This window comes from Acinetobacter sp. COS3, from assembly GCF_000475335.1.
Taxonomy (GTDB): Bacteria; Pseudomonadota; Gammaproteobacteria; order Pseudomonadales; family Moraxellaceae; genus Acinetobacter; species Acinetobacter venetianus.
The window spans coordinates 115,344-173,014 of the sequence record NZ_AXCD01000078.1 but is presented as its reverse complement, the minus strand read 5'-3'; the positions used below and the strand labels follow the sequence as shown (position 1 = coordinate 173,014).

The 57,671-nt window shown below is 38.2% G+C and carries 54 protein-coding genes and 2 tRNA genes (1 of these 56 only partly in view); 31 read left to right on the top strand and 25 right to left on the bottom strand.

Features of this window, described 5'->3' with window-relative positions; genetic code table 11:
* Positions 1-723 carry the 3' portion of an aspartate kinase gene (locus IO68_RS32835; protein WP_004878607.1) on the top strand. The gene continues 558 nt to the left of window position 1, outside the view, so the window shows 723 of its 1,281 coding nt (coding positions 559-1,281); its start codon lies off the left edge, out of view; its stop codon occupies positions 721-723.
* Between the two features lie 239 nt (positions 724-962).
* The gene (gene csrA, locus IO68_RS32830; RefSeq protein ID WP_004878605.1) at positions 963-1,226 is read left to right on the top strand and encodes a carbon storage regulator CsrA; all 264 of its coding nucleotides are present in this window, start codon (positions 963-965) and stop codon (positions 1,224-1,226) included.
* Between the two features lie 70 nt (positions 1,227-1,296).
* Here csrA and rnhB read toward each other — a convergent pair whose 3' ends face one another.
* The 3 genes from rnhB to IO68_RS32815 all read right to left on the bottom strand — a co-directional run bounded on the left by rnhB (position 1,297) and on the right by IO68_RS32815 (position 2,819).
* Positions 1,297-1,863 carry a ribonuclease HII gene (gene rnhB, locus IO68_RS32825; RefSeq protein ID WP_007479199.1) on the bottom strand — a complete coding sequence of 189 codons (567 nt, stop codon included), beginning with the start codon at positions 1,861-1,863 and terminating at the stop codon, positions 1,297-1,299.
* A gap of 62 nt (positions 1,864-1,925) precedes the next feature.
* Positions 1,926-2,294, bottom strand: coding sequence for a hypothetical protein (locus IO68_RS32820; protein WP_023014323.1), 369 nt, complete (start codon positions 2,292-2,294; stop codon positions 1,926-1,928).
* A gap of 150 nt (positions 2,295-2,444) precedes the next feature.
* Positions 2,445-2,819: a hypothetical protein gene (locus tag IO68_RS32815; RefSeq protein WP_007479203.1), complete on the bottom strand. Its 375-nt coding sequence runs from the start codon at positions 2,817-2,819 to the stop codon at positions 2,445-2,447.
* A 212-nt stretch (positions 2,820-3,031) separates the two neighbouring features.
* Here IO68_RS32815 and IO68_RS32810 point away from each other — a divergent pair, with 212 nt between their 5' ends.
* Complete coding sequence (locus IO68_RS32810) at positions 3,032-3,586, top strand: cytochrome b (RefSeq protein ID WP_004878597.1); 555 nt, start codon at positions 3,032-3,034, stop codon at positions 3,584-3,586.
* Between the two features lie 42 nt (positions 3,587-3,628).
* On the opposite strand, the gene IO68_RS32805 is transcribed toward IO68_RS32810, so the two are convergent.
* From IO68_RS32805 to IO68_RS32790, 4 genes are all read right to left on the bottom strand, one after another.
* The gene (locus IO68_RS32805) at positions 3,629-4,627 is read right to left on the bottom strand and encodes an adenosine deaminase (RefSeq protein ID WP_007479205.1); all 999 of its coding nucleotides are present in this window, start codon (positions 4,625-4,627) and stop codon (positions 3,629-3,631) included.
* Between the two features lie 114 nt (positions 4,628-4,741).
* Positions 4,742-6,061: an NCS2 family permease gene (locus IO68_RS32800; protein WP_004878594.1), complete on the bottom strand. Its 1,320-nt coding sequence runs from the start codon at positions 6,059-6,061 to the stop codon at positions 4,742-4,744.
* A 325-nt stretch (positions 6,062-6,386) separates the two neighbouring features.
* A complete protein-coding gene (locus IO68_RS34270) occupies positions 6,387-6,587 on the bottom strand; it encodes a hypothetical protein (protein WP_004878590.1) in 201 nt (66 codons plus the stop codon).
* Between the two features lie 333 nt (positions 6,588-6,920).
* The gene (locus tag IO68_RS32790; RefSeq protein WP_023014322.1) at positions 6,921-9,128 is read right to left on the bottom strand and encodes a TonB-dependent receptor; all 2,208 of its coding nucleotides are present in this window, start codon (positions 9,126-9,128) and stop codon (positions 6,921-6,923) included.
* Positions 9,129-9,728: 600 nt separating this feature from the next.
* Between IO68_RS32790 and IO68_RS32785 the strand changes: the two genes are divergently transcribed.
* The 3 genes from IO68_RS32785 (at position 9,729) to IO68_RS32775 (ending at position 11,832) form a co-directional block, all read left to right on the top strand.
* Positions 9,729-9,950, top strand: coding sequence for a DUF6500 family protein (locus IO68_RS32785; protein WP_004878587.1), 222 nt, complete (start codon positions 9,729-9,731; stop codon positions 9,948-9,950).
* 160 nt (positions 9,951-10,110) lie between these two features.
* Positions 10,111-11,121 (top strand): AraC family transcriptional regulator, encoded by a 1,011-nt coding sequence (locus tag IO68_RS32780; protein ID WP_023014321.1) that lies wholly within the window; start codon positions 10,111-10,113, stop codon positions 11,119-11,121.
* An 87-nt stretch (positions 11,122-11,208) separates the two neighbouring features.
* Positions 11,209-11,832, top strand: coding sequence for a sterol desaturase family protein (locus IO68_RS32775; RefSeq protein ID WP_004878583.1), 624 nt, complete (start codon positions 11,209-11,211; stop codon positions 11,830-11,832).
* A gap of 73 nt (positions 11,833-11,905) precedes the next feature.
* Here IO68_RS32775 and mnmG read toward each other — a convergent pair whose 3' ends face one another.
* Positions 11,906-13,786, bottom strand: coding sequence for a tRNA uridine-5-carboxymethylaminomethyl(34) synthesis enzyme MnmG (gene mnmG / locus IO68_RS32770; RefSeq protein WP_004878581.1), 1,881 nt, complete (start codon positions 13,784-13,786; stop codon positions 11,906-11,908).
* A 252-nt stretch (positions 13,787-14,038) separates the two neighbouring features.
* Here mnmG and IO68_RS32765 point away from each other — a divergent pair, with 252 nt between their 5' ends.
* The 9 genes from IO68_RS32765 to IO68_RS32725 all read left to right on the top strand — a co-directional run bounded on the left by IO68_RS32765 (position 14,039) and on the right by IO68_RS32725 (position 23,335).
* Positions 14,039-14,428: a hypothetical protein gene (locus IO68_RS32765; RefSeq protein WP_004878577.1), complete on the top strand. Its 390-nt coding sequence runs from the start codon at positions 14,039-14,041 to the stop codon at positions 14,426-14,428.
* Between the two features lie 175 nt (positions 14,429-14,603).
* Positions 14,604-15,509: a 50S ribosomal protein L11 methyltransferase gene (prmA, locus tag IO68_RS32760; protein WP_023014320.1), complete on the top strand. Its 906-nt coding sequence runs from the start codon at positions 14,604-14,606 to the stop codon at positions 15,507-15,509.
* A 14-nt stretch (positions 15,510-15,523) separates the two neighbouring features.
* A complete protein-coding gene (locus IO68_RS32755; protein WP_004878574.1) occupies positions 15,524-16,387 on the top strand; it encodes a DUF3426 domain-containing protein in 864 nt (287 codons plus the stop codon).
* A 375-nt stretch (positions 16,388-16,762) separates the two neighbouring features.
* A complete protein-coding gene (fis, locus tag IO68_RS32750) occupies positions 16,763-17,032 on the top strand; it encodes a DNA-binding transcriptional regulator Fis (RefSeq protein WP_001086304.1) in 270 nt (89 codons plus the stop codon).
* A gap of 74 nt (positions 17,033-17,106) precedes the next feature.
* Positions 17,107-18,681: a bifunctional phosphoribosylaminoimidazolecarboxamide formyltransferase/IMP cyclohydrolase gene (purH, locus tag IO68_RS32745; RefSeq protein WP_004878570.1), complete on the top strand. Its 1,575-nt coding sequence runs from the start codon at positions 17,107-17,109 to the stop codon at positions 18,679-18,681.
* 105 nt (positions 18,682-18,786) lie between these two features.
* Positions 18,787-20,073, top strand: a complete 1,287-nt coding sequence (gene purD / locus IO68_RS32740; protein ID WP_023014319.1) for a phosphoribosylamine--glycine ligase — start codon at positions 18,787-18,789, stop codon at positions 20,071-20,073.
* 598 nt (positions 20,074-20,671) lie between these two features.
* Entirely contained in the window at positions 20,672-21,547 is an 876-nt protein-coding gene (locus tag IO68_RS32735; protein ID WP_019384086.1) for a MetQ/NlpA family ABC transporter substrate-binding protein, read from the top strand.
* A gap of 70 nt (positions 21,548-21,617) precedes the next feature.
* Positions 21,618-22,643, top strand: a complete 1,026-nt coding sequence (locus IO68_RS32730) for a methionine ABC transporter ATP-binding protein (protein ID WP_023014318.1) — start codon at positions 21,618-21,620, stop codon at positions 22,641-22,643.
* Positions 22,640-23,335 carry a methionine ABC transporter permease gene (locus IO68_RS32725; RefSeq protein WP_023014317.1) on the top strand — a complete coding sequence of 232 codons (696 nt, stop codon included), beginning with the start codon at positions 22,640-22,642 and terminating at the stop codon, positions 23,333-23,335. Before IO68_RS32730 ends, IO68_RS32725 begins: the two co-directional genes overlap by 4 nt.
* 52 nt (positions 23,336-23,387) lie before the next feature.
* On the opposite strand, the gene IO68_RS32720 is transcribed toward IO68_RS32725, so the two are convergent.
* Both IO68_RS32720 and IO68_RS32715 read right to left on the bottom strand, forming a co-directional pair.
* Entirely contained in the window at positions 23,388-24,254 is an 867-nt protein-coding gene (locus IO68_RS32720) for a histone deacetylase (protein WP_023014316.1), read from the bottom strand.
* On the bottom strand, positions 24,248-25,234 hold the full coding sequence (locus IO68_RS32715; RefSeq protein WP_023014315.1) for a hypothetical protein: 987 nt from the start codon (positions 25,232-25,234) through the stop codon (positions 24,248-24,250). The genes IO68_RS32720 and IO68_RS32715 overlap by 7 nt, the downstream gene beginning before the upstream one ends.
* Positions 25,235-25,603: 369 nt before the next feature.
* Between IO68_RS32715 and gloB the strand changes: the two genes are divergently transcribed.
* From gloB to IO68_RS32675, 8 genes are all read left to right on the top strand, one after another.
* Positions 25,604-26,335 (top strand): hydroxyacylglutathione hydrolase, encoded by a 732-nt coding sequence (gloB, locus tag IO68_RS32710; RefSeq protein WP_023014314.1) that lies wholly within the window; start codon positions 25,604-25,606, stop codon positions 26,333-26,335.
* Between the two features lie 296 nt (positions 26,336-26,631).
* Positions 26,632-26,838 carry a hypothetical protein gene (locus IO68_RS32705; RefSeq protein ID WP_004878555.1) on the top strand — a complete coding sequence of 69 codons (207 nt, stop codon included), beginning with the start codon at positions 26,632-26,634 and terminating at the stop codon, positions 26,836-26,838.
* Positions 26,839-27,134: 296 nt separating this feature from the next.
* Positions 27,135-28,517 (top strand): adenosylhomocysteinase, encoded by a 1,383-nt coding sequence (ahcY, locus tag IO68_RS32700; RefSeq protein ID WP_023014313.1) that lies wholly within the window; start codon positions 27,135-27,137, stop codon positions 28,515-28,517.
* Positions 28,518-28,590: 73 nt separating this feature from the next.
* Positions 28,591-29,427 (top strand): methylenetetrahydrofolate reductase [NAD(P)H], encoded by an 837-nt coding sequence (gene metF, locus IO68_RS32695; protein ID WP_019384081.1) that lies wholly within the window; start codon positions 28,591-28,593, stop codon positions 29,425-29,427.
* 22 nt (positions 29,428-29,449) lie between these two features.
* Positions 29,450-30,172 carry a 16S rRNA (uracil(1498)-N(3))-methyltransferase gene (locus IO68_RS32690; protein WP_023014312.1) on the top strand — a complete coding sequence of 241 codons (723 nt, stop codon included), beginning with the start codon at positions 29,450-29,452 and terminating at the stop codon, positions 30,170-30,172.
* A 112-nt stretch (positions 30,173-30,284) separates the two neighbouring features.
* Positions 30,285-33,161: an EAL domain-containing protein gene (locus IO68_RS32685; RefSeq protein WP_023014311.1), complete on the top strand. Its 2,877-nt coding sequence runs from the start codon at positions 30,285-30,287 to the stop codon at positions 33,159-33,161.
* 191 nt (positions 33,162-33,352) lie between these two features.
* A complete protein-coding gene (locus IO68_RS32680) occupies positions 33,353-35,623 on the top strand; it encodes an NADP-dependent malic enzyme (RefSeq protein WP_007479288.1) in 2,271 nt (756 codons plus the stop codon).
* 95 nt (positions 35,624-35,718) lie between these two features.
* The gene (locus IO68_RS32675; protein ID WP_023014310.1) at positions 35,719-36,945 is read left to right on the top strand and encodes a multifunctional CCA addition/repair protein; all 1,227 of its coding nucleotides are present in this window, start codon (positions 35,719-35,721) and stop codon (positions 36,943-36,945) included.
* Between the two features lie 78 nt (positions 36,946-37,023).
* Here IO68_RS32675 and tsf read toward each other — a convergent pair whose 3' ends face one another.
* Together tsf and rpsB are read right to left on the bottom strand one after the other, a co-directional pair.
* Positions 37,024-37,905, bottom strand: a complete 882-nt coding sequence (tsf, locus tag IO68_RS32670; protein ID WP_004878544.1) for a translation elongation factor Ts — start codon at positions 37,903-37,905, stop codon at positions 37,024-37,026.
* A gap of 138 nt (positions 37,906-38,043) precedes the next feature.
* The gene (gene rpsB / locus IO68_RS32665; RefSeq protein ID WP_004878543.1) at positions 38,044-38,796 is read right to left on the bottom strand and encodes a 30S ribosomal protein S2; all 753 of its coding nucleotides are present in this window, start codon (positions 38,794-38,796) and stop codon (positions 38,044-38,046) included.
* A gap of 213 nt (positions 38,797-39,009) precedes the next feature.
* On the opposite strand from rpsB, the gene map reads away from it, so the two are divergent.
* The 4 genes from map to IO68_RS32645 all read left to right on the top strand — a co-directional run bounded on the left by map (position 39,010) and on the right by IO68_RS32645 (position 44,134).
* Positions 39,010-39,834: a type I methionyl aminopeptidase gene (gene map / locus IO68_RS32660; RefSeq protein WP_023014309.1), complete on the top strand. Its 825-nt coding sequence runs from the start codon at positions 39,010-39,012 to the stop codon at positions 39,832-39,834.
* 207 nt (positions 39,835-40,041) lie between these two features.
* Entirely contained in the window at positions 40,042-41,097 is a 1,056-nt protein-coding gene (locus IO68_RS32655; RefSeq protein WP_007479293.1) for an OmpW/AlkL family protein, read from the top strand.
* Positions 41,098-41,497: 400 nt separating this feature from the next.
* The gene (locus IO68_RS32650) at positions 41,498-42,844 is read left to right on the top strand and encodes an MFS transporter (protein WP_023014308.1); all 1,347 of its coding nucleotides are present in this window, start codon (positions 41,498-41,500) and stop codon (positions 42,842-42,844) included.
* 75 nt (positions 42,845-42,919) lie between these two features.
* On the top strand, positions 42,920-44,134 hold the full coding sequence (locus tag IO68_RS32645; RefSeq protein ID WP_023014307.1) for an alginate export family protein: 1,215 nt from the start codon (positions 42,920-42,922) through the stop codon (positions 44,132-44,134).
* A 185-nt stretch (positions 44,135-44,319) separates the two neighbouring features.
* Here IO68_RS32645 and IO68_RS32640 read toward each other — a convergent pair whose 3' ends face one another.
* Positions 44,320-45,501, bottom strand: coding sequence for a trypsin-like peptidase domain-containing protein (locus IO68_RS32640; protein ID WP_004878538.1), 1,182 nt, complete (start codon positions 45,499-45,501; stop codon positions 44,320-44,322).
* A 187-nt stretch (positions 45,502-45,688) separates the two neighbouring features.
* Between IO68_RS32640 and IO68_RS32635 the strand changes: the two genes are divergently transcribed.
* From IO68_RS32635 to IO68_RS32620, 4 genes are all read left to right on the top strand, one after another.
* Positions 45,689-46,447: a Nif3-like dinuclear metal center hexameric protein gene (locus IO68_RS32635; RefSeq protein WP_023014306.1), complete on the top strand. Its 759-nt coding sequence runs from the start codon at positions 45,689-45,691 to the stop codon at positions 46,445-46,447.
* 165 nt (positions 46,448-46,612) lie between these two features.
* Positions 46,613-47,239 carry a superoxide dismutase gene (locus IO68_RS32630; protein WP_004878536.1) on the top strand — a complete coding sequence of 209 codons (627 nt, stop codon included), beginning with the start codon at positions 46,613-46,615 and terminating at the stop codon, positions 47,237-47,239.
* A 146-nt stretch (positions 47,240-47,385) separates the two neighbouring features.
* A tRNA-Asn gene (locus tag IO68_RS32625) sits at positions 47,386-47,461 on the top strand.
* Positions 47,462-47,470: 9 nt separating this feature from the next.
* Positions 47,471-47,546 (top strand) — tRNA-Asn (locus IO68_RS32620).
* 58 nt (positions 47,547-47,604) lie between these two features.
* On the opposite strand, the gene IO68_RS32615 is transcribed toward IO68_RS32620, so the two are convergent.
* From IO68_RS32615 to IO68_RS32560, 12 genes are all read right to left on the bottom strand, one after another.
* Positions 47,605-48,285, bottom strand: a complete 681-nt coding sequence (locus tag IO68_RS32615) for a TonB C-terminal domain-containing protein (protein WP_004878535.1) — start codon at positions 48,283-48,285, stop codon at positions 47,605-47,607.
* A 47-nt stretch (positions 48,286-48,332) separates the two neighbouring features.
* Positions 48,333-48,995 carry a tRNA-(ms[2]io[6]A)-hydroxylase gene (locus tag IO68_RS32610; RefSeq protein ID WP_023014305.1) on the bottom strand — a complete coding sequence of 221 codons (663 nt, stop codon included), beginning with the start codon at positions 48,993-48,995 and terminating at the stop codon, positions 48,333-48,335.
* A gap of 4 nt (positions 48,996-48,999) precedes the next feature.
* Complete coding sequence (pdxJ, locus tag IO68_RS32605; protein WP_004878533.1) at positions 49,000-49,728, bottom strand: pyridoxine 5'-phosphate synthase; 729 nt, start codon at positions 49,726-49,728, stop codon at positions 49,000-49,002.
* Positions 49,729-49,779: 51 nt separating this feature from the next.
* Entirely contained in the window at positions 49,780-50,487 is a 708-nt protein-coding gene (gene recO, locus IO68_RS32600) for a DNA repair protein RecO (protein ID WP_019384070.1), read from the bottom strand.
* A gap of 9 nt (positions 50,488-50,496) precedes the next feature.
* Positions 50,497-50,682, bottom strand: coding sequence for an NF038104 family lipoprotein (locus IO68_RS32595; protein WP_004878531.1), 186 nt, complete (start codon positions 50,680-50,682; stop codon positions 50,497-50,499).
* A gap of 11 nt (positions 50,683-50,693) precedes the next feature.
* Complete coding sequence (gene era, locus IO68_RS32590; RefSeq protein ID WP_004878530.1) at positions 50,694-51,734, bottom strand: GTPase Era; 1,041 nt, start codon at positions 51,732-51,734, stop codon at positions 50,694-50,696.
* A gap of 4 nt (positions 51,735-51,738) precedes the next feature.
* Entirely contained in the window at positions 51,739-52,434 is a 696-nt protein-coding gene (gene rnc / locus IO68_RS32585) for a ribonuclease III (RefSeq protein WP_023014304.1), read from the bottom strand.
* A complete protein-coding gene (locus tag IO68_RS32580; RefSeq protein ID WP_023014303.1) occupies positions 52,403-52,780 on the bottom strand; it encodes a DUF4845 domain-containing protein in 378 nt (125 codons plus the stop codon). Before IO68_RS32580 ends, rnc begins: the two co-directional genes overlap by 32 nt.
* Positions 52,781-52,803: 23 nt before the next feature.
* Complete coding sequence (lepB, locus tag IO68_RS32575) at positions 52,804-53,667, bottom strand: signal peptidase I (RefSeq protein ID WP_023014302.1); 864 nt, start codon at positions 53,665-53,667, stop codon at positions 52,804-52,806.
* 69 nt (positions 53,668-53,736) lie between these two features.
* Positions 53,737-55,554, bottom strand: coding sequence for a translation elongation factor 4 (gene lepA / locus IO68_RS32570; RefSeq protein WP_004878526.1), 1,818 nt, complete (start codon positions 55,552-55,554; stop codon positions 53,737-53,739).
* A 161-nt stretch (positions 55,555-55,715) separates the two neighbouring features.
* Complete coding sequence (locus IO68_RS32565) at positions 55,716-56,171, bottom strand: acyl-CoA thioesterase (protein ID WP_023014301.1); 456 nt, start codon at positions 56,169-56,171, stop codon at positions 55,716-55,718.
* A 114-nt stretch (positions 56,172-56,285) separates the two neighbouring features.
* Complete coding sequence (locus IO68_RS32560) at positions 56,286-57,665, bottom strand: Do family serine endopeptidase (RefSeq protein WP_031234951.1); 1,380 nt, start codon at positions 57,663-57,665, stop codon at positions 56,286-56,288.
* Positions 57,666-57,671: the final 6 nt, after the last annotated feature.

Sequence of the window (57,671 nt, the reverse complement as noted above, 5' to 3'; positions counted from 1 at the left end):
CCAAAAGCGAAGAAAGTTGACCGTATCTCTTTTGAGGAAATGCTAGAAATGGCATCTTTAGGCTCAAAAGTTTTACAAATCCGCTCTGTTGAATTCGCAGGTAAATATCAAGTTCCACTGCGTGTATTATCAAGTTTTGATAATGATGATGATGGCGCATTTGATGAAGATTTCAAACAAAACGTAGGCACACTAATTACGACTGAGGCAGAGGACGATATGGAACAACCAATCATTGCAGGTATTGCATTTAACCGTGACGAAGCAAAACTCACTATTTTGGGTGTTCCTGATGAGCCAGGTATTGCATCTAAAATCTTGTCACCAATCAGCAATGCCAACATTGAAGTGGATATGATTATCCAAAATGTTGAAGAAGATGGTACGACTGATTTTACCTTCACAGTTAATCGCACTGATTTAGCAAAAGCAAAAGCTATCCTAGAGCAAACTGCAAGCAGCATCGAAGGATGTGAAGTTGTAACTCGTGATGACATCGTTAAAGTATCTATCGTTGGTGTTGGTATGCGTTCACATGCAGGTGTTGCGAGCAAAATGTTCACTGCATTAGCTGATGAAAGCATCAATATTTTGATGATCTCTACCTCAGAAATTAAAATTTCTGTATTGATTGAAGAAAACTATTTAGAGCTTGCTGTTCGTTGTTTACACACTGCATTTGGCTTAGACCGTGAACACGGCGAAAGCAGTGCACGTGCTTAATTAATAGCTGCTTAAACATATTTACTTTCAAGTAAATAGCAAAAAAAAACAGAGCCACTATAGTTTTTCCTACAGTGGCTCTGTTATATTAATCCGTGAGGTTTTTCAGGAAGTTCCAACAGAACTTACGAAAAAGAATGTTTTTTACATATTTCTGTTAGAATTTTCTGTATATTAAGGCTGTGCTTTCTAAAATGAATTCCCTGTCGCAAGTTTAAGCGTTTAGCAAGGAGATAAACATGCTGATTCTGACCCGTCGTGTCGGAGAAACATTAATGATTGGGGATCAAGTCAGTGTTACTGTGCTTGGCGTAAAAGGCAATCAGGTGCGTATTGGTGTAAATGCTCCAAAAGAAGTTTCTGTGCATCGTGAGGAAATTTACCAACGTATCCAACATGAACGTGCCATGCATGAGCATCTACAACATCTTGATCAAGATTATCAACTTTCTTATGAAGAAGATAATACCGATTTTACTCGAAATAATAACTTCAATCGTTAATGCACAGAATTTTTCTCCAATAATTAAAGCGACTTTTTACAGTCGCTTTAATTATTTTGGGCAAAGTATTTTATAAACCTAATGCTTTTCTCACTGGCGCATAACTACGACGATGCTCATCTATCACACCATGAGTAGCAATCGCCTCAAAATGCGCTTTTGTAGGATAGCCTTTATGCTTTGCAAATCCAAAGTCAGGATATTGTAAATCTAAAGCTTTCATCTGATGATCTCGAGTTACTTTCGCTAAAATACTCGCGGCACTAATCTCAGCATGACTCGCATCTCCCCCAACAATCGCCTCACAAGGAATAGTGATTCCCTTAGGGATTTGATTACCATCCACGATGACTTTTTCTGGTTGAGTTTGTAAACCCTCTACTGCTCTACGCATTGCCAAAAATGTCGCTTGTAAGATATTGAATTCATCAATTTCAGCATGAGTTGCTTCTGCAATTGACCACGCCAATGCTTTTTCTTTAATTTCTAAAAAGAGTTTTTCTCGTTTCTTCTCAGTTAATTTTTTAGAATCATTTAATCCTTCAATCGGATTATTCGGATCTAAAATTACAGCCGCCGCAACCACTGAACCTACCAATGGCCCACGCCCTGCCTCATCTACACCAGCAACAAACATATCTTTTCCACAAAAAATTAGCTGCCTTGATTGCAGCTAACTGAACGTTATTCACTAATTTATTATTTTACCACTTCTGACACACAAGCATTCATTGTTTTTGCAACAGCAACACCTGTTAACGCTGTTCTAGCTTTTGAATCGACGGCAGCTAAAGCAAGTTCAGATGGAGACAGAACAGTTGGTGCATTCTTTCCAACACATTTACATATTTGTTTTTTCTTTTGCTTCTTTAATTCACTGCTCATTAATCGACTCGCCACCTTCCACGCAGCAAAATCATCTATATCATGGCTACACTTTGTTTGCGCAGCAAACTCAATAGCAGATATACCTAATTTTAATTTGCTGTGTTCAGCACTTTGAGCACTGCTACATGCCAATAGAGTTAAGGATGTTGATAGAATGAATAACAAATGATTCTTTTTCATTATTTATAGCCTAATTATGTGATTAAAGTTTTAAGTGTTCAAATTAGATGATCTAAGCGTGATTTAAAATTGAAAAATGGTATTAATTTTACTTTTTATTAAAAAAGCAAAGCCGAAATATCCAACTTTGCTAGTTATGTACTGAATTAATTATTTATTCAATGCTTCAGCAACACATGCATTTACCGTTTCAGATACCACTTGGCTTACGATTGTTGCACGAGCAGTTGGATCAATCGCAGCAGTCGCTAATTCTACTGTTGTAACGCTATTTGGAGCTTTCTCACTTACGCAACCACAAACATTCGTTTGAATGTTTTCACGTTGTTCAGTCGTCATCAAACGTGTCGCTGTTTTCCAAGCTGGTAAAGTATTTATTTCATTGATACATTTCGCATTTACAGCAACTTTCAATGCTGTCATGCCTAACTGTTGAGATGTGGTAGCTGTAGTGTTATTCGCATTTGGTGCTACACAAGCATTAAGCGCAAATAGTGCTGGCAATACAAGTAATAATTTTTTCACGACCTTAGACCTATATCCAAAATTTTGGCAGGCGTATTTTGACGAAATAAAAGATTTAATCAATTGACTCTGTAGACTTATTACATAATATAACAATAGGCAAATTTCATTGAACGTTGCATGCATAAAACGCTCTGTTACGTATACACTGTATAAGCAATAAAAAGAGCTAATTAAAATCAAATCACTCATATCACAGCTAGGATGTTGCGATGTCAACCTCAGCACAATATTACACACGCACGGCGCAAGTTCTGCATTGGCTCATGGCTGCTATTTTTATTACCGCATGGCTGATCGGATTCTATAGCGGAAACTTTTTAAGCTATGAAGTCGATGGTGGATTTAAGGGAACTGTCATTACCCTACATAAAAATATAGCAACAACAATTATTTTCTTGGTTGTTATTCGTATTTTTTGGCGCTACACACATCCTGCACCAAAGTTACCAGCAACGATGTCACCGATGATGAAAGGCTTAGCGCATATAGGGCATTTATTCCTTTATTTAATGTTATTAGCTCTACCAATTACGGGTTGTTTGTTTAGTTGGAGTGCTGGTCATCCTGCACCTGTTTTATATTTATTTGAGATCCCTCGTTTAGTACAAGATAATCCCGATCTACTTGCAATTGTAAAACCGCTGCATATTTATTTATCTTGGTTTGCAGGTCTACTAGTTGCTGGACACATTTTGGCTGCGATTAAACACCATGTGATTGATAAAGATAACGTCTTGCTGAGTATGTTACGTCAACCTAAATAAATATAAAGGCATAAAAAAACCGCATAATGCGGTTTTTTTATTTTAAATGGCTTTAATTTCTTCAATCCACTTTTGCTTTTCTTCATCAGAAATAAACGAAGCTTCAAAAGAGTTGATCGCAAGCTGCTTTAATTCATCATGACTCAGTGCTAACGCTTCTTGAATCGCAATAAAGTTATCATTCATGTAACCACCAAAATATGATGGGTCATCTGAATTAACAGTAACATGTACACCTTTCTGTAATAGACGACGAATATTATGTTCGCCCATATCTTTCACAACGCACAATTTCAAGTTACTGAGTGGACAAACCGTTAACGGCATCTTTTCAGAAATTAAACGTGTCATCAAACGCTCATCTTCTTCTGAACGTACACCATGATCGATACGATTCACTTTGAGTAAATCCAGTGCTTCCCAGATATATTCTGGTGGGCCTTCTTCACCAGCATGTGCAACAATCAAAAATCCTGCTTCACGCGCTTTAGCGAAAACACGTTCAAACTTTGATGGTGGATGACCAACTTCACTTGAATCCAGTCCAATTGCAATAATGTCATCTTTAAATGGCAATGCTTGCTCAAGTGTTTCAAATGCTTTTTCTTCGCTTAAATGACGCAAGAAGCACATGATCAACTGAGAGCTAATCCCTAATTTTTCTTTTGCATCTGTGCATGCACGTTTTAAACCCGCCAATACTGTCGCAAATTCAACTCCACGCTCAGTATGTGTCTGTGGGTCAAAGAACATTTCTGTATGAACAACTCGATCTTCAGCACATTTTTCAAAGTATGCCCAAGCGAGATCATAAAAGTCTTGTTCATGAACAAGTACATTTGCACCTGCATAGTAAATGTCTAGAAATGATTGAAGATTGTGAAAGTTATAAGCTTGTTTCACTTCTTCAACTGATTGATAAGGAATCTGAATCTGATTACGCTGTGCAATTGCAAACATCAGTTCTGGTTCAAAAGTCCCTTCAATATGCACATGCAATTCGGCTTTTGGTAAAGCACGAATCAGCTCGATTTGATTCATATGAACTCCGCGTCTAAATAAAAAAGGGTGTTACCTGAACGAGTACACCCTTTTAGGGTTCTCTTTGAAAAAATACTTCTCAAAGAGAATAATAAATGAATAGCAACGATTTGCTTAGCCACCAAATGCGATGAATTTAAATACCCACAAAGCAGCAATAATCCAAACCATATATGGAACTGTTTTTGCTTTGCCTGTCAGTAATTTAACTAGCGCATAGCTAATGAAGCCCATTGCAATACCATCTGCAATCGAATAAGTAAATGGCATAAATACGATGGTTAGAAATGCAGGAACTGCTTCCGTAATATCATCCCAATCAATGTGCGTAATCCCTTGAATCATCAACACACCGATGAATAACAAAGCTGGTGCAGTCGCAAAACCTGGTACAGATTGAGCCAATGGTGCAAGGAATAAGCATCCAATAAATAAGAATGCAACCACAACCGCTGTTAAACCTGTACGTCCACCCGCTGCAACACCCGAAGCAGACTCGATATATGGTGTGGTAGATGATGTACCTAGGGCAGCACCTGCAACAATAGCAGTAGAGTCAGCAAATAACGCTTTCTTCAAACGTGGTAATTTTCCATCTTGAAGAAGGCCAGCACGATGTGAAACACCAACCAAAGTCCCTGTACTATCAAACAAATCTACGATAAAGAAGACAAAAATTACCCCAACCATACTTGCAGTAAATAATCCTTCAAAGTCCATTTGCATAAAGGTAGGCGCTAAAGAAGGAACTTGACCAACAACACCCTTGAATTCATTTAAGCCCATTGCTGTTGCAATCGCAGTAACGACCAAGATACTAATAATAATTGCGCCACGCACTTTAAATTGGTGCAATACAACAATCATTAAAAAGCCAAATAATGCCAATAGAACTGTAGGCTGTTTAATATCACCCAAACCCACTAAAGTTGCAGGATTATCTACAATGATTCCAGCATTTTTAAGTGCAATCAAAGCAAGGAATAAACCAATACCACCACCGATTGCAAACTTTAACGACATAGGAATTGCATTCACGATTGCTTCACGAATTTTGAAAAAGCTAATCGCTAAGAAAACCAAACCTGAAACGAACACAGCCGCCAAAGCCGTTTGCCAAGGCACCCCCATGCCTAAGCACACTGAATAGGTAAAATAAGCATTTAAGCCCATACCTGGTGCAAGTGCGATTGGATAATTTGCAACAATCCCCATGACCAAGCAGCCAATTGCAGCTGCCAAACAGGTCGCTACAAAGACAGCGCCATGATCCATTCCTGTTTCAGAAAGAATGAGTGGGTTTACAATGATGATGTAACACATGGTCAAAAATGTAGTTACACCAGCTAGAACTTCTGTTCTAAAGTTGGTTTTATTATCGCTCAACTTAAATAAGCGTTCTAACAAACCAGCCGAAGCATTAGGCGTTGTCATAACATAGCACCTGTTAAAATCTAAGATCGTAGAATTTGAAATCTATACGCTTGTGTTTCAAATAGTTTTTTGAATGTACACAAAAAGGTATACAAGACAATAAAGCAATCTATATGCCAATATTGCACTTGCTACGCAGACGATAGGTATAAATTTGATTCCGATATCAAAACGTAAAAAGCTGCATAACGAGATGCAGCTTTTTATTTAATGGTAAATATTTTAACAGATTCTCATCAAAACTTGAGTATCACAGCATAAAAAAAGCATAAACAATCCATTCATCCTGAGTCACCTAATTTTTGATTAGATGATCAAGCAAAATTCAACTTTTTTGCTTATAAGAAGACAAATGCGTATTGTGCTTTACATAGTTAGGATTATGTTGGATCTCATTTAAACTATGCTCAGCATCATTGACAATCTTTATAAGCTCTTCCCGCTTTTTGTTTTGGGCATCCGCATACGATGCATATCCCAAAACAAAGACGGAACAAACAACTAATAGTGCAAGTAATATCTTCATTATTATTATCTCAATTGTATGCTTTTCTTTAATACTAACAAAATAGAACAAAAATGAGAACCACTTAACATTTAACAACCACTAATTAGCAATAAGTCACAATTATATAACCTTTCACAAATTGGTTCTGTACATTTTATATCCAAATAAATACTAGAATAATCTAGTTTTTAAAGCAATAGCATTTTATATAATTCAATTAGATAGCAAGTTTTTGTATAGCTAAATTTTACCAATTGGTTGATTTATCAATATATAAAGCTGTTACATTTAGTTAAACAAACATCTTTGCTCAAAGAGCAAAGATGTTCCGTATTGCAACAATTTAGATATTTAGAATTGATAGTTTAAACGAACTAAGAAATTACGCGGTGTTCCCGGCATTGATGCTGAGCGCCAATATTCTTTATTCGTTAAATTATTCACTGCTATCGTTACATTCCAAGGATCAGCACTGTAACCAATTGCCGCATCTACTCGAGTAAAACCATCAAATGACATAGGATCATTATCCAAATTACCGCGTGCATAGACTGTTGCATCACCTACATAAGTTGCACCAACCTCTGTATAGATTTTATCTGTCGGCAAATAGCGTACAAATAAGTTACCTGTATGTTTTGGCACGTTATTCAGTACTTTACCAATATTCTGAGGTTTCTCCTTATCCTTTGTAACTTCGGCTTCGTTATATCCATAACCACCACGAACAAATAAATTATCCAACACACGCCCAATGAAGCTAAATTCAACACCACGAGAACGATGTTGCCCACCGACAGCCCAGACATTTGGCTCATCATCTGGATTAGGCTTATAGCGAATATTGTTTTTACGAATATCAAATACAGAAAGTTGAGTATTTAAACGATCATTGATCCAATCACTTTTAACACCCACTTCATATTGTTCGTTGTATTGTGGCTCTGCATCAAAAGCATCTAAGTTTGTATTTGCAGACACTACATTTACACCAACACTCCCCCCAAATGGTGCAAAACTTTTACTATAAGATGCATAGAAACTTTGACTTTCAATTGGTTGCCAAATTAAACCGATGTTCGGGCTAAAACTTTCACCATCAATACTACGTTGATAATCAGGATCATTACTGTCTTTCAAACGGTTTGTTGTCTTCGAATGGAAATAATCATAACGCCCACCGAGCATAACTTTGAAATAATCATTAAAGCTAATTAAATCCTGAATAAATAAACCATAAGCTTCACTTTGATTATAGTTATGTGTATTAAGCTTTAAATCACTGCCGTCTCGTGAGTTAGAACGCTCACCTGTCAATGGATTGACATATCCCCACAGAATTGAACCATCTTGATTTTTATTTGCGAGTTTTGGTTCACGTTGCTCATAGGTCCAATCTGCACCCACTAGAAGGTTATGCTTTAAGCGACCTGTATCAAATTCACCACGAATATCAAAGCTATTACTGGTCGTCTTATTACTTGTTTGTTGCCAATAATAAATTTGAGAGATTTCCCCTGCATGCCCATCACAAGAACCAATGTTTTTAGCTACCGTCTGATCAGTCTGACAATACGTACCAGAATAAAAGTGATCAAAGTTTTGTTCAGCTTGACGATGACTTAAAGCCCAATGAAAGTTCCAATTTGGCGCAAATTCATAATTCAAGTCTGAACGGGCTATCTGTAATACGTCATTGACATAATCGCCTTTTTGCGCAAATCCTGTTTTGATCGAAGTTCCTTTTGGAAGCTCAGAAAATTCAGGTCCTCGATCTGGAACGCGATGCAATTTGTCATAGGTGTATTGCATCGTCCAAGTTAGACCATCATCATTCTTATAAGTAAAACTTGGAGACAACATTTCGATTTTATTTTCAATGCCTGAACGGAAACTATTAGACTCTCCATATTCGCCAGTCAAACGCACAGCCACGTTATCTGTTAATACTTGGTTTAGGTCAACTGTTGAACCATAGTTATCATATGATCCGCCATAAATACCAACAGAACTTTTAGAATTAAAATTGGCAACTTTACTGACCATATTGATCACACCACCACCAGAACTACGTCCATAAAGTACTGAGGCAGGACCTTTTAAAATCTCAATTCGCTCAACATTAGCAGTACTACGGCGCACCTGCCCACTTTCGCGAATACCATCACGATAGATATCACCAGTATCTGCATTAAATCCTCTTAGGCTAATCCCATCTCCACGCATATCATAACTCGTAGAAACACCCGGTGTTCCTTGCAACATGACGCTCAGATCATTGGCTCCATAGATTTTATATTTTTGAACATCAATGGTATCAATGGTCTGGGGAATATCTTTTTTCTTAAGACCGTTACGAGTCACACTTGCCTGTTCATAATCAATATAACTTTTGATTGGATCAAGCTCACTCATCGCCTCGATTTTAATTGTAGGCATAACAGCTGTTTGCGTATTTTCTTCGTTCGCAATCGCATATTGCGCTTGGATCAGCATCACCGTAAGTAAACTGAACTTAAAAACAGGCTTAGTATGTGCACTAGGTATCGAGAGACTCATAAAAATATCCAAACTCAAATAAAAATTAAAAAAAGCTTAAAAATATAAAAACGATACAATTTTAATAAAAATAATTCTCATTTTCATCATCTTTAAGTCTATTTTTTGCTTTTAGTGCTTATTTATCGCCCAGATGAGATAGATAGAGCGGATACAGTGAGTAAAAAATTGCCAAAAATATTTTTAACATCCATGTGTTATTCTTTTTAAACAATTTTACATTCGGCTACGCACAAAATAATTCAATCTTTTTTAGGGTTCTAATGAAACATCCACTCTAATATGGAAGATTGAGTGTCCTTAGTTCCTTATCGCTCAGCATAAATTTTCTACCCCTTGCCGCTAACAAGACGATTGACCTTCCCCTTCTCCAACTTCCAAAGTAATGAATGAGGGGATTCCATCGTTGGAGTTAACGCTTGGAAAGAAACTCTAATTTTAGAGACTTAAATATTATGTATGATCGGTTAGCTACTACAATTTAACGGTTAAATCATCACTTATACGAAATACTTCCCTCCCTAAACTTCACATTCATTCATGTTCCGCTTTATGTATATTATGATGCAATTATCCATCAATGAAGATTTGAAGAGTTAGATGCGTACAGAACTGAGAACTAAAATCATAGAAGTATGTGATGATAAAATTGCTAAAAAAGGCAGTAATGTTGGTTTATCTTTTTATGCATTTTTTGCCAATAAAAATGATGATCCTGAGCAGCTTATGGAAGCAGCACATTGGTGGATTATGGAACATCGATTAGATCATTTTGAAAAAGCAACTAAAATTAAAACACTCATCTTGGAACAATCAAACTGACTCCTAATAAAGACTGATTGCTTTAACTTGTGTTGCTTGAACTCAAACAAAAATATTTCCAATGAATAGCTTAATATCCATGTTTAAGTAAAAGGCAATTCATTTCCATTATGAAAAGAGCATAGTATATTGATTTTAAAACTCGTATTTATGTTCTTTTATGCACTCAAGAAAAACCAGCGATGCAGGCATCTTTTTGTGGATGGTGTATCAAACCATGCAAAAAATGGATTTAGATGCAGCAGCAATTTTTGCTAGTGTGCATTTACCTGACCAACCCCCAGATAAATTTGTTCGACGTGATAACTCAACCCAACAACGTTTTTGGCAAGCGGCTGAACAAATCAGTCAAGATCAAGATATTGGATTACATGTCGGCGCAAATGTACCCGCCTTTCGCGGTCAAGTAATTGAATATCTTTTTTTGAGCAGCCCAACATTTGGTGAGGGATTAAAACGAACTGTTCGTTATCAAGCCTTACTTACGGATGCAATGTCCTTCAAACTGGATGAATCGAATAGCGACTATATGATCATCTCAGGTTTAACACACCCTGTAAGACATTACCTTGAATGTGCGATTGGAATTTTTTTAAATTTTTTCAAATATATTAGTCAAGATGCTTTTTCGCCTTTAGAAATTTGGCTGCCCTACAATGAGGGTGCTTGTTCTGAAGAATATCAAAAAATATGGAAATGTAAGGTTCAACTGGCACAAACTGAGGGTGCAATCTGTTTTGATCGAAAACTATTGGATCAACCCTCACCCGCTTACGAACCTGAATTATTAAAAATTCATGAGCATCATGCTAAATCACAACTTGAGCTTTTAGATAAACATCAACTAATTACCGAAATAGAAAGAATTTTAGCAAGTGGCTTATTAGAGTCAGGTGAATTCGATCAAAATTGTGTAGCTCAACATTTAAATCGAAGTGCTAGAAGCCTCAGAGCAGATTTACAACTGATTAATACCAGCTATGAAAAAGTGATTGCACAATATAGAGAACGCCTTTCTCGACGACTTTTATCACAAACCCAAGAAACAATTGATCAAATCGTATATTTAACAGGATTTTCTGAACCCTCTGCCTTTTCTAGAGCATTCAAGCGCTGGACGGGAGAAACACCTACTGCATATAGACAACGTAAGCGATCTGCATTTGATTAAGTTGGCAATATAAAACTGTCAGTTAAGTCAAAAGGAAACCTAATTATTTTTCTAAAATCCAACTCATGTTTTAAGAGGTTTTTTTACATGATTGGTTTTCCAGTAGGTATATTCGTTGCAAATGGCATGGAATGGTATTTTCATAAAGTGTGGTTACATGAGTTCCCAAGCAAAAATAGAAATAGCCCTTTCTTTACCCATATTGCCCATCACAAACGTGCTCGTCTAAATGACTTTCATGATGAAGGCTATGCTGAATCTATGTTTAAAAATTCAGAAATGTATAATGAAAAATCAGCTTTAATTGGCTTAACCATTGCATCAACAGTGTTTCTACCAGTAGCGCCTTTTTTTACAGCGGGTTTGTACTACGGAATTTGGAATTATTGGAAAGTTCATGCCAAATCTCATCTTGATCCAGAATATGCCAAAAAGCGCATCCCATGGCATTATGATCACCACATGACTAGCAATCAAAATGCAAACTGGTGTGTAACTAAGCCTTGGTTTGATTACATCATGGGGACTCGTGTTTTAACTGATGTATCGGATACCGAAACAAATCCTTTAGCGATTAAAATGCCATTATGGTTAGAAAAAAGAGTAAATCGCACTGCACGACGTCTACTTCCGAAAGCATTTGCTAAAATTGATAAGAATACACAAACAGATCAATTCAATTTAAGCCAAGGCATTGAAGTCGCACTTTAGAGAAGTTTAAGCAATAAAAAAGCCTAATCATAAAGATTAGGCTTTTTAGCAAAACCAAATTATTTAATAAAAATTAAGCCGTTTTCTTCGCCATATTATTTTTACGAATCGTAATCATCAGCAATTGAACTGCTGCTGGGGTCACACCAGGAATACGGCTTGCTTGTGCTAATGTTTCTGGTCGTACTGTTTTTAACTTCAATGTGATTTCACGAGATAAACCTGAAATACCATCATATTCAAAATCAGCAGGGATTCGAGTTTCTTCAAGACGCTTTAATTGAGCAACATCTTCGTGCTGGCGGTTGATATAGCCTTCATATTTCACAGCAATCTCAATCTGCTCACCAACTTGCTGAGATACCTCAGAACCCGTTAATTCAGCAATTTGAGTGAAGTTAATGTTTGGACGCTTAAGCAAGTCAATCGCACTACATTCTTTACTTAAATCAGCACCTGTCATTTCAACAAACTTTTTACCCATTGGGTTGTTTGGTGCTGCCCATAAATGTTGTAGACGCGAAGTTTCACGCTCAACTGCTTCCATTTTTTCACTATAAGCAGCCCAACGTTCGTCATCAACTAAACCAAGCTCACGACCAATTTCAGTTAAACGCTGATCTGCATTGTCTTCACGCAACATCAAACGATATTCCGCGCGTGAGGTAAACATACGATATGGTTCTTTCGTTCCTAATGTAATCAAGTCATCAACGAGTACGCCCATATAAGCTTGATCACGTTTCGGCGTCCATTCTTCTTGCTCCCACGCACGGCGCGCAGCATTTAAACCAGCAAGTAAACCTTGTGCACCCGCTTCTTCATAACCCGTCGTACCATTAATCTGACCAGCGAAATATAAGTTTTGAATGGCTTTAGTTTCGAGCGTGAATTTTAATGCTTGTGGGTTAAAATAATCATATTCAATCGCATAGCCTGGACGTAGGATATGCGCATTTTCCATACCACGGATCGAACGAACTAAATTAAACTGAACGTCAAATGGCAATGACGTTGAAATACCATTTGGATAAAGCTCGTGTGTATCTAAACCTTCAGGTTCAAGGAAAACTTGATGTGAATCTTTATCTGCAAAACGATGAATTTTATCTTCAATCGATGGGCAATAACGAGGGCCAACACCTTCGATCACGCCTGTGTACATTGGTGAACGATCTAAACCACCACGAATGATTTCATGGGTTTTTTCACTTGTATGGGTAATATAGCAATTGACTTGTTCTGGGTGCATAGAGACATCACCCATAAATGACATCACAGGTGATGGAAAATCACCTGGCTGTGGAGTCATGACTGAAAAATCAACTGAACGTGCATCAATACGTGGCGGTGTACCTGTTTTCAAACGACCTACTGGTAATTTAAGTTCACGTAAACGATGAGCAAGTGCAATCGAAGGTGGATCACCTGCACGACCACCACTTGAGTTTTGTAAACCAATATGAATCACACCACCCAAGAATGTACCTGTCGTCAACACAACTGTTTTGGTATCAAAACGAATACCCATTTGTGTTACGACACCTTTAACAGTATCGCCTTCAACAATCAGGTCATCAGCCGCTTGTTGAAAAATATCCAAGTTTGCTTGATTTTCTAAGGTTTCACGAATCGCGGCTTTATAACGGACACGGTCTGCTTGTGCACGTGTTGCACGTACAGCAGCACCCTTACGTGAATTTAGGATACGAAACTGAATACCACCTTTATCAGCAGCCAACGCCATTGCGCCGCCCAATGCATCAATTTCACGTACTAAATGTGACTTACCAATACCACCGATCGCTGGGTTACAGCTCATCTGCCCCAAAGTTTCAATATTATGCGTTAACAATAATGTTTGTCTTCCCATACGTGCAGCAGCAAGTGCCGCTTCCGTACCAGCGTGACCGCCACCAATTACGATAACGTCGTAAACCTTAGGATAGTGCATAGTGGTAAATGTGTATTCAAAAAATGACAGAGTATTATACAGGAGTTTTCCATTAAATTGACAAAAATGGTCAATATTCTTGTTTTTAGCAATCCGTTGAAATGGTTGCAAAATACACAAAAAGTAACGTTATGTTGCAATTCCACCCTACTGTTAACATAGCGCCCCATAATCGGTAACTTGAACACCACTGTTTTATTTAAGGAATTTCTTATTCTAGATAATGCATAACAAATACTTTAGGAAAATGATATGAACACTAAGCTTTTATTATCATCGCTAATTTGTGGCTTATGTTTCACAGTAGCGGCACATGCAAATACCAAATCAAACACAGACCAACTCGCTCAAAAGTATGTGCAAGTATGTAAGAGCAAAAAACAAGGTGATATGGTTTCTTTTGCTCAAAAAGGTGTGATTTTCAATGGTGTTTGTCAACCAAATGACGCTGGTAAATTAGTATTCCAACCACCAATGCCCGCAAGTAATGCAATGCCTGAAACGCAAAGCAAGATTTCAGAAACACAATCCGCACCTCGCCCAGTAAGTGCGCCGATGCAGGCACCAATGCAACATCAAATGATGCAGCAACCACCAGCAATGATGGCACCATCTGGTGATATGGATCAAACTGCTCCATAAACTTATATTTTCAAAAAAGGATGCTTAAATGCATCCTTTTTTATGGATTTTGAATACATAGATAGCTTAATTTCTAAAAAAATAGCCTTAAAATTGTAATCAGCTTATTTTATTGTCCCTTTCATGGTCATGAATCTATTACAATAATCGCAAATATATTTTCTTAGGTTTTCCTGTGAACTGGCTACAAATTCATATTACTGTTGATCAAAATCAAGTTGAACTCACCGAAACATTGCTTCTTTCTTTAGGTGCTGTCAGTGTGACTTTAGACGATGCAGAAGATCAGGCTTTACTTGAACCACTACCAGGCGAAACCCCTCTTTGGAATAAAGTTATCGTTACAGGGATCTATCAACAAGACGAAGAAGATCCAATCGATGTTGATACATTAGAAGCTTTTTTAAAAGCTCAACTTCCAGATGTTCCAATGCGCCATGAGTATTTGGAAAACCAAGTATGGGAACGTGCTTGGATGGATTATTACGAGCCAATCCAAATCGGCGAAAAATACTGGATCGTGCCAGAATGGTTAGAACCACCTGAGGCAGACGCGACAAACATCAAACTTGATCCAGGTTTAGCATTTGGTACAGGTAACCATGCAAGCACCTTCTTATGCTTACAATGGTTAGGCAAAACCGATGTTAAAGACAAAATTGTCATCGATTATGGCTGTGGTTCAGGTATTTTGGGTGTTGCAGCATTGTTACTTGGTGCTAAAAAAGTTTATGCAACCGATATTGATCCACAAGCTGTGTTGGCAACAAAACAAAATGCAGAATTAAATTGCGTACTTGATCGCCTTTATGTTGGTCTCCCTGAAGAGTTTGATCAGGAGTTCAATCAACAACAAGCTGATGTGTTAGTAGCAAATATTTTAGCTGCACCACTAATGGCACTAGCGCCTGAATTCTCAACTTTAATCAAAAGTGAGGGGGAGTTCGCACTTGCAGGTGTAATCGAAGAGCAAGTTGCTGATGTTTCTAGTGTTTACTCTGAGTTTTTTGATATATTAGACATCGAAAAGCGTGAAGAAAACTGGTGTCGCATTTCAGGAAAACGCAAAACAACAATTTGAGAATACTTTTTCTTATGAGTGAAAAACAGACCCGCTGCCCCAAATGTTCAACTGTGTACAAAGTGACCCTTTCACAACTCAGCGTTGCTCAGGGCATGGTTTGTTGCCCAAAATGCATGATCAACTTCAATGCATTGACCAATCTTTTAGATTCAGAGGCGAATGAAACGGTTCCTAGCACTACGAACCGTTCACTCTTTTCATCAATACAACCAGACAGCTCATTTGCAGAAAAACAAATGCAGATATTGAGTATTTTTGATCAAAAAATTGAAAACTCAAATATCGACTTACTGACTTATTTAAATAACTTAAATTACTTTAATACCGAACCCGTTACAGCCCTTCCCAACCTAAACCTTTCGGAAGATGCCTTATTAATAGAGCACGAGCCAAATACTAAACAACACGGATGGCTTTATTACTCTTTATGGGGAATCGGCAATATTGTTTTAATTCTTGTATTTGCTTTTCAAATATTGTGGTTCAATCCAAAGCTTATGCATGAAAGCCCAGCATTGAATCGAATTTTCAATTATGCATGCGGTATTTTGACCTGCAAAACTTTAGACGAACAATACAAGTATCTCAGTTTTGAAAAAGTGAAAGTAAAACGTATCAGCAAAGATGAAACCAAGTTTTCTGGCGTGCTAATCAATCACCATGAAAACAGCATTTTGATTCCTTCTATTAAAGTTGTTCTAAAAGAAAAGGGTGAAACCATCACCGACATCACATTGAAGCCACAAGACTATCTTGTAGACAGTCTAAAAATGATTCAACGTATTCCATCAAACAGTCCTTTTAGATTCGAATTTACCATTCCAAAAAGCAAAAATAGCTTTGATGACTATAGTTTAGAAATTGTACAGCCCTAAAAGCATAAAAAAGTGACAAAAAAACAAAAAAAAGTGCAGTTAATTTGCTCACTTTTTCACAGACAGTGGTATGATACGCGCCACGAATGCTTTGACCTACATACTCCTCGTTATTTATAGACAATAAAATCGTTAAACGAACTGTGCTTCTATCCCATAAGCGCATTGTTGGTTTTTTTGTTTTTGAAAGTAGGCAGTAACAAATATTTAACTATTGTTACGCTTATTTTTTACACAAATCGAGGAATTGTGGCAAGCTAATAGTCCTTTTGTTTTAGAGTCACTGTTTTAGGATCTAAAACAGGGCTCAGTAATTTAGACCACATTTATATATCGCTTTACCCAAGCGATATTTGATTTTTCGGATTAACACGCATGAATAGCAAATCTCCTATTTTTACGGCTCAATCTGATGTCGCTCTTCGCATCCATGTAGATCGCGCAGTTCGTCATTATTTTGCACAATTGCAAGGTGAGCAACCATCTCAAGTTTATGACATGGTTTTAGCAGAAATGGAGAAACCTCTTTTATCTGTGGTCTTAGAATATACTCGTGGCAACCAAACACGTGCCGCTGAGATTTTAGGCCTTAACCGTGGAACTTTACGTAAAAAGTTAAAAGCTCACGGTTTAATGAGTGAATAATTGATAAAATGCTCACGTTCTCGTGGGCATTTTTTTATGCTTAATCTGTAGACTTCAAATTGTTGACTAAAATCATGACTATCAAACGTGCTTTAATCTCTGTCTCCGACAAAACTGGAATCGTTGAATTTGCTCAAAACCTTGTAGCTCTTGGGGTGGAAATCCTATCTACAGGCGGCACATATAAGTTGCTTAAAGACAACAACATCGCCGTAGTAGAAGTTTCAGAACATACAGGTTTCCCAGAAATGATGGATGGTCGTGTAAAAACACTTCATCCCAAAATTCATGGTGGCATCTTAGCTCGTCGTGGTCTGGACGAAGCTGTGATGCAAGAACACAACATTGATCCGATTGATCTTGTGATTGTGAATCTTTATCCATTTGCTGCAACTGTTGCAAAACCAAACTGCTCTCTTGCTGATGCAATCGAAAATATTGATATCGGTGGCCCAACAATGGTTCGTGCAGCCGCGAAAAACCATGCTTCAGTTGGTATTATCGTAAATGCATCTGACTATGACAGCGTCATTGCTGAATTAAAAGCAAATGGTTCATTGTCATACGAAACGCGTTTCGATTTAGCTGTTAAAGCATTTGAACACACTGCTCAATACGATGGCATGATTGCGTCTTACCTAGGTGCACGTGTTGGTAAAGTTGAAGGTGAAGCTGACTTATTCCCTCGTACTTTCAATACTCAATTGAATAAAGCACAAGATTTACGTTACGGTGAAAATCCTCACCAAAATGCAGCATTCTATGTAGAAGAAAATGCAAAAGAAGCATCTGTTTCTACTGCGAAGCAATTACAAGGTAAAGAACTCTCTTATAACAATATTGCAGATACTGATGCAGCACTTGAATGTGTGAAATCATTTGCGAAGCCTGCTTGTGTGATTGTAAAACATGCAAACCCTTGTGGTGTCGCAGTTTCATTAGATGGCATCAAAGCAGCTTACGATCTTGCTTATGCAACTGATCCAGAATCTGCTTTTGGTGGCATCATTGCATTTAACCGTGAATTAGATACTGCAACTGCACAAGCAATTGTAGATCGTCAATTCGTTGAAGTGATCATCGCACCAAGCATTGCTGATGGCGTACTTGAAATCACAGGCGCGAAAAAGAATGTCCGTGTGATGGTATGTGGTGACCTTCCAGCAATTGACGCTCGTGCTCCACAACTTGACTATAAACGTGTAAACGGCGGTTTGTTGGTTCAAGACCAAGACTTAGGCATGATCACGAAAGATGACCTCAAGGTTGTAACTAAGCGTGCGCCAACTGAACAAGAAATTGATGACCTTATCTTTGCTTGGAAAGTTGCAAAATACGTGAAATCAAATGCAATTGTTTATGCGAAAAACCGTCAAACAATCGGTGTTGGTGCAGGTCAAATGAGCCGCGTGAACTCTGCTCGTATTGCTGCGATCAAAGCTGAACATGCTGGTTTAGTGGTTGAAGGTGCAGTTATGGCATCAGATGCATTCTTCCCATTCCGTGATGGTATTGATAACGCTGCAAAAGCAGGTATCAAATGTATCATCCAACCAGGTGGTTCTATGCGCGACGAAGAAACGATTGCTGCAGCAGATGAAGCTGGAATTGCAATGGTCTTCACTGGTATGCGCCACTTCCGTCACTAATAGATTTAAAAAATCCCTCTTGCGATGTTTTAGTTGCATCTCAAGGGGGAATTTTCTATTTTTAGTGGATGTACTTGAGATACTTAAAAAGGAAATAAATTAATAATGAATATTTTAGTTTTGGGTAGCGGTGGCCGTGAACATGCACTTGCATGGAAAATCGCACAAGATGCACAAGTGACTAAAGTTTTTGTTGCGCCAGGCAATGCAGGCACTGCAACTGAAGACAAATGTGAAAACGTTGACCTTGATATTTTAAACAACCCAGCGATCATTGATTTTGCTAAAGCCAATGATGTTGCACTGGTGGTTGTTGGTCCAGAAGCACCGTTAGTCAACGGCGTTGTTGATGCTGCTCGTGAAACGGGTGTTAAAATTTGGGGTCCAACTCAATATGCTGCGCAACTTGAGGGTTCAAAAGCATTTGCTAAGCATTTCTTAAAACGCCATAACATTCCAACCGCTTTTTATGATGTATTTACAGAAGTAGATGCAGCTAAAGCCTACGTTGAACAAAATGGTGCACCAATTGTTATTAAAGCTGATGGTCTTGCGGCAGGTAAAGGCGTTATCGTTGCAATGACCAACGAAGAAGCTTTTGCAGCAATTGATGACATGCTTGCAGGTAACAAATTTGGTGATGCGGGTTCTCGTGTTGTGATCGAACAGTTCCTTGCTGGTGAAGAAGCAAGTTTTATCTGCATGATTGATGGTAAAAACATTCTTCCAATGGCAACTTCACAAGACCACAAGCGTATCTTTGAAGGTGATCAGGGTCCAAATACAGGTGGTATGGGTGCTTATTCCCCTGCTCCTGTTGTAACTGCTGATGTCTTCGAACGCGTCATGAATGAAGTTATGCGCCCAACTGTCGAAGGCATGGCCGCTGATGGTCATGTGTATACGGGTTTCTTATACGCAGGCTTAATGATTGATGAACAAGGTCAACCTCGTGTCATCGAGTTTAACTGTCGTTTTGGTGATCCTGAAACCCAACCGATTATGATGCGTTTAAAATCGTCTCTTGTTGATTTAGTTGAAGCTGGTATTGATGGTAACTTACCGAGCGAAGCTGAATGGGATGAACGTAAGTCAATTGGTATCGTACTTGCAGCTGAAGGTTATCCTGAAACTGTACGTAAAGGTGATGTGATTTCTGGTATCGGACAATCTCCTGAAGATACAAAAATCTTCCATGCTGGCACAGCAACCACCGAAGATGGTCACATCATTACTGCGGGTGGACGTGTACTTTGCGTCACAGCATTAGGTGATACTGTACTCGAAGCCCAAATTAATGCACTAGAAGTTTGTGGACAAGTGACATTCACAGGTATGCAATATCGTAGCGACATCGGCTATCGCGCAATTGCACGTGAAAAAGCCGAATAAGCTATTCTCTAAAGAGGCCTTCTTCGGAAGGCTTTTTTATTCCTGAAAATGCATAAAAACAAATTCTATATTCATTATTTAGATATAAAATTCAGAAAAATATATATCCATTATTCCACTGATTCAGTTCAATATCTTTTCTGAAAAATTTATAAAACTATCATCCATTTATGTTTACTATGAATGCAATTTCCCTCAAATAATCATATTCTTATACGCTTTAGTCCAATTTACGCCCCTATAACCTTATGTAAATTGTTGGTATGATTGCCCAAATTTTAGATGTTGTTTTTTTGTTAAACCAATGATCTTTTACATTTATTTCAAATAATTAAGACATTGTAGTTTAGGGATTGAATTACAGCTAGATCCAAATTTGATGATAAAAATAATATGAAGTTTCTATTGTTCAAATAAGTTGTATTAAATTTGAACATGAATATTCATCTATTTTTATAATGTTGCAAGACGCAGATTTTAAAAGCAATTCACATGAATGTTTATGCATGATGCTAATTTGCAACATACAAAATTATTGCAATCACTAATGCTAGAGAAATTCGAACTTTCTCAACATTATTTCGATTAGGATTTATACATGAAAAAGCTGATTGGTCTTTTTTTAAGTGTATCTGTGTTATTGCTTGCAGCGTGCAGCAAACAACCAGATACAGCATCGACTGAACAAAAAGGTGATGCTGGCGCGTTGCAAACTGTTGTAATTGCTTCTACTGGTTCTGATGCTGACATTTGGCGTTATATCGCAACATTACCTGAAACCAAAGCTGCTGGCGTTAAATTAGAAATTAAAAACTTCACAGACTATGTTGCAATGAATACCGCAGTTGCAAACAAAGAAGTTGATTTAAATGCATTCCAATCTTATGCATATCTTGTTGCTTTCAATGCGGCAAATAAAGATAAGATTGCACCTGTTTCAACAACTTACTTAGAACCAATGGGTATCTACTCAAGCAAAGTGAAAAAAGTTGAAGAGTTTGCAGAAGGCGCAACCATTGCGATTCCAAATGATGGTGCGAATGAATCACGTGCTTTATTGCTTTTACAAAGTGCTGGCTTAATCAAATTAAAAGCTGATTTCGACCCTGTAAAAGGCACACCTGCTGACATCATTGAAAATAGCAAGAAAATCGTAATTAAACCAATTCAAATGGCAACTGCTGTTCGTGTTAAAGACGAAGTGGATGCGATTTTGTTAGGTAATACGCTTGCAATGGAAGGTGGTTTAAACGTTCTTAAAGATGCAATCTTCTACGAACCAATCGATCAAAGCACGAAATTAAATGTGAACGTTTTAGCAACTGCAGAATCACGTAAAGATGATGCTGTATTGCAAAAGGTTGGTGCGTTGTATCACACCGAAGCTGTTAAGCAATATGTACAAGAACATTTTGCTGGTACTAAGGTTGACGTGAACAAACCAACAAGCTATCTCACAGAAGCAAATTCGTAATATAATCTTCTCAACGAAACAGGCAAAGTGACTTTGCCTGTTTTTTCTTTTTTGCTTAGTATTGACGAACATGATCCAATTTAAAAACATTTCGAAACACTATCAGCTAAAAGGTCAGACGATTAATGCGTTAGACCAAATTAATTTAGAAATTCCTGAAGGTAGTATCTTTGGGATTATTGGCTATAGTGGTGCAGGTAAAAGTACGTTAATTCGTTTGATTAATTTGCTAGAGCGCCCATCACAGGGACAAGTCATTATTAATCAAAAAGACTTTACTGCAATGGATGCGCGTACACTTCGTCAAGAACGTGCAAATATCGGCATGATCTTTCAGCACTTCAATTTATTGCAAACAAAGACTGTCTCTGAAAATATTGAAATGCCGCTTAAATTACTTGGGCATAGTAAGGTTGAGCGTGAAAAGCGCTTAGCAGAATTATTAGATTTTATCGATTTAAAACATAAGAAAGATGCCTATCCTGATGAATTATCAGGAGGTCAAAAGCAACGTGTAGGTATTGCTCGTGCGCTTGCCAATCATCCTAAAATTCTACTCTGTGATGAAGCAACGTCTGCGCTTGACCCACAAACGACCAAATCTGTTTTAGCCTTATTAAAAAAGATCAACCAAGAGCAAAACATCACGATTGTGATGGTAACACATGAGATGGATGTCATTGAATCAGTGTGTGATTATGTCGCGGTGATGGAATCAGGTCATGTGATTGAAACAGGTTCAACACTCGATATCTTTAGCCAGCCCCAACATCCAACGACTAAAACATTTATTCAGACCGTGTTACAGCAACAACTCCCTGTCAATATTCTAAATAACCTTGAGCATAAGCATCATAAGAGTATCTATAACCTCCAGTTCTTAGGGACTTCAGCTCAAGAAACCGTTATTCAAGCGGTGATTAAACAATTTGATTTAAGCCTCAATATTCTTTTTGCCAATATGACTGAAATTAACGGAACTGTTATTGGCCAGATGTTTATTCAGCTCTTAGGTGATCCAAATATTATTCAGGAAGCAATTAAATTCCTTGAACAGCAAGGCGTTAAAGTTGAACAATCTGGAGTAAGCCAATGAGAGACTTCATCGTACAATGGCTAACAGAAGTCACAGCACCATTTTGGCATAGCTCACTGTCAATAGATCAATTCGTAACAGCTTTACAAGAAACCTTTCAAATGGTGTTCTTCTCATTGTTGTTTGGTTGTATTTGGGGATTGATCCAAGGCATTACATTAGTCGTAACACGCAGTGGCGGTATTTTACAAAATCGCGCGGTTTATTATTTTCTTAATCCAATTGTGAATGCGCTACGTTCATTGCCTTTCATTATTTTACTGATTGCAGTCATTCCATTAACCAAAATGATCGTAGGCACATCGATTGGAACATGGGCCGCGATTGTACCGTTAACGATTTATGTTGGTCCTTATCTCGGCCGTTTGATTGAAACTTCTTTACTAGAAGTAAATGAAGGTATTGTTGAATCCGCTCAAGCGATGGGTGCATCGCCTTGGCAAATCATTTTTAAGTTTATTATCCCTGAAGCTCGTAGTTCTCTAATCCTTAACTTAACGACTGGTACGATTTCTCTTATCGGTGCAACAGCGATGGCCGGAGCAATCGGTGCAGGTGGTATAGGTGATTTGGCAATCTCTTATGGCTATCAACGCTTCGATACTAGTGTTGTGATTTTAACAGTTATTGTTTTATTACTTTTGGTCCAGATGGTGCAAATGCTTGGAGATTGGTTAGCCAAATTACGTTAATCAAGCTCAATAAAAAAGCACTCTTGTTTGAGTGCTTTTTTATTTCAGCTCTCTATGGAAAATAGATTTCATTCGCAGCCTTAAAGGTATTGACATGCAATGGAACTAAATCTTCAAGTTCCTGATACCCTCCCGCCAACACAAACAACATCGGAATTTTCATTTTCTTTGCCATTTCAAAAACCAATCGATCTCGTTCAAACAACAACTCTGTTGTAAACCATTTAGAACCATATTTATCCAGTTGATGACAATCCATCCCTGCCTGATAAATTATAAGATCCGCCTCCCAACGGGAAGCATAATTAAACGCTTCAAAGATCGCTTCTCGATAGAGATCAAAATTGCCTTGTTTAGGATGAATATATCGAGTCAGACTACGTTCATTTGCTTTACAGCCAAAACGAATACCAAAAATACCGAAGTTGACTAGATTGGTCATTCGATTAGTAAATATTGCTGTACCATCGCCACCATGCTGATCGCAATCAAGAATAAAGATTCTTTTTTCAGGGAATTGCTTTGCAACAAGCGCTAAACCATTGAATGTACAATATGCCGCACCAGACTCATAACTTGCATGATGAAAACCTTGTGCAATATTTGCAGCAATACCTTCTTTTAATGCGTTTTCCGCACCCAATAACTGCCCTGCCTGAACAGATAAAATCGCATCACGTAATTGCGTATTCCAAGGCTTAAAACCTTGCACCGTCGCAAAAGCAGATTCACCAGAGATAAAAGCGTCAACATATTGCGGATTGTGCAATTTCTTTAAAATTTCTACATCAATCAGCCCAGGATCAATGAGCTCAACCATTTTATTTTCATACAGCACATCCGCAACTGCGGTCAATTTTTCCATGCTGTTGGTATGCGTGTGAGCATAATAACGCGGAGAATAACAAGCTTTTAGCATGGATATCCTACGCATATTTGATCTTGAGCAATTTCCATGAGTTGGCTCAACTCAGTTGTATCTGGTCGGAATAGCCCATTATCGACTTGCTGCTTAAAATGATAACCAAATGCGCGTGCGCGGTTGTGCGGAGAAACCGCTAAAGTGGTTAATCGTAAAAACCAAAAACCGTTCATTTGTGAAATAGGAATAACATAACCTTTGTATTGCTGATTCTGATGTTTGTCCAAACGATCTAAATCATAATTTGCAGAGAATAGACTCCCTGCAGGTAATCTCACACCATTCATCATTAACGGCACTAAGCTGATACAAGAGTGATTGTCCCCCATATTCATCTTTTCCATCATAATCGGCTGATCTTGCTCATCTACAAAGATATTGATTTCACCCTGTCTGAGTAACCGATGATGTGCAATACGTAAGAAGAATTTTTCCGCCATTGGGCATGAGCCTACTTTTGGCTTTTCCTCCAAAGACTCACACTCAATCATTTCTAAATTTTTAGCATCTTGCGGAAGAATAATATCCGCGAGTAACTGACAAATTAAAATACTTTCTTCAAGTTCAGCATGTTGATACAAGGTTCGTAAAGTCGCTTGAAAATCAACTTCCTGCTTTAAATTTTGTGTAAATGTTTCTTGCGGATTGAATTTTCCTAGGCAAGTTTGCACATCTGGATTCGTGTCCAAGTTGCGCCAAGTTCCTAGCTCCAAACCATATAAAGAAGCTTGATTTAAAATATTCTTTAAACCCTTAGTTTCATATTCCTCAAAAATTCTAAGGTCTTGAAAACCAATCAGATCACGCGGTTGAGAAACAAATTCTGCAATCACACGTGTTGCTTGAGTATAACCACAGCCCCGACGCTCAGTTTGGTGACTAAAGTGCTCATTCAACATTTCGGTAAGCTTGGCAGACAAAGGGTGTAAATATTTTTTGAAGATAACAACAACTTCATGATCTACCAAATCAGACATAACTTCCCTCACTTTCTTCTTATGATTTCCCTACATTCGATCTTATGCATTCACTCTATACTTATCTTATTCACTGTAATCTTTTAAATTATTTAGCTTAAATTAAATATCTGATATTCGAGTCAAGATCAATGTAAATCATTAACTTATAAACCTTTTATATCATCTTTATTCAAAATACTATACTTGTCAACTATAAAGATAATGGCTGATTTCAGTCGTCATATACTGCCCTAAAAAGTCAGTAAAACACATCGAACTCCTACAGCTTTTGCACTATGAATCTTTTACACTTAAACTAATACAATCGGTTAAATTTCATAATTAGCCGCACAATAACCTCTTGAAACAAAGATTTAGGATTCGGCTATGCATTATAAAATTCATGCAATTGACGTTAAAAACGCCTTAAAAAATTATATTTGGTTATTGGAAGATACACATACCAAAGAAGTTGTTGTCATTGATCCTACTGAGGCACATCTTGTGACGCAGTTCTGCGCCGAGCATCAATTGCAATTAAAGCAAATATGGCTGACGCATTGGCATCGCGATCATACGGATGGAGTTTCAGGCTTATTGGCAGATCAAAATATTCCTGTTTATGGCCCTCGCGATGAGCTAAGTAAAATATCTTTAATTTCCAATCCATTACAAAACAATGATCATTTTCACTTTAATCATCTAAAAATCGAGATTATAGCAACCCCTGGTCACACTCTCGGTCATATCACCTATTTTATTGAAGAAATCGACAGCTTATTCTGTGGAGATACACTATTTGCGATGGGTTGTGGTCGTTTATTCGAAGGGACTGCCGAGCAAATGTATCATTCACTCAATCGGCTCGCAGCTTTGCCCATTCAAACCAAAGTGTATTGTACACATGAATATACATTAGCGAATGCCGAGTTTGCCTTAACCGTTGAACCACATAATGTCGCGTTACAAGAACGCTTTAGAGAAGTTCAAGCACTAAGAGATGCGGGGCGAATCACACTGCCAAGTACAATTGAATTAGAGCTAGAAACTAACCCTTTCCTACGCACAGAAAGTGCTGAAGACTTTGCTCGAATTCGCAGTTTGAAAGATCAGTTCTAAACAAGAAATTACATGTTGCGCATTCATTTTTCACTTTAGCAATAAAGTGAAAAATGAAATTATTTTTTACATCTTTAAATACAAAAAATTTAACAATAGCAACTGTTTATTTTACCACCACTCTTTATTTTACATTTAAAATACAAATACATATAAAATATATTTTTAAGATGATCTTTTTTTAATTACTTCAGTTTTACAATATTTACAAGCCGAAAAATAAATATATGCATCACCCCTTTAAAAATTTTCAAGACACCCTTATTAATAATTACAAGTTCACAAGGAGTTCTGCTATGAAAAACAGAGTTGTTAAAGCAAAAAATTTAGTCGCTTTTCGTATTTGGTTAGAGAAATTAGGATATTCAGTTAAAAACTTAGCAGACAATCGTGGTTTTACTTTTAGTTTTAAAAAAGAATATGGTTTGGTGACATGTGATCTTTCTGGAAATGCTTTAGCCATGCAACTTGGCGAAGAGTTCGAAGATCATTTAAAAGCATAATGGTAAATGTTGATAATTAGGGTTTCAAAAGGATAAGAAACCCTAAAATGTGAATAACAATTTTTCTTTTATCTTTCCTCGCTGCAATCTCTCATTTTCTGACCATCTGTCATAAAAATAACATTGGAACAAAAGTGATTTCCAAGTATTATATTGCCCTAGTCGAGGGATGCTGCGACAAGTGATCGGTACTAAAGATCAATTTGCCAGGCTCGACGATCGGTTAAACATTCGCTTTAACCAACAACGGCATCCGCGAACAGAATGATCCATACTATTTTTTCTAGGAGATCCTGATGAACGCGGTGAATGCTTCATTTACAGATTATAAAGTTGCTGATATTTCCCTTGCTGACTACGGTCGTAAAGAAATCAAACTTGCTGAAGCAGAAATGCCAGCTTTGATCGGCTTACGTAAACGTTATTCAGCTGCTAAGCCTCTTGCGGGCGCAAAAATCTTGGGTTGTATCCACATGACAATCCAAACTGCTGTTTTAATTGAGACATTAGTTGAGCTTGGTGCAGAAGTTCGTTGGACATCTTGCAACATCTTCTCTACTCAAGACCATGCTGCTGCTGCGATCGCTGCAAATGGTGTTCCAGTATTTGCTTGGAAAGGTGAAACTGAAGAAGAATACGTTTGGTGTTTAGAACAACAGATCAATGTTAATGGTCAGCCTTGGGATGCCAACATGATCTTGGATGATGGCGGTGACTTAACTGCGCTTGTTCATGAAAAATACCCTGCGCTTTTAGAACGTATTCACGGTATTACTGAAGAAACAACGACAGGTGTTCAGCGTCTGTTAGAAATGTGGAAAGATGGTTCACTTAAAGTTCCAGCAATCAATGTCAACGATTCAATCACAAAATCTAAGAACGACAACAAATACGGCTGCCGTCATTCATTAAATGATGCAATCAAACGCGCGACTGATATGTTGCTTTCTGGTCGTCGTGCGCTTGTGATTGGTTACGGTGACGTTGGCAAAGGTTCTGCTCAATCTTTACGCCAAGAAGGCATGATCGTTCGTGTGACTGAAGTTGATCCAATCTGTGCAATGCAAGCATGTATGGATGGTTACGAAGTTGTATCTCCATACAAAAATGGCGTACAAACTGGTAAGAAAGAAGACATCAACCATGATCTATTAGGTAACACTGATCTTGTTGTGACCACAACGGGTAACTACCATGTTTGTGACTCAGCAATGTTAGATAGCTTAAAAGCGGGTGCAGTTGTTTGTAACATCGGTCACTTTGATACTGAAATCGACACAGCTTACCTTCGTGGTTATAAGTGGGTTGAAGTTAAACCACAAGTACACCAAGTGTATCGTTCAGAAGATGAAAGCAATTATCTGATCCTTCTTTCTGAAGGGCGTTTAGTGAATCTCGGTAATGCAACAGGTCATCCATCTCGTATTATGGATGGTTCTTTTGCGAACCAAGTCTTAGGTCAAATGCATTTGTTCGCTGAAAAATTTGCTGATTTGCCTGCTGACCAAAAACAAGCTGCGATTCGCGTAGAAGTTCTTCCTAAGAAATTAGATGAAGAAGTTGCTGCTGCAATGGTTGTTGGTTTTGGTGGTGTGTTGACACAATTAACTCAAGTTCAAGCAGATTACCTCGGTGTTCCTGTAGAAGGTCCATTCAAATCTGACGCTTACAAGTACTAAGAAATAGAGGGCAGACGTTTTACGGACTGCCCTTTTTTCTAAAATTTCTAAGCAATTTTAAAAAGGATTTGAAATGACGAAACGTGTTCCTATTTCTTTTGAATTTTTCCCACCAAAAACTGATGCAGGTGCAGAAAAATTACGTGTTGTTCACCAAGAGCTAAAATTGCTCAATCCAGAGTTCTTCTCCATCACTTATGGTGCTGGTGGTTCTACTCGTGAACGAACTTTAGCTGCAATTGATGACTTTAATGGTAAAGGCACGCCTGTTGCACCTCACCTGTCTTGTATCGGTGATGATAAAGCTCGTATCGCTGAGTTACTCGATTTGTATAAGTCTCAAGGCATTGATCGCATCGTTGCGCTACGTGGTGATTTACCATCAGGACAAGTTGGTCTTGGCGAACTCCCTTATGCGCAAGACCTTGTACGTTTTATTCGTGAGCATTCTGGCGATCACTTCCATATCGAAGTAGCAGCTTATCCAGAAATGCATCCACAAGCAGAAAGCTTCGATGCAGACATCAAACGTTTTGTAGAAAAAGTTCAAGCGGGTGCAAATGCGGGAATTACTCAATTCTTCTTCAATCCAGATGCTTATTTCTATTTTATTGAACGTCTAGCAAAAGCTGGGGTAAATATCCCAATCGCACCTGGCATCATGCCAATTACCAATGCAAGTAACTTAATCCGATTTGCAGATGGAACGGGCGCAGAGATTCCACGTTGGATTCGCAAACAACTTGCTGCCTATGGCGATGACAGTGCAAGTATTAAAGCATTTGGTCATGAAGTGATTGTGAAGCTTTGTGAGCGTTTAATTGCGGGTGGCGCACCAACACTTCACTTCTACTCAATGAACCAAACAGAACCAACTCGACAACTCGTTGTTGATCTTGGTTTGAACTAATTTGTAAGAGCCGTACCTAAGCATGAATCGTTTTTATATCGAAACTGAATTAAATACTGGAAATACAATCGAATTAACAGAATCAGTATTTCATCATTGGGTACGTGTGCTTCGAGCAAAAGAGCAAGAACAAGCCATCTTTTTCAATGGGAAAGGTGGTGAATACCTCGTAACACTCACTGAAATTAATAAGAAAAATGCCTTTGTTTCGGTTGATCAATTTAATGAGTTAGATCGAACTGCACCATTTAACGTAATTTTAGGTCAAGTCATGAGCAAAGGTGATCGCATGGATTATGCGATTCAGAAAGCAACTGAACTTGGTGTTACAACGATTCAACTCTTAACCAGTGACCGCTGCGAAATGCGTCTAAAATATGATCGAGATCAAAAAAAATTAGACCATTGGCAATCTGTTGCTATCGCGGCCTGCGAACAATGTGGATTAAATAAAGTTCCCCAAATTCTTCCGCCGATTGCGCTGAATGATTGGGTAAAATCTGGATTACCTACATCTCGTTTTGTGCTTGCACCAAATAAAAATCAAGAAAATGTCTTGCTAAAAAGTGACAATCATCTTGCTTTACTTATTGGCCCAGAAGGCGGTTTAAGTGAAGTAGAAATTGAAACTGCCAACCAAAACAATTTTCAAAACTGGTGTATTGGAGATCGTGTTTTAAGGACTGAAACCGCTCCAGTCGTTGCTTTATCTATTTTAAATTATCACTTCAGCATCAAACCATGATTGGCATTGCTTTCGATTTGGTTTAGCTGTAATTTAAAATAAAACGCTATTGTGTTTACAAAAAAACATAGACTGTAAACATAGATAAAAAATTAAAAGGACTATTCTTTATATGTTAGGGGATCAGGAAAAAAATTTGCCACAATTTATCTATACGGATCAAATTAATTATCCTAATCATGTACGTTTATTTGTCATAAGCGTCTTTTGCCTCACCCTTTTGGATTATGTTTTATTTGGATTTTTTTATTCATTTAACCTAAACGTTTTTTCAATTTGGACCGCACTAACACTCATTGTTCTACTTGTTTTTTACGCTGTCTGCCATGTTTCTTTAAAACAATATTCATCTGTCCGCTATGCAAAAAAAACCAATTTAATTTTTCAGGTTATTTGTTTCGTAACAGGCTTACTTCTAGGCTCGGGTGCAATCATCATTAATTACTTTTTAGCCAAAGATGTTCCAAACATTTCAAGCCCGCATATTTTAACGTTAACCGCCTTTCTACTGACATCGTCGCATATTATTGCACTTACTTTTTTAACGCAGCATATCCGCTATTTCTTCTTATTTTTTATTCCAAGTATCAGCCCCTTAGTTATTTCGCAGCTATTGCATAAAGATCAAGAACACACTCTTTTTTATATAGCTTACTACCTCTCATTTTTCGCAACTTTGCTATGCGCTCAGGCGACATTCAAAATCCATAAACGTCTATTCCAAGTACTAGAGAAAAATAAACAACTAATTGATGTAGCAGAACAGCACAATCAATGGACAGAAGAGTTATGTCAACAGTTGCAACGTGAAGTTAACAAGTCCAAAGACATCGAAGCACAATTACAATTTAATAATCACCTATTAGAACAAAAGGTACGTGAACGGACATTTGATCTCACTGAAATGAACGAGAGCCTTCAAGAGCATCGACAAAACTTAGCTTTTGCCCATGAAACAGCAGGTATCCGCCCATGGGATTGGAATTTAGAAAACCACACTGTCGGCATTACTAACTCACATCTCAAAGAAGTAACTCGAAATTCAGAAAATCATTATTCACTACTCGAAAAAATTGTTCATCCTGATGATGCTGATCGTGTTAAAAATACGCTCTACAATCACTTATGCGGTTTAAATGATCGTTATGAGGAAACCTTTCGAATCAAGCGTCCGAATGGTGAATGGTCTTGGATTCATGATGTAGGACAAGTCATCCAAAGAAACCCTAAAGATGGAACTCCACTTCGTATGGTTGGTATTCATCGTGATATTAATCAAGAAAAAAAAGATCAAGAAAGACTTAAGCTTGCAGCAAGTGTATTTGAACAAGCCTCTGAAGGTATTTTCATTTTAGATGACAACTTCCACTATTTAGAAATCAACCCAAAATACGAACAACTGACTGGTTTAGATAAACAATTTATTTTAAATAAACATATTTTTGAAATTACTAAGCAAAGTAAGCAGCACCATCTTAATTTTCATCTTTCGATCCTTGATACATTATTTGAAGAGCATGAGTATGAAGGTGAATATCAAGAAACCTATGTTTCAGAAAAATCATGTTTCTTGTGGATGCATATCAACGCGGTTAAAGATGAAGCAGATCGTGTTATTAATTATATCGGTATTGTTTCAGACCAAACTGAACGTAAGCATCAAGAGCAACGCCTGTCTTATTTAACCAATTACGATACCCTCACCGATCTACCAAATCGTTTTTATTATCACCAACAACTGCATCAATACTTGGTAAATGAAGCTTCAATCCAACATCTTGCCGTCATTCGTCTCAATATTGACCGCTTCAGAGCACTGAATGAACTGCTAAGCAATCAAGCAGGTAATGAGCTATTAAAACAAGTGGCACAGCGTTTGCGTATCAGTAATATTGATGCATTGCTGGTTGCACATTTAAGTGCAGATGACTTTGCCATCATTTATGAAATGTCGCCGATTCATCCGCCAATTCACCAACTCTGCAACAATATTGTCGAGGCATTCAGCAAACCGTTTTATATTGCTGATCAAGAATACGTTGTCAGTATCTCTATTGGTGTTGCAATCTACCCAGAACATGGTAGACAAGTTGATAATTTAAATACTCATGCAGAGCAAGCCCTCACTGAGGCAAAGCGTTTAGGCGGCAACACGATTCGATACTATTCAACTGAACGAAGCAATTTTGTTGCTAAACATACAGATTTAGAGTTAGACCTTAGAAAAGCAATTCAGAATAATGAGCTAGTTGTCTATTATCAGCCAAAAATTACAGCACAATCCTCTCATATCAGTGGTTTTGAAGCCTTAATTCGTTGGAACCATCCAACTAAAGGTTTGATCATGCCTGACATTTTTATCCCATTAGCAGAAAGTACCAGTTTAATTTCTGATATTGGCCGATTTGTCTTATATGAAGCGGCTAAGCAACTTCAGATATGGAAAAACTTAGGTTTTGCTGATATTCACGTTGCAGTAAATATCGTTGCACAACAGATTTTACGTGGCCAATTACTACATGATATTGATGACGTACTCGAACAATATGCAATATCTGGTGAAAACTTAGAACTAGAAATCACTGAGTCAGCTTTTTTAGAAAATACTGAAAGTGTTAAAACAGTTTTATGTGCCATTAAAGAACGTCATATTTCCATTGCACTGGATGACTTTGGAACAGGTTATTCATCACTCGCGTACTTAACCGAATATCCAATTGACATTTTAAAAATTGACCGCGCGTTTATTTCAAAAATTGGCAATCCAAAACAGGATGCGATAGTTAATGCCATGATTGCAATGGGAAGAACGATTGGCTTAAAAGTCGTAGCAGAAGGTGTTGAAACTGAACAACAACGAGATTATTTGAAGCGACAAAATTGTGACATATTACAGGGTTACTTATTTGCGAAGCCGTTAACGGCTGCACATGCAACAGAGTTTCTTCAAAAACATATGCAACTGTCAACCGCAAGATATTCCATTTAAAAGTAAATTTAGAGCATTTTGACAGTTTATTTTACGCTGATTATAGATTGTCAATACGCATCAGGTTCACTGAAAATAAGCTTTTTTGACTGTGCGAAAGCATGAACTAGTGCTATATTCTTGTGCACTTATCTTAATATAATAATTAGACATATATATGCCTGATTATTATCGGAACAATCGAGACTCAGATGGACGATCAATCTTTAAAACAAGCCGCTTTGTATTACCATGAATTTCCAACTCCAGGAAAAATCAGTGTGACACCTAGCAAGCAGCTCGTTAACCAACGAGATTTAGCGCTTGCGTATTCCCCTGGTGTTGCTGCTCCATGTTTGGAAATCGAACGTGACCCTTCAACTGCTGCAAAATATACAGCACGTGGCAATCTGGTCGCCGTCGTAAGTAATGGTACTGCTGTGCTTGGTTTAGGAAATATTGGTCCTCTAGCATCTAAACCAGTAATGGAAGGAAAAGGTGTACTTTTCAAGAAATTTGCTGGCGTAGATGTTTTTGATATCGAAATTGCTGAAAATGATCCAGATAAAATTGTTGATATCGTTGCTTCGTTAGAACCAACTTTTGGTGGTATCAACCTTGAAGACATCAAAGCACCCGAATGTTTCTACATTGAGAAAAAATTACGTGAACGCATGAAAATTCCTGTGTTCCATGATGACCAACACGGTACAAGTATCATTGTAGGTTCTGCGTTATTAAATGCTTTGCAAATCGTGAATAAGAAAATTGACGAAATCAAAATCGTTGCTTCTGGTGCAGGTGCTGCTGCCCTTTCTTGTTTAGATTTACTTTGTGCTTTGGGCGTTAATAAAAAGAACATCGTGGTTGCGGACTCTCGTGGTCTACTTACAACTTCACGCGAAGGACTTGACGACTCTAAAAAACGTTATGTTCAAGATATTCAAGCGAAGCAATTACACGAAGTAATGGCTGGTGCTGATATGTTCTTAGGCTTATCTGCTGCAGGTATCTTAACCAAAGAAATGGTTAAAGAAATGGCAGAAAATCCAATCATTTTTGCTCTTGCAAACCCAGATCCAGAAATTCTTCCTGAGCATGCACATGAAGTTCGTCCTGATGTAATTATGGCAACAGGTCGTTCAGATTACCCGAACCAAGTAAACAATGCACTTTGCTTCCCATACATCTTCCGTGGTGCACTTGATGTGGGTGCAACAACGATTAACGAAGAAATGAAAATTGCTTGTGTTCACGCAATTGCACGTATGGCGCACGTTGAAGCTGATGCAGCAACATATGGTGAGAAATCTGCTTCATTTGGACGTGATTACTTAATTCCACGTCCACTTGATCAACGCTTGATTTTAGAAATTGCACCAGCAGTTGCTAAAGCAGCCATGGATTCTGGTGTTGCATCACGTCCAATCGAAGATTTTGCAGCATATCGTCAAAGACTTTCAGAGTTTGTTTATAACTCTGCATTCTTGATGAAGCCTATTTTCTCTCAAGCAAAAACTGATCCTAAACGTATCGCTTATGCTGAAGGTGAAGATGAGCGTGTATTACGTGCTGTACAAATTGCAGTTGATGAAGGTCTTGCTAAACCAATCTTAGTAGGTCGCACAACGGTAATTGAAGCCAATATCAAAAAATTAGGCTTACGTTTGCAACACGGTGTGAATATTGAAATCGTTGATCAAGAACAAAATCCGTTATACGAAGAGTTCTGGAAAGACTATTATCAAACAATGCAACGCAAAGGTGTAACTGTCGAATACGCTCAACGTGAAGCTCGTCGTCGTTCAACACTGATTGCTGCATTATTGGTAAAATTCGGTAAAGCTGACGGTATGCTTTGTGGTACGTACAGTAGTTATGACATTCATTTAGATTTCGTACGTAATGTAATTGGTTTAAAAGCAGGTCGTAGCACTTTCTTCACTCTGAATGCATTGATGCTTGAAGATCGTAATTTATTCATTGCAGACACCTATGTAAATACGAATCCAACTGCTGAGCAGCTTGCTGAAATGACTATCTTAGCTGCTGAAGAAGTTCGTCGTTTCGGTATAACACCGCGCGTTGCGCTACTTTCTCACTCTAGCTTTGGTAGTGATCAATTTGATCCAAGCGCTCAGAAAATGCGTGAAGTTCACCGCCTTCTTACTGAACAAGCTCCAGAACTTGAAGTTGAAGGTGAAATGCATGGTGATGCAGCATTAGATGAAAGCATTCGTCACTTTGCCTTCCCTAATTCACGCTTCAAAGGTTCTGCAAACCTATTGATTATGCCTAACTTAGATGCTGCAAACATTTCATTCAACTTGTTGAAAGCAACATCTGGTAATAACGTAACAATCGGTCCAATCCTTTTAGGCGCAGCAAAACCTGTTCATATCCTTACACCAACGACAACAACACGTCGTTTAGTGAATATGACTGCGTTGACTGTTGCTGAAATCCAACAAAGTCAAAACTAATTATCTTAAGCGAAGCTTTTCGAGAAAAGCCTCGCTTAATGCTTGAGAAAACCTCTATTCTGTAGCATGATTGTGTGAAGAATAGAGGTTTTTTCATGCAAGTTTATTTAGTAGGCGGTGCTGTTCGAGATCATTTACTCGGCCATCCCTATCACGAAAAAGATTATGTAGTTGTTGGTGCTACCCCAGAACAATTATTAGCTGAAGGCTACCAACCTGTTGGAAAAGATTTTCCCGTTTTCTTACATCCCAAAACAAAAGAAGAATACGCACTTGCTCGCACTGAGCGTAAGTCAGGTGTGGGTTATCATGGTTTTCAATTTTTTACAGATACCACTGTTAAACTTGAAGAGGATCTGATTCGTCGAGATCTCACGATTAATGCAATGGCGATGGATGAAAATGGCACTGTCTATGACCCTTACGGTGGTCAACAAGACCTTGAACGGAAAATCTTACGCCATGTCTCTGATGCCTTTATAGAAGATCCATTGCGCGTGCTTCGTGTTGCACGTTTTGCAGCACGCTATGCAGCTTATGGCTTCAAAATTGCTGATGAGACTATCCAGTTGATGAAGAATATTGCAAAGACTGGTGAGCTAGACGCACTTACTCCTGAACGTGTATGGAAAGAAACATCTCGTGCATTGATGGAAGACCAAGCTGATGTCTATTTTCAAACGCTAAAAGAATGCGATGCCTTAAAAATATTATTTCCTGAAATTGATGCCCTGTTTGGCGTTCCACAGCGCCCTGAATATCACCCTGAGATTGATTGTGGTATACACACTTTGATGGCATTGAAAGAAGCATGTAAAGCAAACTATGCGTTAGAAGTCCGCTTTGCAGTACTTGTACATGATTTAGGGAAAGCTCTTACTCCTGTTGATGAATTACCAAGACATATCATGCATGAAGAACGCGGCTTAAAGCCAGTTACAGATATATGTGATCGCTTGAAAGTTCCAACTCTGTTAAAAAATCTTGCACTAATTGTGTGTAAAGAACATCTAAAATGCCACCAAGCTAAAAATCTAAAACCGGGTACACTATGGCGGCTACTACAACGTTTGGATGTTCTTCGTAAACCTGAGAAAGTTGAAGCTTTTGTGCAAGCATGTGAATGTGATGCAAGAGGTCGCTTAGGATTAGAGACTCGCCCCTATCCTCAGGCTAAATACATTCTTGATGCAATGGAAATCGTCAGAAATATTCGTGCACAAGATCTACCATCTGACATTCAAGGCGCTGAAATAGGTGAAATGCTGATTCAATATCGAATTGAAGCTTTAGCTAAATACAAAGAACAATACGGCGAATAATTTTCTTTTTGATCTTATTGAAATAAAAAACCCAGTCAAAGACTGGGTTTTTTTTAACTTTTACTAAATCAGTAAAAATTATTGTGCAGCAGCAGCGGCTTGAGCAGCAGCAACTTCATCAGCAAAGCTCATTTCAGCTTTTTTCTCAATACCTTCACCCACTTCGAAGCGAACGAATTGAGCTACAACAGTACCAGTTGCTTTTAATACATCAGCAACTTTCTTGTCGTTATCGATAACATACATTTGACGATCAAGAGCAACTTCGTTCAAGTACTTTTCAACTGAACCAGTAACCATTTTCTCAACGATGTTCGCTGGCTTACCAGATTCTAATGCTTTCGCTTCAGCAATTTCTTTCTCTTTAGCGATTAAGTCAGCTGGAACAGCTTCAGCATTTACTGCAACTGGGTTGAACGCAGCAACGTGCATTGCAATACCTTTACCAGTGTCAGCATCACCTGTGTAAGAAACAACAACACCGATTTTTAAACCGTGCTTGTAAACAGCCAAGTTTTCGCCTTCAACGATTTGAGCACGACGAACTTGAATGTTTTCACCAATTTTTTGAACCAATGCAACACGAGCTTCTTCTACAGTTGCGCCGTCTTCAAGCTTAAGTTCAGCAATTTTCGCAGCATCAGTTTCATTTGCAGCAAGTGCAGCAGTCGCAACTTTATCAGAGAAGCTTTTGAAGTTTTCGTCTTTAGCAACGAAGTCAGTTTGACAGTTAACTTCAACAAGAATTGCTTTGTTACCGTTTTGAATAATAGTGATCGCGCCATCAGCAGCAATGTTACCTGCTTTTTTAGCAGCTTTTGCTTGACCTGATTTACGAAGGTTATCAATTGCAAGTTCGATGTCACCGCCTGCTTCTGTTAATGCTTTTTTGCATTCCATCATTGCAAGACCAGTACGGTCACGTAATTCTTTTACCATGCTCGCAGTAACTGCAGTCATGTTGATCTCCTAAAATCGGTAGAAAATAAATCTGTTCAACAAAAACGGCCCAAAGAATCTCTGGGCCGTTTGCAATCTCGACGCTTTAATTTGCCACCATTACATGTCGCAAAAATGACAAGCTTGCGTCAAAACGCATTAAGCCTCAGAAGCGTCTTTAGCAGCGTCGTCGCCTTTCGCTTGTGCATTTGCTTGTGATTGAGCATATTCTTTACCAGCAAGAATCGCATCAGCCATAGCAGAAGCATATAAAGTTACTGCACGGATCGCATCGTCGTTACCTGGAATAACGTAATCAACGTTGTCCGGGTTAGAGTTTGTATCAACGATACCGATTACAGGAATACCTAAGTTTTTCGCTTCTTTGATTGCAATCGCTTCGTGATCAACGTCGATTACAAATAATGCGTCAGGTAAACCACCCATGTTCTTAACGCCGCCTAAAGCACGTTCAAGTTTATCCATCTCACGAGTACGCTCTAAAGCTTCACGTTTAGTAAGCTTAGCAAAAGTACCGTCTTGAGATTGAGTTTGAAGATCTTTTAAACGGTTGATAGATTGGCGAAGTGTTTTCCAGTTCGTCAACATACCACCTAACCAACGGTGATCTACATATGGTTGACCAGCGCGTTGAGCTTGTTCACGGATGATGTTAGAAGCAGCACGTTTTGTACCAACAAATAATACTTTATTCTTTTTGCTAGCAAGGTTGTTAACAAAGTTCAAAGCATCATTTAACGCAGGAACGGTGTGCTCAAGGTTGATGATGTGAATTTTGTTACGCGCGCCAAAGATGTATTGACGCATCTTTGGGTTCCAGAAACGTGTTTGGTGACCGAAGTGAGCGCCTGCTTGAAGAAGGTCGCGCATGCTTACGTTGTAATCTGCCATTTTCTTTACCTTAAAGTTTGGGTTAGGCCTCCATATATCCGCATTCTCCACCTATTGCTAGGCACCCAGAGTAATGTGTCGATATATGTGCGGATTTTTTACGACTATTATTATCAGATATTTTCGTAAAATATATTCACGAAAAGCATTTGATAAAATAGGCGGCTATTTATACCATAGACGCTTGCAAATTACCAAAAGTTTTTAGAGATCATGAATACGACTTATACAGCCCCTCGTCGATTAATCAAAACACCTGAAGAAATTGAGAAGATGCGTGTTGCAGGGAAATTGGCGGCTGAAGTTTTAGACATGATTAAACCGCATATTAAAGCGGGTGTGAGTACCTTAGAACTCGATACAATCTGTCGCAACCATATTGAGAATGTACAACAAGCAATTCCTGCCTGTGTGGGTTATGGTGCTGCTCCAGGCCGCCCTGCTTTCCAACACTCTATTTGTACTTCGGTTAATCATGTGGTTTGCCACGGCATTCCTTCTGAAAACAAAATTTTAAAAAATGGTGACATTCTTAATATCGATGTTACTGTCATTAAGGATGGTTATCACGGCGATACCAATATGATGTACGTCGTAGGCGGTGAAACGTCAATTCTTGCAAATCGTTTATGTTCTGTGGCTCAAGAAGCAATGTATCGCGGTATGGCAACAGTTAAAGATGGTTCATATCTTGGTGACATTGGTCATGCTATTCAACAATATGTTGAGTCTGAGAGATTTAGTGTTGTTCGTGAATATTGCGGTCACGGAATTGGTAATGTTTTCCATGATGAACCTCAAGTGCTTCACTATGGTCAAAAAGGCACAGGTATGCGCTTAGAAGCTGGAATGACATTTACAATCGAACCAATGGTCAATGCTGGTGTTTGGCAAACTAAGCTTTTAGGTGACAAATGGACAGTAGTAACTAAAGATCATAAATTATCAGCTCAATACGAACATACCATTTTAGTAACTCAAACAGGCATCGAAGTTTTAACAGCTCGCCCTGAAGAAGACTTATCTCGCTTTATGTAATTTATTCTATTTGAATTATTCTAAAAAAAGTCACTTTGGTGGCTTTTTTTTATTTCTTCATATTTTCTTCATCAATTTATCTAAATAAAACAAAAATTTTCATAAGCAGAACAATTATAAAATTTAACTAAACAATGTTTGTCTAAAAATAACGCTATGGTGGGCGCAAGAAAAATCCTAACAAACTTCTGGACATGGAGTCCCTAAATGATGAAGAAATCATTCGCTTGTCTGATTACTGGTTTATGTACGTTACCTACATCTGCTTTCGCTGACTCACCTTATTTTAGTTTGAAAGATGGAGATGGATTTAAACGTTTCTCTATATCTGCTGGCTGGTTGCATGCCATGCCACAAGGAAGTGCAAATCCTGTAAATATTAATACCAGCGTTGCAGAAGGTACAACTTCAAAAGTTGGTGAGGTATCTAAACAAGCTGTACTAGATGCAGCAGAACGTGATTCAAATCCATTATTGTATGAGGCAATTAAAATCCTTCCAACTGATACCCTACCTTCTCTGCTCACAGGCACGGCAACAGTTAACGGACTATCGAATTGGCAAGCTCAAGGAACAGGGTTAGAAGCAGATGATGTCGATACTGTAGGTATCATGGCTAACTATCACTTTACAGACAACTTCTCCTTGGAAATTAAAGCTGGTATCCCACCAAAAGTAGATATTAAAGGGAAAGGAGATATTTACGCCCCTTTAAGTGGAACTGCAAGCACTTCTCTAGGTGATTTAGGGTTAAAACAAGACATTCATATTACTGACCTCACTCAAGGAGGAAAAGCTGCATCAGCACGTGCTTGGCTACCAGCTGTAGAGCTGCATTATCAATTTGGTAAGTCAGGCGTCAATAAGTTCCGCCCATATGTTGGTGCTGGTGTTATGTATGCTTACTTCAATGATTTAGAAATGAATTCTGGAATAGAGGCTGACTTAATCAAAGCCGGTCATATGATTCAAAATATTCATGATGGAAAAGCAGGTGCTGCATTGGATGGAAAAACATCTTCAGCCGATCCAGTAGTAAAGCTAAAAGCAACTGATACTTTTGCACCTATTGTAACAATTGGAGCAACCTACGATTTCAATCCAAACTGGTTTGCTGTAGGTTCAGTGTCTTATTCAAAAATGAATAACGAAGCAAAAATATATGTGACTGATCGCAATACAGGAAAAGAACTAATTCAGGCAAATACCAAAATTGATATCGACCCACTGATTACCTATGTTGGTGTGGGCTATCGTTTCTAAATAAACAAAATATCCTAAAAAGCAGCTTCGGCTGCTTTTCTTGTTTAAAACGCAATGTTTTAAGTCATCATGCATAAAATTTGCGCACCAACTCTAAGCACTTTTTTATGGATTGTCTGACATCATCTTCATTAGTTTTCTTGATTTTTAAATTCAATTTTTCAACTCATATTTATCTTTAAGTTTTTTAATGTAAATAAATAATGTGAATTAGTATCTTAAATTTTACATTTGGTTAATTCATCTTTTTGGCATGACGTTTGCTTAATACCAATTATGATGAATCAACGATGATTCACAAAATATTTTTCTGACGGCCAACGATGTCCGTTCTGTTCGACTTGCTTATGCAGAGTAATGGCATAGCAATAAATAATGACGTACAGTTCAGGAGAAGGCCATGTCCTCAGATATGAATTTAGATGCAAAAAAAGCTACAGAAATAAAATTATTTAGCTTTTCCACACCAGCTATGCGCGCTTTCCATATGACTTGGCTCGCGTTTTTTGTATGTTTCTTCGCTTGGTTTGCCTGTGCTCCACTTATGCCAGTAATCAAAGGCGAGTTCAACTTAACAAAAGATCAAATTGCAAATATCAATATTGCCGCAGTAGCAATTACGATTTTAATTCGGCTTATTGTCGGCCCACTATGCGATAAATATGGACCACGCAAAACTTATACCGCACTTTTACTACTCGGCAGTATTCCCGTTTTTGGTGTAGCTGCGGCCAATACCTATGAATCGTTCCTATTTTTCCGCTTGTTAATTGGTGCGATTGGCGCAAGTTTTGTGATTACCCAATACCATACAAGTGTGATGTTCGCTCCAAATGTAGTTGGTACAGCAAATGCTGCTTCTGCGGGATGGGGAAATGCTGGTGGTGGGGCTACACAAGCAATTATGCCTTTAATTTTAGGTGCGATCTTGATGTTTGGTGTTGAACAAGCAATGGGCTGGAGAGTTGCCCTGCTAGTCCCTGGTGTAATGATGCTTATTGTAGGCGTGATGTATTGGAAGCTTACTCAAGATTGCCCACAAGGTAACTTTAAAGAATTACGTGCACAAGGAGTCGAAGTCGGTAATGTTAAAAAAGGTGGTACTGCAATTTTAATGCAAGCTGCTCGTAACTATCGCGTTTGGATTCTATTCACTTCTTATGCCGCTTGTTTTGGTATCGAAATCTTCATTCATAACATTGCAGCAATGTACTACGTCGATCACTTCAACATGGGATTGAAAGAAGCTGGTATGACTGCTGGTATCTTCGGTCTACTGGCATTATTTGCACGTGCGTTGGGAGGCATCGTTTCAGATAAAGTTGCACTTAAAAAAGGCTTAGATGGTCGTACCAAAGTATTATTTGCCCTCGTGTTACTTGAAGGCATCTTCTTATTCGTATTCTCTCAAGTAAACGTTGTAATGTTCGCAATTATTGCAATGACAATCTTCGGCTTATTTACCCATATGGCATGTGGTGCAACCTATGCTCTTGTACCATTCATTGATCGTGATGCTTTAGGTGGTGTAGCTGGTATCATTGGTGCAGGTGGTAATGTGGGTGCAGTTGCAGCAGGCTTCTTACTAAAAGGCCTGCTTGACGTGCAAACTTGTTTGTCTATCTTAGGTATTCTCGTAACCATTGCAGCATTTAGTGTCGTTCTTATCCGATTTACAACAGAACACAAAGTAAAAGAACAAGAGTTATTTGAACAAGCTTTACTAGAGCGTAATAGCGCAGCTTAACACCATCTCATATGGAGGATGAGTAAATCACTCATCCTCCCCCAAATTTCAAAAAATTTTATAAAGGATATTCTGATGAATAAATTCTCCTATTCATTAATCACGCTCGCTTGTTTTTCAACACTAACAAACGCTGCTGATGAGTTCTTCTCTCAAACTAAGCTTTCACTCGATAGCCGTCTTCGCTATGAATGGGTAGAACAAGACAACAAACTCAATCATGCAGATGCATGGACATTAAGACTCCGCCCTGCAATTCAAACAGGTTCATGGCATGGTCTAAGTGCTTTTGTGCAAGGTGAAGGAACTGTAGAAATCAATGACGAATTTAATAGCACTCGAAACGATCAAACAAACTATAGCACCGTACCTGACGCTAAAAACCTACAGCTCAATCAAGCCTATTTGAAATATGTGTACAACCCTAAATTTGACATAACAGTTGGTCGTCAAGTCATTAATTTAGATAATCAACGCTTTGTTGGATCGGTTGCTTGGCGTCAAAACGATCAAACTTTTGATGCGATTGCTCTAAACATTAAGCCATGCAATGAGTTTGGTTTGTACTATGCTTATATTGATCAGGTGAATACTATTTTCGGTAGTGAAGACCCTGAACCTAAATTTATTCAAGCACAAGATGGTAAACAGGAAAGTAAAATTCATTTAATTCAGGCGAAAGTGAATTACAACCCGCTGCTAAATGCGACTGTGTATGGCTATTTAATGGATTTTGAAGATATTTCAGCCTGGTCAAATCAAACCTATGGTCTACGCTTAACAGGTAAAAAAGATAATTTTAAATACGCAGCTGAATATGCAAAACAAAGTGAATATGCTGACCAACCCAAAGATTATGATGCGGATTACTATGCATTAGAACTTGGTTACAGCATTAAAAACAAGGAAGTTGCGCTCGGTGAAATCGCGATTGGTTATGAAGTACTTGGCAGTGACGATGGAAAAATAGCGTTCCAAACCCCTTTAGCGACCAAGCATAAATTCAATGGATGGACAGATTTATTCCTAGCAACGCCAGCCAATGGCTTAACTGATTTATACATTTCTTCAAGCTTTAATGTTTTTGGTAGAGGAAAATTAGGCACTGAGCTGCATCAATACAGAAGTGATGAAAAGAATATGGATTATGGTCAAGAATACTCTGTTTCTTACTCACAAGCTTTACCAATTAAAGGACTTTCAGCTTTAGCGAAATTTTCAGACTATCAAGCTGAAGAATTCGGTGTAGACACACAAAAATTGTGGCTACAACTCGATTATAAATACTAACTCAAGGAGTAATGTCATTTAATTATCAAAAAACTGTCATCAAAATATCAAATTTGGATGATTTAATAAAAAATAAAAAACAGCTAAAAAAAACGATGAAAAGCTCACTGATTGACCGTCAGTGAGCTTTTTTCTTTAACTAAAAAAAGGCCATTAATTAATAGCCTTTATCATTTTTGATTACATTACTGGCGTTTAGGTAGTGGTATGTATTGTGATTGAGCATTTTGTTGAACTTTGCGCTCACCCACTTTCACCTGAACATTTTCTTGTTTACCCTCACGCTCAACTACGACGTTAATCACACTTTCAGGTGCCTGTAATGCAACATAATTAATCAAATGTGAAGCCGAAGTAATTTGCTCACTATTCACTTGAATAATTTTATCACCACGCTTAACACCTGCTTCGTCTGCAGGACCACCTTTCAGCACATCTGCAACAACAACACCAATTGGTCTAGTCGCCATTACATCTTCATCCAAAGTATTTGGAATTAGACTAATACCCAACCAACCACGTACTACACGGCCATCTTTCAAAATTGAGTTTAAAACTTGCTGACAAACTTTGGCAGGAATCGCAAAACCAATTCCGAGTGAACCACCAGACTGAGAGAAGATTGCCGTATTTACACCAATTAAATTACCCGCAACATCAATCAATGCACCACCAGAGTTTCCTGGATTAATGGCTGCATCGGTTTGAATAAAGTCTTCATAGGTATTAATACCCAAATCCGAACGACCAGTTGCTGAAATAATCCCTTGAGTTACAGTTTGTCCTACGCCAAATGGATTACCAATTGCAAGAACGACATCACCCACTTCATTACCACTCAACTTAAATGGCAGAACAGGTAGGTTATCTAATTCAATTTTGATCACAGCCAAGTCTGTATCGGGATCAGTGCCAATCACTTTAGCTTCAGCACGACGACCATCTTGCAATGCCACCACAATGTGTTCAGCCTGAGCAATCACATGATTATTCGTTAAAATATAACCATCGGCACGAACAATAACACCCGAACCTAAACTATTTTCATTTTGCTGCTGTTGAGGCATTTGATTGCCAAAGAACTCGCGAAATACAGGATCATTCAATAATGGATGATTCATCTGTTTCACTTTTTGAGTGGTAAATATATTCACGACAGCTGGAGCAGCAACTTTAACGGCAGCGTTATATGAGACTACCCCACCAGTTCGAGTTGTATCAACCAATGGTTCTACCTTTTCAGCAGGCATTTTTACACCATCAGAAGCCACAGTTGGTTTTGGTTGATGTGATTTCTGCCAAGCTAGAAAACTAAATACAACCAGAATGAGTAATACCCAAGGTAACCATGTAAATGCACGGCGCACGTCTATTATCCTCTTGGCAAATGTAAGTTATAAATAAGTAATATATTGAAGAACTAGAAATTTCCATCATTGTAAAGTAAATAGCTTAAAATCAATGCAAAAGTTAAAAAAGTTTTGTCTAGCTTTAGTTACATTTAAAAATGTGTTTTATTTACTCCCATAAAATGTTGAACATTTGAGGAATCGCATGGCAAATTTGCATGACATTGTGCAATGGTGTAATCAAACTTTAAAAGCAAACGAATTTAAAGATTACGCACCAAATGGCTTACAAATCGAAGGTAAAGCTGAAGTAAACAAGATTGTTTGTGCAGTCACCGCATCTGAAGATGCAATTGATGCGGCGATTGCCGAAAAAGCAGATGCGCTGCTCGTTCATCATGGTTATTTTTGGAAAGGTGAAGCTTACCCAATCACAGGTATGCGTGGAAACCGTATTAAGAAACTCATTCAAAATAACATTTCTTTGATTGCCTACCACCTTCCTTTAGATGCACATCCAAGTTTAGGCAATAATGTAGCAATTGCTGATTTAATTGGCTTACAAAACCTAGAAGCGTTAGACCCATCAGAAAAACACCCAATCGGTAATATCGCTTATCTAGACCAACCACTTAGTCCAGAACAGTTCAAAGCAAAATTACAAAGCATCTTTAATTTTGGCATCATCCATTTACCTTGTGACAAAACATCAATTCAAAAAGTTGGTTTTTGTACAGGTGGGGCGCAAGATTTTATAGCAAAAGCAGCTTCGGAAAACTGTGATGCCTATATTTCAGGTGAAGTGAGCGAACGTACTTTTTATGAAGCAAAAGAACTTGGTGTACACTATTTTGCATGTGGTCACCATGCAACTGAACGTTACGGCGTACAGCGTTTAGCCAATGCGCTTGCTAATCAATTCATGATTGAAGCCGTCTATTTTGAACTCAATAATCCGATTTAATAGAATTGAAGAATCCGATTTTGTTAAATCTTTTTTCCATTTGGGTTATATATTTAAATTAAGTCTTTATTGTGTATAGTTCTTTAAAAGACTGTCCTATTGTCTTTAGAATCATTTACAATAGAGCCACTTAATGTAAAACCCAGCAAATGCAAGGATTGAAACATGACAACCATTACTTTACCTGCACTTCCATATGGCTATGATGATTTAGCTCCGCACATTACTCGCGAAACTTTAGAATACCATCACGACAAACATCACAATACTTACGTTGTTAACTTAAACAACCTAATCAAAGGTACTGACCTTGAAGGTAAATCTTTAGAAGAAATCATCAAAGCTTCTGCTGGTGATGCATCTAAAGCAGGTATCTTTAACAATGCTGCTCAAGTATGGAACCACACATTCTATTGGAACAGCATGAAACCAAATGGTGGTGGAAAGCCTACTGGCGCGATTGCAGCTAAAATCGATGAAGCTTTTGGTAGCTACGAAAAATTTGCTGAAGAATTTACTGCTGCTGCAACAACTCAATTTGGTTCAGGTTGGGCTTGGTTAGTTGCTGACGAAGTAAATGGTAAATTATCAATTACTAAAACTGCAAACGCAGATACTCCACTTGCTCATGGTCAAGTTGCAGTATTAACAATCGACGTTTGGGAACATGCTTACTACATCGACTTCCGTAACTTACGTCCAAAATACATTGCTACTTTCTTAGAAAGCTTAGTGAACTGGGACTATGCAAATGCAAAACTTGCAGGTCAACCAGCAGGTGTTGAGAAATAATTATTATTTCTTGAATAAAAACTGCCCACTTCGGGCAGTTTTTTTATACATACAGCTTCAAAAGAATATTTATCAAGCAAACAATTCATTTTCTTTACTATTCTTGTTGACGACATAGGTTTTCATGCCTAAAATGCGCATCAGATTCTCCAATAGCTCAGTCGGTAGAGCGACGGACTGTTAATCCGCAGGTCCCTGGTTCGAGCCCAGGTTGGAGAGCCAATCTACTATTCTCCCATAGCTCAGTCGGTAGAGCGACGGACTGTTAATCCGCAGGTCCCTGGTTCGAGCCCAGGTGGGAGAGCCAAGATTCTAAAAAGCCCTGATCATTGATTGGGGCTTTTTTTATACGTACAAATTAATATTTAGTTTGATCGAAATACTATTGTTACCACCCTTGACTCTAACCCACCAAAGAAATCATTCTTCTCAGCATTCGTTAAACTACTTACAATTGTTGAATGACGAACTGCTTGTCTCGTAGATAGATCAAAAATTCTATTCCCACTACTCTGAAGAACCTGTATAGAATCAATTGCGTTATTTCTTGATATATTAAATTTCACTATATTACTTAAATTTGCACTACCAGTAGGAACTTCCCATAAACTCATTATTTCTTTATGAACTTTCTCTTCTATTGATTTACTTCTATCACTTTCTGTTAAAGCTGGATCATCCACCTGATTATCATTAATATAAAATTCGAAGGGTTGCTCGACTCTAACAGGATAATATTTACCATTAAACTGATACGGATAAAGACTAGATTTCTTGATTTCAGCCACCACCAAAGCATCTAACTCAACAATACCACTACTTTTCTTAATTTTTGATGCGACTACTTCCCCTTTCTCATTTACATATACCAAAATATTCAGATCCCTATTTTTACCTTGTAATAAAGAAGGATTAACTAATATTTGCGGTATTTTTTTCCATTTTAAGACATGAAGATCAATATTAATAAATTCAATGCTCTTAGCATGAATACCCTCTACCCAAATGCACAATAATACAACTACTATTTTTGATAAAAATCTCATTTATAATTCTCAAAGTTGTTATTTTTATATCCCAATTCACTATCTCATTACGATGAGATAGTGACCTGTGCTGGCACACCACTATGAAAGCGAAACGTATCATCTGTACTTAAGATCAGATTTTTTTCCACTTCTCGAATATGCTCAATGCGTTGCTGGATCGTTTCTTCTGGATCTTTGAGTTTTGCAGTTTGTGCAACATCCAAAGCCAGTGCCAGATAATCCTCAAAATGACGCGATTCTGATTTAAGTAGATAGCGGTAGTAACGCCCCAATTCATCATCAACAATCGGTGCCAGCGCAAAGAAACGCTCACACGAGCGTGCTTCGACAAATGCACCAATAATCATCACATCAATTAGAGCCTCAGGCTCATAGGTACGGATTTCTTTACGTAATCCACCTGCATAACGCCCTGCACTCAACCCCTTCCACTCTTGGCCACGTTTGTTCATGAATTCCAAAACCTGCTCATAATGCAGCATTTCTTCACGCACCAATTGCGCCAATTTCACTTGTAAGTCAGTAAAAAAACTATAGCGGAACATCAAATTCATAGCCGTACTTGCTGCTTTTTTCTCACAGTTGGCATGATCTTGCATTAAGATGTCCAGATTATTAATGGCCTCATCTAACCATGCTTGAGGAGTCGTACAACCTAAAAACTCGATTACAGGTTGCATTAGCTCATCATAATTCAAACTACTCATCCACTTATCTCACAGCAGCTTGAATCGCTGCTTTCATATCTTTAACTGCTTGAGAGAGCCCAACAAACACGCTATCCGCAATAATCGAATGCCCAATATTTAATTCATGGATTTGTGGAATTGCAGCAATTGCAGCAACATTATCGAGATTTAACCCATGCCCTGCATTCACAACCAAACCTTTTGCTGCTGCGTATTCGGCACCTTTGATAATACGGACTAATTCTATTTGCTGTTCTGCATCAGTTTCCGCATCTGCATAAGCACCCGTATGGATTTCAATGGTTGGGGCACCACATGCCACAGCGGCATCAATCTGTGCCAAATCGGCATCGATAAATAAAGACACATCACTACCAATTGCTTTGAGTGCTTGAGTCGCTGCTTTGACTTTTTCAAAGTGACCGACAACATCCAAGCCACCTTCTGTCGTCACCTCTTGTCGACGTTCTGGTACAAAACACACATGTTGAGGCTGAATCTCTTTTGCAAATGCGACCATTTCATCTGTTACAGCCAACTCTAGATTCATACGCGTTTTTAATAACGGGCGCATACGACGTACATCATCATCTTGTATATGGCGGCGATCTTCGCGTAAATGTAAAGTAATCCCCTCTGCACCCGCCTCTTCACAAACCAAAGCAGCTTGAACTGGATCAGGGTAAGTCGTGCCACGCGCTTGTCTTAATGTTGCAACATGATCAATATTTACACCTAAAATTACAGCCATAAAAATATCCTAACATTTACTCTCTAAACATTTAAAAATGCTTTAAGAAAATTAAGTTTGTGTACTTTGAATCCACAGCTGACGGCTTTTTAATGGCCGATCGCCTAATAAAGCACTAATCATCTGACGATATAGTTTACCCAACAATTGCAGTTGTTCTAAAGAAAAATCTCGACCATCTTCATAGCTTTGCATTGAAGTAATTAGAGCACCAGAAAGTGTAGAACGTGAAGCTTGCCTTACTGGTAAAAATCCATCATTGAGTTGGAATTGATAATGTTGCAAAGCTTCTACTGCTGTTTGATTTGCATCTACAGAAAAATCGATTGCATAACCTAATTCTTGTAATAAAACATGTTCAAACTGTCGAAGAATTTGTCGAAGAAATAAAGCGGCTTGCTCATGCAAAGCAAGTTGCTGTAACTGCAATAAAATCAGTTGATATTGTTCAAATGTTTGTGGCATTGCCTCTTCCAAAGTACAAAGACGCAATAGAATTTCATTCAAATAAAAACCAGCAAAAAACGCATCACCGTGGAAAAATACAGGTTGATTGAGAATTTCTAATTTTGTGAAATTTTTAAGTTCAGATTTACCCGTCGCTTGAATACGAATAGGTTGATATTGTGGTGGAGGAATTTGTCTTAAAATTCCATCCACCCGACCATATTCTTGAGTAAATAAATGAACAATATGGCTTTTTTCACGATATTTACGATGATGAATTAAATAGCCATGTAGGACTTCATTACGCATCATAAAACGATACTAGTCCTTTTCTTTCTCGTCCTTTTCATCATCGCCGTCAGGAATAACTGCACCAACCACAGCTGCAGTTCCTTTTACCACGCCTTTTGTGGTTTTATAGGCAACTTTAACAGGGACTGTAACTATTTTAGTAATACATCCCTGTAGCAAAAAGACACAAGAAACAATAACAAGAGCTTTAATCATCGCAGAACCTCTTAGATATCGCTATAACCTAAGCTTTTTAAAGCACGTTCGTCGTCAGACCAGCCACCTTTAACTTTTACCCAAAGCGTAAGCATGATTTTTTGTTCAAACATTTTTTCCATGTCTGTACGTGCATCCATACCAATACTTTTCAGCTTTGCACCTTTATCACCAATCACAATGGCTTTTTGTCCTTGACGCTCAACAAAGATCGTTGCATCGATATAAGTACATGGTGGTTTTAAGCGTCCTGTTTTTTCATTTACAGTTGCTTCTTCTGTTTTAAATGATTCAATTTGTACCGTTAAATCATATGGTAACTCTTCACCCAACTGACGCATGATTTTCTCACGAATAATTTCACTCGCAAGAAAACGCTCAGAACGATCTGTAATTTGATCCAATGAATACAAAGGTGGCTGATAAGGTAAATACTTTTCAATCGTGTCACGCAAATGTTCTAAATTCGCGCCGCGTAAAGCGGATACGGGAACAATTTCAGCAAAATTCATTAACTTCGCTCGTTCTTGAATCAGCGGCAATGCTTCATTTTTGTTTTCAAAAGTATCTAACTTATTAATTACAAGAATCACTGGCATATCTGCATTTTTCAGCTTTTCCAAAACAAGCTCGTCGTTTTGAGTCCACTTTTGTGCATCAACAACAAATAAAACCAAATTCACATCACGTAACGCCGAATGTGCCGCACGATTCATCATCTTGTTAATCGCACGTACTTCTTTCTTATGCATACCTGGCGTATCTACAAATACTGCTTGTGATTTTTCACGCGAATCAATCCCCACAATCTTATGACGTGTAGTTTGTGGCTTACGGGATGTAATAGAAAGCTTTTGGCCCAACAGGTGATTCATTAATGTTGACTTTCCAACATTAGGTCGACCAACAATTGCAACAAAACCGCTTTTAAAATCAGAAGGAATTGTCGTTCCTTGCGAACTAAAAAATTGATTAATTAAATCATTACCATCTTGCTGTTCAGTAGCTTCAGATGGATTTTGAGGTAAAGGATTTTCATTTGAATGAGACATCAGGTTATTGCTCCAATAATTTTAAAATTTCTGCCGCTGCCGTTTGTTCGGCAAAACGACGACTTGAGCCCTCGCCTTGAATTTTTGGCAATCCCTCAATCAAACATTCCACTTTAAAATGTTGATTTGGGGCATCACCCTGAATATCTACAACCTCGTAAACTGGGAGAGGTTTTTTACGTGCTTGTAAATACTCTTGTAACCGTGATTTGGGATCTTTGAGTTGATCAGTTGGTTCGATATGATCTAAATAAGGTTCATACCATTTTAGCACAATGCTTTGTAGCAAGTTCAGATCATTACAGTCTAAATAAATAGCGCCAATAATTGCTTCCACCGCATCAGCAAGAATGGATTCTCGATGGTGACCACCTGATTTTAACTCGCCAGTACTTAGAATTAATGACTGACTAAGCTGTAAATCATTTGCAATTTTCCCTAGCGCTTCTTGACGAACTAACGTCGCACGCATACGCGTTAAACGCCCTTCATTTTCTTGCGGGTAAGTACAATATAAATAATTGGCGACAATCATTCCTAATAATGAATCGCCTAGAAATTCTAGGCGCTCATAATTATGCTTATGACTCACAGAACGATGGGTTAAGGCAAGTTTTAGCAATTCAATCTGCTTAAACTGGTACCCTATTCGCCCTTGTAATCTTGAATCATTCAGCTTGCTTTGCAGATTTTTGGTCAAAAGTCTTCTCAAAAGTCATAACTAAACTAATATTCAGCATAAAAGGCTTACGCACTTCATACTTCTTCTTTACGATAAGATCATCTTTGTAAGTGACCTGAGCAATATCCTTAAAATATAAATCACGAATACCATTCATATCTAAACGCTGATTCATCTGTTTTTCAAACTTAGATGGCGTAATATTTTCAGGACTATCTTTTAATACACCTTGAATCTGTGTATCAATAATTTTGTCATCCCAATATGCTGGCCAAATTGCAACAGCAGCCTTCACTGCTATCGCAAATAAAACCACCCCAAATAAAATTGCAATATACGAAGCCCCTTGTTGAGATTTACGCATTTGATATTTCCTTTATGTTTTTATTAGTCAATCTTACCATTTCGGTTAAAACTTGGAATATTAAATCCAGGTTCTTTATGCATCCATACATAAAAAGCACGACCCGTTAAATTTGCTTCTGGTACAAACCCCCAAAAACGACTGTCCGCACTTTGATCTCGATTATCACCCATTGCAAAGTATTGTCCTTGAGGAACTGTCACTTCCCAATCTTGACCATTACTTTGAATAAACACATCATTTTCTTTCGCAACAAAAGGTACTAAAGATTCAGCACCTTTTAATTGTGCAAATTGGAATTGTTCAGCCAAAGGATTTCGTCCATCTAAATAGCGAATCAAATGCTGGTGTTCCCCTAAAGTTTCCTTGAAATAATAAACCGTAGGTGTTTCTAGCTGATCCTTCTCACGCGCAAACTCAGTCGCAACTTTTGCAATTTGCTTGCCATTAATAATCAACTGCCCAGCTTTAAACTGAATATGATCACCTGGCAAACCAACTACGCGCTTGATATAACTAATTGTTGGCTGAGGCGGATAACGAAATACAATAACTTCACCACGTTTAGGTTCACCCACGTTCAGCACTTTAGTATTGACAATAGGTAAACGCACACCATAGTCAAATTTATTGACTAAAATAAAATCCCCTGTCTCCAAGGTCGGTACCATAGAGTCCGAAGGAATGTTAAAAGGCTCATACAAGAAAGATCGAAGAATTAAGACGACAGCTAAGACTGGCCAAAAATCATATGCCCAAGTAATAACAAAATTTTCCTGATCACGCCCTTTATTCGCTCGCTGTTTAAACACAAACTTATCAAGCAACCACACCAAGAAAAAAATCAGCGTAGCAGGCACTAGAATCAAATTAAAATCAAAATCCACAAACCCTCACTCGCAGCCTTGCTGCTCGTCTTACGGCTAGAGAATGATAAGACTCTCTAGCCTTATTTTTTATCGATCTACTTTCAATACAGCTAAGAACGCTTCTTGTGGAATTTCAACACTTCCCACTTGTTTCATGCGTTTCTTACCTTCTTTTTGTTTAGAAAGAAGTTTCTTCTTACGCGAAACGTCACCACCATAACATTTAGCCAATACGTTTTTACGCATCGCCTTTACAGTAGAACGTGCAATAATTTGCGCACCAATAGCGGCTTGAATTGCAACATCAAACATTTGACGAGGGATGAGATCCTTCATTTTCTCAACCAATGCGATCCCACGATGACGCGCATCCTGACGATGGCAAATCATTGCCAACGCATCCACCTTCTCGCTATTAATTAACACATCCACCTTAACTAAAGATGAACTCTCAAAACGTACAAAGTTATAATCCAACGAAGCAAAACCACGCGAGCAAGATTTCAATTTATCAAAGAAATCCATCACCACTTCAGCCATCGGAATCTCAAAGGTAACTGAAACCTGATTACCTAAGAATTTCATATCCTTTTGAACACCACGACGTTCGATACATAAAGTCATGACATTACCAAGATATTCTTGTGGAACGAGAATATGGCACTCAGCAATTGGTTCACGTAAATCTTCAACTGTTGAAGCATCAGGCATTTTTGAAGGACTATCGATATAAATCGTTTCACCCTTTTTAGTTACAGCTTCATAAATCACTGTTGGCGCTGAGCTAATCAAATCGAGATCATACTCACGCTCTAAGCGCTCTTGTACGATTTCCATATGCAGCATACCTAAGAAACCACAACGGAAACCAAAGCCTAAAGCATCAGAACTTTCAGGTTCAAAAAACAAAGCTGAATCGTTAATCTGTAGTTTTTGTAGGGCTTCACGGAATGGTTCAAAGTCACTTGAATCAATCGGAAATAGACCTGCATATACCTGTGGTTTTACCTTTTTAAAACCAGGTAAAGTTTGAACTTCTGGTGTAGATACCAATGTAATCGTATCGCCGACTGGCGCACCAAAAATATCTTTAATCCCTGCAATAACGAAACCAACCTCACCTGCTTCAAGGATATCCGTTTCAGTATGCTTAGGGTTAAACACACCAACTGAAGTCACAGGATGTGCTTGTCCTGTTGACTTAACAAGCATTTTATCACCCTTACGGATACGGCCTTGTTTAATACGAACAAGCGAGACAACGCCTAGATAGTTATCAAACCATGAATCGATAATCAAAGCTTGTAAAGGTGCATCACGATCACCCTCAGGTGCAGGAATAACATCCACTAGACGCTCTAAAACACCTTCAACCCCCAAACCAGTTTTTGCTGAACATGTTGGAGCGTCGGTTGCTTCAATACCGATAATTTCTTCAATTTCATGAATCACACGCTCAGGTTCAGCCTGTGGTAAATCAATTTTATTGAGAATTGGTAGTACTTCTAAGCCCTGCTCAATTGCTGTATAACAGTTCGCAACAGATTGAGCCTCAACACCTTGTGCAGCATCAACAACAAGCAAAGCTCCTTCACACGCAGCTAAAGAACGCGAAACCTCGTAAGAGAAGTCAACGTGTCCAGGCGTATCAATAAAGTTTAATTGATATTGCTGACCATTTGGATGCGTATAATAAAGCGTAACTGATGCCGCCTTAATCGTAATCCCACGTTCACGCTCAAGCTCCATAGAGTCTAATACCTGAGCTTGCATTTCACGATCTTGAAGGCCACCGCACATTTGAATAAAACGGTCGGCCAAAGTCGACTTACCATGGTCAATATGAGCAATGATCGAGAAATTTCGTATATTTTTGATATCTACGGATTTTTTAGCTTGCGCCATGGGTTACCTTGAGAAAATAGAGCGCCCTATACTTATAAAAAGCAATGAGCCAAAATGGTTTAACAAAATTGTTGGGGATTATAGCAGAATGACATTTTAAAGTATTCAAAATAATTCTGCGCTTTTATAACAAAACTCAAAGCAATAGTGACTTAACACTCTCATTTTTCAACATAGGAAATTGAAAAATCCATTGGATCTAATTCATTTGAAATGGGCTGATAAGCCTGGGTAAAACTCGGCGACATACGCTTTGGTCGACCAGTTGCAATTTCAATACATGCCCATTTGGTATTTCCTACGAATAAAACACTTTGATCTTTTGGTCGATAAAATGCGTACTGACGGAATGAATAGAGCGCATTAATGTCATCCAACCAAGTCCGTAAAATGATCTCTTCACCCTCAAGTGCAGCTTTACGATATTGAACATGATGCTCAACCGCCACCATCGCATGTTTTAACTCTAAATATTGGGTTAAGCCTAAACCTAATATTTCTATATGCGCTGCTGCAACATCCTGCATCCATTGGATGTAAATAACATTGTTGACATGACCCAATACATCAATATGTTGTGGTTGAACCTGTATTTTTAAATCAAAAATTGTGCTCATAATTTTTCGTACTTCAACAACAAAAGTTCAGTGCCGTACCTTAGTCTAAACAACTCAGTATTACAAAATAAAAAAACCACCCTATCCAATAGAGTGGTTTTCTCATTTATTTGATTACTTCGGTAAACGCAATCCTAAAATTGCACGTTGGCCTTGGCGAATAATCGTTACTCGCGCAACACTATTTTTAGGTAAAGCGGCAACCGTTTTTGCAAACATTTGACTGTTCGTAATTGCCGTTCCATTTACTTGAACAATAACATCGCCAGCAACGATATTAGATAGAGATGCTAATCCACCACGTTTAACATCTTGAACCAAAATTCCACCACGAACATTTAAACTTGCTAATTCAGCTTCTGTGAGTGTACGGATACTCATACCCAACCCACTGGTTGGATTATTTTTGTCTTCTGCTGCTGGTGTATCATCAGGTGCCGTACCCAATGTCGCTGAAATTGTACGTGTTTTATCATCACGTAAAATCTCTAACTGAATTGTTTGATCTGGTGCAGTACGGTTCAACACATTGAGTAAATCACCTGTACGAGAAATCGAAGTACCATTGATTTTTAAAATCACATCACCTGATTTAAGCCCAGCTTTTTCAGCAGGCGATTTCGGTGTAACTTGATTAACTAGAGAACCTTCTGGTTTTGGTAATTTATAGGCTTCCGCTAAATTTCGATCAATATCTTGCAACATAACGCCTAGATAAGAACGTGTCACTTTGCCATTGGTTTTAAGCTGTTGAACAACATCCATTGCAACATCAATTGGAATCGAGAACGACAAGCCCATATAACCGCCCGTACCACTAAAAATACGAGAGTTCACACCAACCACTTCACCCTTCTGATTGAAAAGTGGTCCACCAGAGTTACCAGGGTTTAAAGCAGCATCTGTTTGAATAAATGGCACTGATGTTTCGCCACTCATGTTACGGGATTTAGCACTCACAATCCCTGCTGATGCTGAGTAATCGAAACCAAATGGAGAACCAATCGCCAAAACAGGCTCACCGACTTTTAACTGGTCGACATTACCAACTTTTAATTCAGGAAAATTCGTACCATTTACTTTTAGTACAGCAACATCAGTACGTTCATCACTACCAACCAATGTCGCATCAAGTTCACGGCGGTCATTCAATGTGATACTAATTCGTGATGCATTTTCAATAACATGATGATTTGTAACTAAGTAACCATCTTTACTAATGAAAAATGCACTTCCATAAGCTGTTTTTTCTTGTGGTCCCTGCTGTTGAGGGATAATCACTTGATTACCAAAGAAACGACGTAAGATTTCTGGAACCTGTTGTTGCAATAACTCTTCCTGAGTCATTTTCTTCACAACATTCACACTCACTACAGCTGGACTAACCTGCTCAACGAGATTTGAAAAATCTACTGGAGCTGCGGCATCGACTTGAGCTGCTGCTACTGTAAATACCGCTGCAAACATTCCTTGTTGTAAATATCGACTTTTCATGAAGCA

Bases quoted from the DNA above. Each gene is read 5' to 3' on its own strand.
- IO68_RS32565 (WP_023014301.1), bottom strand. From the start codon at position 56,171: ATGAGCACAATTTTTGATTTAAAAATACAGGTTCAACCACAACATATT.
- IO68_RS32725 (WP_023014317.1), top strand. From the start codon at position 22,640: ATGAGAGACTTCATCGTACAATGGCTAACAGAAGTCACAGCACCATTT.
- IO68_RS32615 (WP_004878535.1), bottom strand. From the start codon at position 48,285: ATGAGATTTTTATCAAAAATAGTAGTTGTATTATTGTGCATTTGGGTA.
- IO68_RS32595 (WP_004878531.1), bottom strand. From the start codon at position 50,682: ATGATTAAAGCTCTTGTTATTGTTTCTTGTGTCTTTTTGCTACAGGGA.
- IO68_RS32685 (WP_023014311.1), top strand. From the start codon at position 30,285: ATGTTAGGGGATCAGGAAAAAAATTTGCCACAATTTATCTATACGGAT.
- IO68_RS32630 (WP_004878536.1), top strand. From the start codon at position 46,613: ATGACAACCATTACTTTACCTGCACTTCCATATGGCTATGATGATTTA.
- mnmG (WP_004878581.1), bottom strand. From the start codon at position 13,786: ATGCACTATCCTAAGGTTTACGACGTTATCGTAATTGGTGGCGGTCAC.
- metF (WP_019384081.1), top strand. From the start codon at position 28,591: ATGACGAAACGTGTTCCTATTTCTTTTGAATTTTTCCCACCAAAAACT.
- IO68_RS32655 (WP_007479293.1), top strand. From the start codon at position 40,042: ATGATGAAGAAATCATTCGCTTGTCTGATTACTGGTTTATGTACGTTA.
- IO68_RS32645 (WP_023014307.1), top strand. From the start codon at position 42,920: ATGAATAAATTCTCCTATTCATTAATCACGCTCGCTTGTTTTTCAACA.
- IO68_RS32780 (WP_023014321.1), top strand. From the start codon at position 10,111: ATGCACTCAAGAAAAACCAGCGATGCAGGCATCTTTTTGTGGATGGTG.
- IO68_RS32765 (WP_004878577.1), top strand. From the start codon at position 14,039: ATGAACACTAAGCTTTTATTATCATCGCTAATTTGTGGCTTATGTTTC.
- IO68_RS32580 (WP_023014303.1), bottom strand. From the start codon at position 52,780: ATGCGTAAATCTCAACAAGGGGCTTCGTATATTGCAATTTTATTTGGG.
- lepA (WP_004878526.1), bottom strand. From the start codon at position 55,554: ATGGCGCAAGCTAAAAAATCCGTAGATATCAAAAATATACGAAATTTC.
- IO68_RS32705 (WP_004878555.1), top strand. From the start codon at position 26,632: ATGAAAAACAGAGTTGTTAAAGCAAAAAATTTAGTCGCTTTTCGTATT.
- IO68_RS32800 (WP_004878594.1), bottom strand. From the start codon at position 6,061: ATGACAACGCCTAATGCTTCGGCTGGTTTGTTAGAACGCTTATTTAAG.
- IO68_RS32785 (WP_004878587.1), top strand. From the start codon at position 9,729: ATGCGTACAGAACTGAGAACTAAAATCATAGAAGTATGTGATGATAAA.
- IO68_RS34270 (WP_004878590.1), bottom strand. From the start codon at position 6,587: ATGAAGATATTACTTGCACTATTAGTTGTTTGTTCCGTCTTTGTTTTG.
- IO68_RS32690 (WP_023014312.1), top strand. From the start codon at position 29,450: ATGAATCGTTTTTATATCGAAACTGAATTAAATACTGGAAATACAATC.
- IO68_RS32715 (WP_023014315.1), bottom strand. From the start codon at position 25,234: ATGTCTGATTTGGTAGATCATGAAGTTGTTGTTATCTTCAAAAAATAT.
- IO68_RS32775 (WP_004878583.1), top strand. From the start codon at position 11,209: ATGATTGGTTTTCCAGTAGGTATATTCGTTGCAAATGGCATGGAATGG.
- IO68_RS32680 (WP_007479288.1), top strand. From the start codon at position 33,353: ATGGACGATCAATCTTTAAAACAAGCCGCTTTGTATTACCATGAATTT.
- IO68_RS32560 (WP_031234951.1), bottom strand. From the start codon at position 57,665: ATGAAAAGTCGATATTTACAACAAGGAATGTTTGCAGCGGTATTTACA.
- recO (WP_019384070.1), bottom strand. From the start codon at position 50,487: ATGATGCGTAATGAAGTCCTACATGGCTATTTAATTCATCATCGTAAA.
- IO68_RS32635 (WP_023014306.1), top strand. From the start codon at position 45,689: ATGGCAAATTTGCATGACATTGTGCAATGGTGTAATCAAACTTTAAAA.
- IO68_RS32755 (WP_004878574.1), top strand. From the start codon at position 15,524: ATGAGTGAAAAACAGACCCGCTGCCCCAAATGTTCAACTGTGTACAAA.
- tsf (WP_004878544.1), bottom strand. From the start codon at position 37,905: ATGACTGCAGTTACTGCGAGCATGGTAAAAGAATTACGTGACCGTACT.
- IO68_RS32735 (WP_019384086.1), top strand. From the start codon at position 20,672: ATGAAAAAGCTGATTGGTCTTTTTTTAAGTGTATCTGTGTTATTGCTT.
- IO68_RS32820 (WP_023014323.1), bottom strand. From the start codon at position 2,294: ATGAAAAAGAATCATTTGTTATTCATTCTATCAACATCCTTAACTCTA.
- rnhB (WP_007479199.1), bottom strand. From the start codon at position 1,863: ATGTTTGTTGCTGGTGTAGATGAGGCAGGGCGTGGGCCATTGGTAGGT.
- fis (WP_001086304.1), top strand. From the start codon at position 16,763: ATGAATAGCAAATCTCCTATTTTTACGGCTCAATCTGATGTCGCTCTT.
- purD (WP_023014319.1), top strand. From the start codon at position 18,787: ATGAATATTTTAGTTTTGGGTAGCGGTGGCCGTGAACATGCACTTGCA.
- IO68_RS32650 (WP_023014308.1), top strand. From the start codon at position 41,498: ATGTCCTCAGATATGAATTTAGATGCAAAAAAAGCTACAGAAATAAAA.
- purH (WP_004878570.1), top strand. From the start codon at position 17,107: ATGACTATCAAACGTGCTTTAATCTCTGTCTCCGACAAAACTGGAATC.
- IO68_RS32675 (WP_023014310.1), top strand. From the start codon at position 35,719: ATGCAAGTTTATTTAGTAGGCGGTGCTGTTCGAGATCATTTACTCGGC.
- csrA (WP_004878605.1), top strand. From the start codon at position 963: ATGCTGATTCTGACCCGTCGTGTCGGAGAAACATTAATGATTGGGGAT.
- IO68_RS32730 (WP_023014318.1), top strand. From the start codon at position 21,618: ATGATCCAATTTAAAAACATTTCGAAACACTATCAGCTAAAAGGTCAG.
- IO68_RS32610 (WP_023014305.1), bottom strand. From the start codon at position 48,995: ATGAGTAGTTTGAATTATGATGAGCTAATGCAACCTGTAATCGAGTTT.
- pdxJ (WP_004878533.1), bottom strand. From the start codon at position 49,728: ATGGCTGTAATTTTAGGTGTAAATATTGATCATGTTGCAACATTAAGA.
- rpsB (WP_004878543.1), bottom strand. From the start codon at position 38,796: ATGGCAGATTACAACGTAAGCATGCGCGACCTTCTTCAAGCAGGCGCT.
- IO68_RS32720 (WP_023014316.1), bottom strand. From the start codon at position 24,254: ATGCTAAAAGCTTGTTATTCTCCGCGTTATTATGCTCACACGCATACC.
- ahcY (WP_023014313.1), top strand. From the start codon at position 27,135: ATGAACGCGGTGAATGCTTCATTTACAGATTATAAAGTTGCTGATATT.
- map (WP_023014309.1), top strand. From the start codon at position 39,010: ATGAATACGACTTATACAGCCCCTCGTCGATTAATCAAAACACCTGAA.
- era (WP_004878530.1), bottom strand. From the start codon at position 51,734: ATGTCTCATTCAAATGAAAATCCTTTACCTCAAAATCCATCTGAAGCT.
- IO68_RS32805 (WP_007479205.1), bottom strand. From the start codon at position 4,627: ATGAATCAAATCGAGCTGATTCGTGCTTTACCAAAAGCCGAATTGCAT.
- IO68_RS32810 (WP_004878597.1), top strand. From the start codon at position 3,032: ATGTCAACCTCAGCACAATATTACACACGCACGGCGCAAGTTCTGCAT.
- IO68_RS32790 (WP_023014322.1), bottom strand. From the start codon at position 9,128: ATGAGTCTCTCGATACCTAGTGCACATACTAAGCCTGTTTTTAAGTTC.
- gloB (WP_023014314.1), top strand. From the start codon at position 25,604: ATGCATTATAAAATTCATGCAATTGACGTTAAAAACGCCTTAAAAAAT.